Below are 57,671 nucleotides of genomic sequence, written 5' to 3' on the forward strand. Positions count from 1 at the left end.
CTCAGGCAGCGGCTTGTCCAGGCCAAGATCGCGGCGCACCAGCTCCACCGTGGTCTGGTCGGCCTCGGGGCCGGCCGCGAGCCGGGCGGGATCGCCGGGCAACAGGTGGACGAACAGGAACACCAGCACTGCCACGATCAGCAATGTGGGGATCACGCCCAGGAATCGTTTGAGAAAGTAATTCAGCATGAAGCACCGGATGATTAAAGACCGCGGGCCGCCCGCCCTGCCCCCGCATCTGTGGGCAGGCGGCCTTGCACGGCTTACTGCGCTGTACCGCCAAGCGATGGCTGAGGGAGCGTGGCGCCTGCTTGCGGGACGCGCCACGCGTCAAGCCAGCGCGCTTACTGCTTGATGTCGATGTCGTCGAAGCTGAACGAGCCGTCGGGCATCACATAGGCGCCGGTCAGGCGCTTGCTGCGCGCGTACAGCACCTTCTCGGTGACCAGGAACGCCCAGGGCGCATCCTTCCAGATGTGCTCCTGTGCATCCTTGTACAGACGGGCCTTTTCGCCGCGGTCGGTGGTACGCAGGGCGCCGGCGATGTCGGCGTCGACCTGGTCGTTCTTGTAGTACGCGGTGTTCAGCAACTTGGGCGGCATCGATTCCGAAGCCAGCAGCGGACGCAGCGCCCAGTCGGATTCACCGGTCGACGACGACCAGCCCACGTAGTAGATGCGCACGCCAGCGTCTTCCGGCTTCTGCACGCTCTCGACCTTCTCGACGCGCTGGCCGGCTTCGAGCGCTTGCACGGTCGCCTTGATGCCGACCTGCTGCAACTGCTGCTGCACGAACTGGATCACCTTCTGCGCGGTGGTGTGGTTGTACGCGGACCACAGCGTGGTCTCGAAGCCGTTCGGGTAGCCGGCTTCCTTGAGCAGCGCGCGAGTACCTTGGCCAGCGCGTCCTTGTTGATGGCGTAGTTGATGGCCTGGCGCACCTTGGGGTCGTTGAACGGCTTGACCATGGTGTTCATGCTCAGGTAGCGCTGGATGATCGAGGGCGAGGCGATCAGGTCCACCTTGGCACTGCCCTTGAGCACCGCGGCCTGTTCGAACGGGATGCTGAAGGCAAAGTCCGCTTCGCCGGTCTGCATGATGGCGGCGCGGGTGTTGTTGTCCACCACCGGCTTCCAGGTGATGGTGTCGATCTTGGGATAGCCGGTCTTCCAGAAACCGGCGAACTTCTTGCCCTTCAGGTGATCGGGCTGCTTCCACTCGACGAACTCGAACGGACCGGTGCCGACCGGGTGGAAGGCGATGTCCTTGCCGTACTTCTGCAGCGCGGCGGGCGAGATCATCACGGCCGAAGGGTGGGCCAGCACATTGATGAACGGCGAGAACGGCTCCTTCAGCGTGACCTTGACGGTGTTGGCGTCGACCACTTCGGTCTTGGCCACGCGGTTGAACAGCGTGTAGCGCTTGAGCTTGTTGGCCGGGTTGGTCACGCGGTCGAAGTTGGCCTTGACGGCGGCGGCATCGAAGGTGGTGCCGTCGTGGAACTTCACGTTCTTCTTCAGCTTGATGGTGTACGTCAGGCCGTCCTTGCTGGCTTCATAGCTCTCGGCCAGCACGTTGATCAGCTTCATGTCCTTGTCGAAGCCGAACAGGCCCTGGTAGAAGGACTTGGTGGCGGCTTGCGACAGCGTGTCGTTGGCGTCGTACGGGTCGAGCGTGGTGAAGGTGGAGTACACCGCCATCACGGCATCCTTGGCGGCAAAGGCGGGGCCTGCGCCGAGCGCGGCCAGGGCCAGGCCGCCGGCGATCAACTTGGAAGGGGCCAAACGGGTCATCATCGATTCTCCTTGGGTTTCTTCGGTTCAGTAGGCGCCGCCAATGGCGTGCCGGGCTACGAAATGATGGGATGCGGCGTTGCCGCCAACGGCAACCAGGGGCTGCACCAGCGGCTCGTCGCCGAGCGCGCGGATCGGGCTCGGCATCTCGTCGGAAAGCGGCTCGCGCTTGAGGTGGCGGCGCGCCGGATCGGCGATGGGCACCGCCGACATCAGCTTCTTGGTGTAAGGGTGCTGCGGGTTTTCAAAGATGGCGCGACGCGGGCCGATCTCGACGATCTGGCCCAGGTACATCACCGCCACGCGGTGGCTCACGCGCTCCACCACCGCCATGTCGTGCGAAATGAACAGGAAAGCGATGCCCATCTCGCGCTGCAGGTCAAGCATCAGGTTGACGATCTGCGCCTGGATGGAAACGTCGAGCGCGGAGACCGATTCATCGGCCACCACCACCTTCGGGTTCAAGGCGAGGGCACGCGCGATGCAGATGCGCTGGCGCTGGCCGCCCGAGAACTCGTGCGGGTAGCGCGATGCGTGCGCGGCCGACAGGCCCACCTTTTCCAGCAGCCAGGCCACGCGCTGCTCGGCCTCCTTCGCGCTGGCCACCTTGTGCACCAGCAGCGGCTCCATGATGGAGTAGCCCACCGGCACGCGCGGGTCAAGCGAGGCAAACGGATCCTGGAAGATGAACTGGATATTGCGGCGCAGGGTCTGCAAGGCGCCGCCGCGCATCTGGCTGATGTCCTGCCCATTGAACTCGATGGTGCCGCTCTGGCTGTCGACCAGGCGCAGCAGCGAGCGCCCGGTGGTGGACTTGCCGCAGCCCGATTCGCCCACCAGCGCCAGCGTCTCGCCGGGGTAGAGGTCAAAGCTCACGCGCTCGACCGCATGCACGCGGCGCGCCACGCGGCCCAGCAGGCCGCCCGGCACGTCGAAGCGGGTCACCAGGTCACGCACGCGCAGGATCGGCGAGGCGTCCACCGCCACCGTATCCTGCGGCACCGGCGCCACGGGCTCGCCCTGGTCGAGCTGCACCAGCGGGAACTTGGCCGGCCAGTCGGTGCCACGCATGGCGCCCAGCTTGGGCACCGCGGACAGCAGCGCGCGGGTGTAAGGATGCGCAGGCTTGCCGAAGACCTGCTCGGAGGTGCCCTCCTCGACCTTCTCGCCGCGGTACATCACCAGCACGCGGTCGGCCACCTCGGCCACCACGCCCATGTCGTGGGTGATGAACACCACGGCCATATCCATCTCGGACTGCAGGTTGCGGATCAGTTGCAGGATCTCGGCCTGGATGGTGACGTCGAGCGCCGTGGTGGGCTCGTCGGCGATCAGCAGCGCCGGCTTGCACGACAGCGCCATGGCGATCATCACGCGCTGGCGCATGCCGCCGGAGAGCTGGTGCGGGAAGCGGTCCAGCACACGGCGCGCCTCGGGAATGCGCACGATCTCCAGCATGCGCAGGGCTTCGGCACGCGCCTCGGCGCGGCTCTTGCCCTGGTGCAGGCGGATCGATTCAGCAATCTGCTCGCCCACCGGGAATACCGGATTGAGCGAGGTCATCGGCTCCTGGAAAATCATTGCCACGTCGCTGCCGCGCACGCGGCGCATGGCCGCGCCGTCGGCGGTGGCGAGATCGAGCACCTGGCCGTTGCGCCGGCGCAGCGCCATGCTGCCGGTGGCGATCTTGCCGCCGCCGTGCTCCACCAGGCGCATCAGCGCAAGCGAGGTAACCGACTTGCCCGATCCCGACTCGCCCACCACGGCAAGCGTCTCGCCGCGATCGACGTGAAAGGACAGGTTGCGCACGGCTTCCACCGTGCGCTCCGAGGTGGAGAAACGCACGGTGAGATCGTTGACGGCTACCACCCGTTGTGGTGGCAGGACGATGGTCGACTGGGACGAGGATGCAGCCACTGGGCCCCCTTTAGTGCCTAGGTTGATGCTTTGCTTGATGCTTTGCTTGCTATGCGGATCCCGCTGCCGTACGCGCGCACGCTCAGCCGTAGATCCACACATTGACCGGCTCGCCCACCCGGGCAAAACCGCGGTACATGCCTTCGGTATTGAACGGCAGCGTGACATTGCCATCGCGGTCCACGGCAATGAGGCCGCCGCGCCCTTCGATGGCTGGCAGCTTTTCCATCACCACGCGGCGCGCGGCTTCTTCCAGGGGCAAGCCCGCGTAACGCATCTGCGCCGCCACGTCGTACGCGGCCACGGTGCGGATGAACATTTCGCCGGTGCCGGTGGCGGACACCGCCGCCACGTCGTCGGCAAAGCAGCCGGCGCCGACGATGGGCGTATCGCCCACCCGGCCCACCAGCTTGTTGGTCACCCCGCCGGTGGAAGTCGCGGCGGCCAGGTGCCCCTGCGCATCGACCGCCACCGCGCCTACGGTGCCGAACTTGGTGTCCGGGTCAATGGGCTCGGCGACGAGCGTGGCAGCGTCGTGGTCCAGCAGGGTCGTGCCGCTGGCGGCGCGGGCGCGCTCCCACTGATCGGTGCGCGCCTGCGTGAAATAGTAGTCGGGTGTCACCAGCGCCAGGCCCTGCGCTTGCGCGAAGGCCTCTGCGCCCTCGCCGGCAAACAGCACGTGCTGGCTCTTCTCCATCACCGCGCGCGCGGCCAGCACCGGGTTGCGCAGGTGCTTGACGCAAGCCACCGCGCCGGCGCCGAGCGTGGCGCCGTCCATGATCGCGGCGTCCAGCTCGTAGGTGCCGGCGTGGGTCAGCACCGAGCCGCGGCCGGCATTGAACAGCGGGCAATCCTCCAGCAGGCGCACGGCCTCGGTGACGGCATCGAGCGCGCTGCCGCCATCGGCCAGCACGCGCTGGCCGGCTTCAAGCACGGCGCTCAGCGCGGCGGTGTATTCAGCTTCCTTCGCGGGGCTCATGGCGGCACGGGTGATGGTGCCGGCGCCGCCGTGGATAGCAATGACTGGGGTGTTCATGAGGTTCACGATGCGTTCGGGGAGGTTTTTTTGCGGCGTGCCGCGGCGGCCTTGGCGCGGCCTTCGGCCGCTTCGTCGTGGCGCGGCTCACGCGCGTCCCGCCCTTGTCCGGGGGCGCGCCGTGCAGCCACGGCAGCAGGAACTCGGTCATCTCGGCGGCGGCCTTGACCGCATGCGCGGCGCGATACGCCACCGCGCCGCACAGCGCCTCGATAAAGGCCAGCACGGCCGCATCCGAGTTGGCGGAGAGCTGACGCCCGGCCTGGGCGTACAGGGCGATATCGGCCAGCGGCGCCAGCGGCGAAGTGGGCCCGTCGGTCAGGGCCAGGATGCGCGCGCCATGCGAGCGGGCCCGCTTGGCGATGGTCACGGTGTCATACACATAGCGCGGGAAACCAATCACGATCAGCAAGTCGCGCGGCTGCAGCTTGAACAACTGGCGCGCCGCGGTGGACGCACCGCCCGCGCCCGAGACCGAGATCACGGTGCGGCAAGACATATCCAGCCCGTGCTGCAGCAACCCAGCCAGGAAGCCGCTGGCGCCGAAGCCCACCACGAAGATGCGCTCCGCCGCCAGGATGGCCTCCACCGCGCGCTCGCAGGTCTCGGCATCGAGCGCGCGCCGCGAGGCTTCGAGGTTGCGCACATCCTCTTCCAGCGACGCGGCAAACACTTCCGCCACCGTGGCGGGACGCGCCAGTTCGGTGCGCAATTTCTCAACTGGTGCAAGCGTGGCCTCGAATCCGCGCACCAGTTCGGCGCGGAACTGCGGGAAGCCTTCGAAGCCCAGCGCATGCGCGAAGCGGTTCGCCGTGGCCACCGATACCGCCACGGCATCGGCGAATTCGTCAATGCGCATGGTGGCGGCGCGGAACGGATTGCCCAGCACGTACTCCGCCATGCGCTGGTGCGCCGGCGTGAGCGTGGGCAAGGCCCGGGCGATGCGCTCGGCAATCGAAGCGCTGCCGTTGCTGCCGTTGCCGCCGTTTTTTCCGGACGAGCCGTGGGTACCGTTACCGTGGGTCATGGCGCATGCATTGGGTGGGTCGGAGATGCGCGGCGGTAAACATCCTTTTCATCCGGCGCGCATCGATGTAAATAAATTTACACGCAAACCGCGTGCCATGAAAATAGAGTTTTACCAGCCCAAGGGTTTTCACCTAGGCGCATCGAGTACGAAGACGGCCATGCGCCATTTGCCTGGCGTTCCGGGGGCACCGCCATGCGAAGCGGCTACAATGCCGGGTTGCCCCGTGCCATGCCGGGGCCGGTTAGGGCCACAAGGGCAACCGCCCCAGACCCGCAGCTTTCTTCAGCCTTTCCCCTCCCGTGATCCGAATCGACCAGCTAGTCCTCCAGCGCGGCACCAAGGTGCTGTTCGACCACACCAGCGTGACGCTGAACCCCGGCGAGCGCGTCGGCCTTGTCGGTGCCAACGGCAGCGGCAAGTCGACGCTGTTCGCCATGTTGCGCGGCGAATTGCTGGCGGACGGCGGCGACGTGGCCATCCCGCCGCAGTGGCGTACTGCCCACGTGGCGCAGGAAACTCCCGCGGTCATGCGCAGTGCGGTGGAATACACGATCGACGGCGATACCCGGCTGCGCGACATCGAAGCGCGCATCGCCGCGGCCCAGGCCAGCGGCGATGGCAGCGCCGAGGGCGAAGCCCACGCCGCCTTTGCCGATGCCGACGGCTATACCGCGCCGGCACGCGCGGAGGCCTTGCTGCTGGGGCTGGGCTTTACGCTGGCGCAGGTGTCGCAGCCGGTGGCCTCGTTCTCCGGCGGCTGGCGCATGCGGCTGAACCTGGCGCAGGCGCTGATGTGCCCGTCCGACCTGCTGCTGCTCGACGAGCCAACCAATCACCTCGACCTCGACGCGCTGGTCTGGCTGGAAGCCTGGCTCAAGCGCTATCCAGGAACCCTGGTAATGATCAGCCACGACCGCGAATTCCTCGACGCGGTGACGCAGGTGACGGTGCACGTCGACAACGCCAAGCTCGTGCGTTATGGCGGCAACTACAGCAAGTTCGAAGACATGCGCGCTGAGCAGCTCGTGTTGCAGCAGGCCGCGATGGCCAAGCAGGTGGAAAAGATCGCCCACCTGCAGAAGTTCATCGACCGTTTCAAGGCCAAGGCCTCGAAGGCGAAGCAGGCGCAGAGCCGGGTCAAGGCGCTCGAACGCATGGAGAAGATCGCACCGGTGCTTGCCGATGCGGAGTTCACCTTCGAGTTCAAGGAGCCCCTCAACGTCCCGAACCCGCTGTTGTCGATGCTGGACGCGAGCTTCGGCTACCCCGCGCCGGCCGACGCACTGCCGGGCACGCCGCCCACGGTCATCGTGCGGGGCATCAACCGTTCCGTGCTGGCCGGGCAGCGCATCGGCATTCTTGGTGCCAACGGCCAAGGCAAGTCCACGCTGGTGAAGACGGTGGCGCACGCGCTGGCGCCGATTGCCGGCGAAATCAGCGAAGGCAAAGGCCTGAATATCGGCTACTTCGCACAGCAGGAACTCGACGTGCTGCGCCCGCTCGACACGCCGATGGAGCACATGATCCGCCTTGCCAAGGACACGCCGGCGCACATGCGCGCCCCCGGCCAGAGTGGCACCGAACAATCGCTTCGCACCTTCCTCGGCACATTCAGCTTCAGCGGCGACATGGTCCATCAGGCGGTTGGCACGATGAGCGGCGGCGAAAAGGCGCGGCTCGTGTTGTGCATGATCGTGTGGCAGCGCCCCAACCTGCTGCTGCTCGACGAGCCTACCAACCACCTCGACTTGGCCACACGCGAAGCGCTAGCCATGGCGCTCAACGAATTCGAAGGCACGGTGATGCTGGTCAGTCACGACCGGGCCCTCCTGCGCGCCGTCTGTGACGAGTTCTGGCTGGTCACCAAGGGCGGCGTCGAGCCCTTCGACGGCGATCTGGACGATTACCAGAAGTTCCTGAGCGACGAAGCCCGTCGCATGCGCGAGCAGGCTGCCGCGGAGCAGAAGGTCATCGCCTGAGATATACCGCCCTGGCGGGCGTTGTACTCGGATCGTGTGCTTCAACGCGTCAAGGCGAACATCGTCGTTCCCGAGGACATCGCGGACAACCCGAGCGCGCTGGTGTCGGTGCGGCTGGCGGCGGATGGCTCGCGGCTGTCGGCGCGCCTGTCCATGTCAAGTGGCGGCGCGGGCTGGGACAACGCCGCGCTGCGCGTGTTGGCGCGTTCCGACCCGTTCCCGCGCGATGAGAACGGCAAGGGGCCGGACAGCTTCATCATCACATTCCGTCCCAACGACTAATAAGGCACCTCCAAGTGGGCAGCACCCTGGTGCTGCCCTGGATATCGCCATGGCGTGACGTTCCAGCCACGTCCTGCGCAATTGGCGTTCGCCTATCAAATTATCCGTATGCGACGGCACTTGTAGAAAGCATCGATATATTACAATGCACCAGCGCGGCGTCGGACAATAGCGGCCGCATCATTTTGAGCACCATTATTGGAATTCCGCCATGGAAATTAAGGTCAACTTTCTCGATAAGCTACGTCTTGAAGCCAAGTTTGATGACTTCACGGTGATAGCCGACCAGCCTATCCGCTATAAGGGCGATGGCTCCGCACCTGGCCCGTTCGATTATTTTCTGGCCTCATCGGCATTGTGCGCGGCTTATTTTGTTAAGTTGTACTGCGTAACTCGCAACATTCCGACCGAAAATATCCGCCTGTCGCAGAATAATATTGTTGATCCGGAAAACCGATATCAGCAGATTTTCAAGATTCAAGTCGAGTTGCCGACGGATATTTCTGACAAAGACCGCCAGGGTATTTTGCGCTCCATCGATCGCTGCACGGTAAAAAAAGTGGTGCAAGCCGGACCCGAGTTTGTGATCGAAGAGGTAGAGAACTTAGATGCCGATGCTCAGTCGTTGCTGACGTTGAAGCCGGCGTCTGACGCCAGCACCTATATTGCGGGCAAGGATCTGCCATTGGAGCAAACTATCGCCAATATGTCGGAAATTTTGGCGGGCTTGGGGATGAAGATTGAAATCGCTTCATGGCGCAATATCGTTCCCAATGTCTGGTCGCTGCATATCCGTGATGCACACTCGCCAATGTGTTTTACCAATGGCAAGGGCGCGACCAAGGAAAGCGCGTTGGCATCGGCGTTGGGAGAATTTATCGAGCGCCTGAATTGCAACCATTTTTATGTGGGTACGTTTTGGGGAGAAGACCTCGCCAATGCGGCGTTTTTACATTACCCGAACGAGCGCTGGTTCAAGCCTGGACGTAAAGATGCGCTACCGGCTGAAATTCTGGATGAATACTGCCTGCCCATTTACAATCCCGATGGCGAGTTACGTGGCTCGCACCTGTATGAAACCAACTCGGGAAATGTTCAGCGCGGTATCTGTTCGCTGCCGTTTGTACGGCAGTCGGACGGCGAGGTGGTGTATTTCCCCTCCAATCTGGTCGAAAACCTCTACGCCAGCAATGGCATGAGTGCCGGCAATACACTGGCCGAAGCGCAAGTGCAATGCTTGTCCGAGATTTTCGAACGGGCAGTAAAGCGCGAAATTCTGGAGGGCGAATTGGCACTACCTGATGTGCCCCATGAAGTGCTGGCGAAATACCCTGGCATTCTGGCTGGCATTCAGGGGCTGGAAGAGCAAGGCTTTCCGATATTGGTGAAGGATGCTTCGTTGGGTGGAATTTATCCGGTGATGTGCGTCACCTTGATGAACCCACGAACCGGCGGTGTCTTTGCTTCTTTCGGCGCGCACCCAAGCCTCGAGGTGGCGCTGGAACGGAGTCTGACAGAATTGCTACAGGGTCGCAGTTTTGAAGGCCTGAACGATTTACCACAGCCCACCTTTGTCAGCAACGCCGTGACAGAGCCGAACAATTTTGTTGAACACTTCATTGATTCCAGCGGCGTGGTGTCGTGGCGCTTTTTCAGCGCCAAGGCGAATTTCGATTTTGTCGAGTGGGATTTCTCTGCCCAGGGCGAGAACTCCAATGCCGAGGAAGCGGCAACCTTGCTTGGCATTCTTGAGGACATGGGTAAAGCGGTGTACATGGCGGTGTATGACCAGCTAGGCGCCGTTGCTTGCCGGATTTTGGTTCCGGGCTATTCGGAAGTTTATCCTGTAGAAGATTTGATCTGGGATAACACCAACAAGGCACTGTCGTTCCGCGCAGATATCTTGAACTTGCACTGCCTGGACGACGCAAGCCTGGAGGCCCTGCTTGAGCGCCTGGATAACAGTGAGCTCGATGAATACGCCGACATCGCCACGCTGATCGGCATCGAATTTGACGAGAATACGGATTGGGGGCAGCTGACAGTCTTGGAGTTGAAGCTGCTCATTCATCTCGCCTTGCAGCAATTTGAGGCGGCGCACGAACTGGTGGGCGCCTTCTTGCAGTACAACGACAACACGGTCGAGCGCGGACTGTTTTACCAGGCCTTGAATGTGGTGCTGGAGGTGCTGTTGGATGACGACCTGAACCTGGACGACTACGCGGTCAACTTCCGTCGGATGTATGGCAATGCGCGGATGGACGCGGTGCTGGGTTCAGTGGACGGCAGCGTGCGTTTCTTTGGTTTGACGCCAACCAGTATGAAATTGGAGGGGCTCGACAGGCACCACCGCGTGATTGACAGCTACAAAAAATTGCACTCGGCGCGGGCAAATGTAGCGGCTACCGCCAGTTAGGACTAAGGATCAGGAAGGCGGTGAAGGCCTCCATCGGGAAGCACTCCTTCAGTGTCCGCTTTCGGGAAAGCTCAAAGGCCGCTCAGGGTGGCGACGAGCCGACCGGCCGGCAGAGGTCGCTGCCCGGCCAACTATGGCTAACGGATCGATGACCCACTACGACCGTTCGCGAGACGGTACCGGACATTGGGTAACTCGCCGAATCGCTCACTTCGGCTTAAGGCATGAACACATAAGCAAACACGAAATAGGCATAACGCTCCTCTCGCCGATCGGCATAATTGACGCCGTTCATTCGATGATTGATAGCATGCTGAATCTATCCTTAGCGCCACTCCTTCAATTCTCGACGGTCCGATTCGTACTCACCGACATGGATGAGACATTGACCTATCGAGGCCGCTTGCACGCCGACACATACACGGCACTCGAACGGTTGCAGACCCACGGTATATGCGTGGTGCCTGTAACCGCCGCGCCCGCCGGATGGTGTGATCAGATGGCGCGCATGTGGCCGGTCGACGGCGTGATCGCAGAGAATGGCGGGCTTTTTCTCCGGCGCAGTCCGGACGGGCACCGCGTCGAGCGGCATTACTGGCATCCATCGGAAGGCTTCGCAGATGTACGAAAGAGGCTTCACGTCATTTCAAAGATTGTCGAGAGAGCTGTACCGCAAGCGCGACCGGCAGACGATCAAGTCTTCCGACTGACCAGTCTCGCGTACAGCCGTACCGGTACTGAAGTGGACGATCGAATTGTCGATGCACTCATCGGTGCCGGCGCTGATGCAACTATCAATAACCTTTGGGTACTGGGTTGGATCGGCGGCTACGACAAGCTATCGATGTCGCTACGCGTGCTTGCCGAGACGTTTGAGATTGACGCAGCGGCTGCGACCCAATTGGTCGCATATTCCGGTGATTCAACCAACGACGCGCCGATGTTCCGCTTCTTCAAACATACGGTCGGTGTGAGCACCGTAGTCGATTATTTGCCACAATTACCTGTTCCGCCCCAATGGATCACAAATAGTCCTGGCGGTGCTGGGTTCGTTGAGTTCGCTGACGCGATCCTCAAATCACGGTCGAATGAGGCTCACGAAATGCCATCCGAGTCAGTCATTCATCCGTTTTCGTCAGCGAAACGGACATCTCGAGAGCAACGGTGATTGGCGGTAACGGGTCGGTTAGCGACCACCCGAAGTAGCGCAGACTGGATCTCCCTTCGATTGGAAGGAGATTGTCATGAAATCCGAGAACTTGACCACCGGTCATCGTATGCCCTGAAACTGGGGGCAAACTTACCGGGCAGAAGCCCCGGTTGAAGCTCCGCCAGGTCTGGGCGGTCGCTTGCGCCCAGCTTCGGTCATCCGGTCGTTTATCGTTGAACGGCCGAATCTGGCGATCGGTGATCGGTGATCGGTGATCGGTCAGCCATGGCATTGCTACCCCGTTTGTGCAAAGTCAAACGGCATAGTTGAATCCCAACTACCCATCCGGTCGGCTCCTCTGAAGCCCATCGAGCGATCATGGCCCGCCCGGATCGTTGGAGCGGTGCTGGCCTGCCCTGCTGCGTGCTGCCGCCTTTCCCTTGCACCGTCCCTCATTTGCGAACATCGGCATATCCCGCAGGATGCAGCCCAACAACGTTTCGGCTGCCACGCCGAGCGGTCGTCCCGCCTTGACCAGCAGCCGCGCCTTGGCCGCTTCGAACAATGGATGCGCGATTGGCAGCGCGACTAGCTCACCCGCCTCCAGCTCGCGATAGGCAGCGAATGCGCCAATCAGTGTGATGCCGTCGTTGCGCTTGACAAAGTGGCGCAGCACCGCGAGTGAGTTGGTGGTCAGCGTCGGGCGGATCTGGACGTTCTCCGCGTAGGCGAGCATCTGCACGACTTGTCCGAGGCCGAACGCAGGCGGCATCAGCGCGAGCGGATATTCGGTGAGTTCGCGCACCTCAACCGGCCCGCCCCGCACGGCGAGCGGGTGCCCGGCATGAACGAGCAGCACCACCGGCTGCGACGACGTGGCGACGTACTCAATATCCGGATGCATCGGGGGGTTATAGGCCAGGCCGATATCCGCGCGGCTATCGGCCACTTCCTGGAGCACGTTGTTGACCGGGAGGATATCCACGGTCACATCGAGCTTCGGATAGCGCGCGCAGAAATCGGTGAGTACCTCGTCCATCAGGCCGTCGACATAACCTTCGCTGGTGGCGATGCGCACCTGGCCGTGTTGCAGCGCGCGCAGCGCATGCAGGCGGTCTTCGAACAGTTCCTGCTGGGAGCGGCAGCCGCGCCAGTACTCGAGCAGGTGCGCCGCGGCCTCGGTCGGCTGCACGCCGCGTGCGTGGCGCTCGAACAGCGGCGCACCGATCTCTTCTTCGAGCAACCTGATCTGCCGCGTGATGACGGACGGCGCCGTGTTGATGCTGTCGGCCGCGCCACGGACAGAGCCGTGCGTGAGTACCTCATGGAAGTAACGTAAGCGGCGCTGGTTCAGTTCGCGCATGTCGGAATCCCGGTCTACAGGTGCATAGGTGCACAGGTGCACAGGTGAAGCGTTGCCCTGGGGGCAACAATATCTCACTTAAGTTGCTCTTGCTCTGTTTTTTCTTCTGCCCGAATATCCACCGATCGACACCGCATCGAAAACGTACGCCCTAAGGGAGAGAGACATGTCCGCCATTCCGTCCCCACAAGCCCTGGCCGCGCAAGACGGCCCGGCCCGTCAGGCCCTGTACCGAAAGCTGAACTGGCGCCTGCTGCCGTTCCTGCTGCTGTGCTACACATTCGCTTATCTCGATCGCGTGAATATCGGGTTCGCCAAGCTCCACATGCAGAGCGACCTGGGTTTCTCCGATGCGGTCTACGGACTCGGCGCAGGCATATTCTTCGTCGGCTACGTCCTGTTCGAGATCCCGAGCAACCTTCTGCTGCCCAGGCTCGGTGCGCGCAAGACCATCAGCCGAATCATGGTGCTGTGGGGCCTGACCTCGGCGAGCATGATGTTCGTCCATGACGAGACCACGTTCTACGCGCTGCGCTTCCTGCTTGGCGCGTTCGAGGCCGGCTTCGCGCCCGGCATGATCTTCTACCTGACTTACTGGTACGGCCAGCGGCGCATGGCTGGGGTGATGGCGATCGTCATGCTCGCCGGACCGATCGGCGGCATCTTCGGCTCGCCGCTGTCGACGTGGCTGATGACAGGCTTTTCCGGCGCACACGGCCTGGCCGGCTGGCAGTGGATGTTCGTCGTTGAAGGACTGCCATGCGCGCTGCTCGGCGTGCTCGCACTCAAGGTGCTGGCAGACAAGCCGGCCGACGCGAAATGGCTGACCGACAGCGAGAAGCGGATGCTCGCCGCGGACCTGCACACGCCCGGCGGCAGTCATCACTCGTTCGGGCAAGTGGCGCGAGACCCGCGCGTGTACCTGCTGGCATTTGCCTACTTCACCATGATCTGCGGCATCTACACCGTGAGTTTCTGGCTGCCGTCGATCCTCAAGGCTGACGGCGTGACCGATACCATGCAGATTGGCTTGTATTCGATGATCCCATACATCGGCGCCGCGATCGCGATGGTCGTCATCGGCCGCAATTCGGACCGCTACGGCGAGCGCCGTTTCCACAGTGCGGTGCCCGCGTTGCTCGGCGCGGTCGCGCTGGCTGCGGCGACGGTTGCAAGCGGCAACCTCGCACTCTCACTGCTCTGCATGACGATCGCCACGGCGATGATGTGGGCGGCTTACACGGTGTTCTGGGCGATTCCGTCGCAATATTTCAAGGGCGACGCGGCAGCGGGCGGCATCGCGCTGATCAATACGATTGGCCTGATCGGCGGCTTCTTGAGTCCGACCATCATCGGCACGATCCGCACGGCGACGGGCAGCATGGAAGCCGGACTGCTGGTCATGGCCGCCCTGCTGGTCGCGGGCGCCACGGTGCTCGTGGCGAACCGGCTGCCCGCGCCCCGGCGTGCATCGGCGACAGCCTGAAGGCGCTGGCCCACGGGTCCGCACGCACATCAACACGATTCACGGCGTTATGCCACCCGCGCCGCCGGCGCATCGACCGATTCCTGGAGACACTACCTTGGCAACACGCATTCTGATCGCCGGCTTTCAGCACGAAACGAACACGTTTGCGCCATCGAAGGCTGCTTACGCGAACTTCGAGCGCGGCGAGGGCTTCCCCGCCATGGTGCGCGGCGATGACGTGCTCGCGTTACGCGACGTCAATATTCCGGCGGGCGGCTTCATTACCGCGGCCGAAAGGCGTGGCTGGACCCTGCTGCCGGTGATCTGGGCGGGCGCAAGCCCGTCGGCCCATGTCACCGAAGACGCCTTCGAGCGCATTGCCGGCGAGATCGTTGAGGCGGTTCGCAAGGGCGGCTTCGAGGCGGTGTACCTCGACCTGCATGGCGCTATGGTCGCCGAGCATACCGACGACGGCGAAGGCACGCTGCTCGAGCGTGTGCGCGCGGCGGTCGGCCCGGCCGTGCCCCTGGTCGCGTCGCTAGACCTGCACGCCAACGTGACCGAGCGGATGCTGCGCGAGGCCGACGCGCTGGTCGCGTACCGTACCTACCCACATGTGGACATGGCCGAGACTGGGGAACGCGCGGTCATGCTGATCCAGCGCCTGCTCGACCGGCAGGCAGCGGGTTGCCGCCCGCTGCATCGCGCCGCGTGCCGACTGCCGTTCCTGATCCCGATCAACGGCATGTGCACGCTGCTCGAACCGTCGCGCGGCATGTACGCGCAGCTCGCGGCGCTGGAGACCGGCGGCGTGGCCTCGTTGTCGTTTGCGCCCGGTTTTCCGGCGGCTGATTTCCCTGAATGCGGCCCGGTGATCTGGGGCTATGGCGACGATGCCACGTCGGCAGACACTGCAGTACGGGCCCTCTACGACAAGATGCTGGCGGATGAAGCCGCGTGGCAGGTGCCGTTCCTCTCGCCCGACGAGGCGGTACGCGAGGCCATGCGACTGTCCGAGGATGCCGACAAGCCGGTCATCATCGCCGACACGCAGGACAACCCCGGCGCGGGCGGCGATTCGAATACAACGGGCATGCTGCGCGCGTTGCTGCGCAACGGCGCAAAGGGCGCCGCGATCGGCTTGATCTGGGACCCCGCAGCCGCAGCAGCGGCTCATCGCGCCGGCGTCGGCGCGTTCATCGAGGCGGCGCTCGGCGGCGTCTCCGGTGTGCCAGGCGACGAACCGCTCAATGGGCGCTTCGAGGTCATGAAGCTGTCCGATGGTGTGTGCCGCTATGACGGCCCGATGATGAACGGCATGCTCGCCGACGTTGGTCCCGCAGCCTGCCTGCGCATCGATGGCGTGCTGATCGTGGTGAGCGGTGGCAAGGCGCAGATGCTCGACCGCAATCTCTATCGCGTGGGCGGCGTTGAACCGGAGGCTATGAAGATCCTCGTCAACAAGAGCTCGGTGCACTTCCGCGCCGACTTCCAGGACATCGCCCACGCGGTGCTCGTCGCCAAGGCGCCCGGCCCAATGACGGCGGATCCGGCTGATTTGCCGTGGACGCGGCTGGCTCCGGGAATTCGGGTGAAGCCGATGGGCAAGGCGTTCCGGGGTCAGGGTTGAGATCCCCCTTGTTCCTGATTCAAGGCGACTTCCCAAGCGACCGACATGAATCCTTGTCGGTCGGCTTCAAAGCCAGACGAATGACCGTTTAGCTTTGGAAGTAGCCATTGATGTGATACAAGCTCGAGCGACGCAAATGGGTCGGGAGAGGTCCAGCCGCTGGCCGCAGCCAAGCGGTCGTGACGGGGCGATCCAAGGAGTCTAAGCGTGGAATTCGCAATCGGTGCCGACGGCGGCGGCGGGCGGCGGGTTCACCGACCCGACTGAATGCAGCAGCTTCTCGAAGACCCAGGGGTCGTGCCACCGTCTCCGGTGCATGAGCCGCTCTACGTATTCCTTGTGATGGGCAGCGTCCCGCGCTGCTTTGCCCTGGTGTCGGCGGGCGTTGCAAAGCCGGCAGGCGGCCACAATGTTGCTTTGGGAGTTCCCACCGCCATCGACTCGGGCATGCAGATGCTCGGCTGTGCATTGCAGGTGTCGAGCCTGCCGACAGGAGAGATGGAAGGTCGCTGCGAACGCTCCCATGGATTGCTCCCACATGGGGCAGCAGCAATAGAAGCAACGACCGGATTGACGATGGAAGGCACGAGCGCGCAGACGCGCGAGAGTCGAGGGCATGAGCGATCCTGTGTTCAGGAAGATTTCGGAAACTTCGAAACCCGCTCGCCCTTAACAAGGCATACACGGGAACCAGCCAAGTAGCTCGTGCTGGCACCTCTTCAGCTCCTAGCGGAGACTGACGGGAAGGAGTTTAGCCTCACATTTTCCCGAGACGCAAGGGAAAGGCGCGCCCGCCTTGCAAAATTGCAACATTGCACCTCGTACCGCCGCGCCGCCGCAAAGCTCTAATGGCTCTGGGAAGGACATTGACGCGTCGACAAATGCCGCTGTCCAGTCTAAGGCGTCTTCCTAGACGCAGGGAAGCCTGATCGCAGCCTCGGAACACTAGTTGGAACGCTAAATGGTTGCCATAAGCCGACGGGGAACCGACCAGCGGAGGTCGCTTGCCGGCCAGGTACGGTCAATCGACAGAGAGGGCTAGATCGTCGACAATCGGACCGACCGCTTGGCTATCGAAGGAATAAACGAATGGCGAATGATGACCGCACCAAAATAATTCCTAGGAGAACGCCGGAATCAGCTGCCATGTCAGCAGACATCAAACGAGCGATGGCGATCACCGCCACTCTCAACCGGTTGACATTCAACGATGCGGATGCAGTCCGTGCCTTGTTCAGCGATCTCATCGGTAAGAAGGTGGATGACAGCTTTTTATTGATACCACCGTTCTACACGACCGGCGGGGTTGATATCAGTATCGGGCGCAATGTCTTCGTAAATCAGAATTGCACTTTCTATGACCTTGGCGGACTCGACATTGCCGATGATGTGATGATTGGGCCGAACGTGAGCATCATCACATCCGGCCATCCCATTGAACCTTCCAAGCGGCATAACGGCGTAATCGCAAAGCCCATCGTGATTGAGAGAAACGTCTGGATCGCAGCCGGCGCGACCATTATTGGCGGCGTAACCGTAGGCGAGAACTCGGTTGTCGCAGCAGGATCGGTAGTCACCAAGGACGTCCCCCCGAATACTCTTGTCGGTGGAAATCCGGCAAGGGTTATTCGTTCGATTGCTGACTAAGGAAACATCTGTAAGGTAGACGACCGTCCCTTGCGGGTCGGAAGCAGCCGACCCACTGCAGACCTTCAGGTTTCCCGAACCGGTCACCGGTTGAAAAAACCCCAGAACTGGCGAACCCCCTGCGCGACGGCCTTCTCGATCCACAAGAACGACGTGGTCGCGAAAAGGTTGGCTCGTTCGTTTCCGCCGCGCGACCCTTTCGAGCTGGCGACTGCTCCCACCCAAGGGGAGGCTCCACAGTGCACTCGTGAACACGCGATGTCACCAGTTCGCAATCGACGCATCGTCCATGTCAGGACGTACGTGGTGCAGTAGCGCGGGTGAAATAGCGCCCTGAATCGAGCATTCGATCACCGACATGCCGTTGACAAATTTCATTCTTGGGCCCGTCTCGGCGGGCTCAACGATGAGTACGCGCTCGACTGTCGCGGGCTTGGGCACCTCACCTGATAGATACAGAAGCAACCCAGCGGCAAAGCAGCGCGCGGGTCAATATGGGTCTTGTCATCGATATTTCTCTATTGGGCTATGCGTACGAGCGTCCTATCGGCCGTTGCCTGACCGGCTTTCGCCTCTCCCAATATGGACGCTATGTGAGACGGACCAGATTGCAGACATACGGCTGACTCCGGGCGAACTTTAATCCCACCGAACGGCTCTTCCTCAGCGCAGTTGACTTTCTATGAGCCCGCCCCACGTGAGCGCCCCCGCATCAAGCCCTTTGCGCGCCGGGAATCAGCATTTACGTTGAATGGACTTCCCGCCCCTCCAACGTGGGGTTTAGAACACACGCCCACCTTCCGTTAAGGCGTGGAAGTCGGGCATCCGATGACGGCTACGCCAACCTCCTTGCCTGCCTTTGCGATGGATCGAACTCGCGCAAGCGCCACCTCCTCGTGAGCCGGCGAAGCTTGGATACTCATCAAGAGAGCCGCGCCTCGATATACCAATATCCAAGGGAATGGAATGACAAGCTGTACAAACTGCGGCACCGGCACGCCAACCGGCGCCCGCTTCTGCAAAACCTGCGGAACGCCAGTCAAAGCCCAAGCACCGGCGGTAGCCGCTGCAGGCTGCAGCGGCTGCGGCGCTGAACTGATACTTGGCGCAAAATTCTGCCGAAAATGCGGAACACGGCCGACGATTGTGGAAGCGGTACATGCTGACGACGCTCCGCAGCATTCGGCTACGCAGATGCCAGAGCCCGTGGCTTGCGCCGAGATGGCAGCCGAGCCTCCGCAAGTAGGGGTACCCCAAGTCAACGATGTAACACCAGATACAGCCCGACTATCGGTAGCGGAACCGGCCGAAACCATCGTCACCAGCGAGGTCGAGCCTGAGCACGTGCCTCAGCCCGTCGCTCCCAAGCCTCCCAAGAACGAAGCGCCAGCGCAACCGGCATCGCCGCCGGCGGTAGAGCAAGGTACCAATACCCCGACATCCCGAGGCACCACGGAGCCGGCACCACGACAAACGTCGAAAGCGCTGATCGCCGCCAGCATCGCCGCAACAGTCGCTGTCGCCGGAGGGGGCCTGTTCTGGTGGTACAGCGGCAAGCAACCCACCCCGCCGGTCGACCAAGCGACGCAGGTGCAAGCATCCCAGCCGGCATCGCCGGCTGAAACCAAGGTGGCAACCCAGCCGAGCGAACCCGCCCAGCCCGTCCAGCCCCAAGAACCTCCGGCGCAGCCAGCGCAGCCCGAGCCAAGCGCACCGGTGGCGGCCACCCTGCCGCCCGGCCCCGCGCCCGCACCGGAACCGCCCCCGCTCGCCACCATGGCGCCGCCCGTCCCCGCGCCCGCGCCACCGGCCAAACCCGCCAAGCCGGTTGTCCAGGTCGATCCCATGGAAGCAAAGATCGACGAGTTGCTACGCAAGGCAAAAGGCCACGTCGCCAAAGGCCAATACGACAAGGCCATCGCCACAGGCGAAAGCGTCCTGGCTATCGATGCCGGCAACCGCGCCGCCAAGACTTTGATCAGCAACGCCAAATCCAGGCAGATGGAAGCGCTGCGCTCCAACACCTCCCTCGAATAACTACCTGCGAATCATGAAACTCCAGAAGACGATTCTAGTAGCGGCCCTTGGCGCGCTACTGGCCAGCGGCTGCGCCACCCAGGGCGGCGAAAGCACCGTCAGCAGTGACACGGTCCTGCGCTGCGCAGCGCTCGGCACGGGCGGGGCCATTGTGGGCGCATTGATTGGCGGCACCAAAGGCGCCATTGGCGGCGCGGCTGCTGGCCTGGCTGCGTGCGCGGTGATCGAGGTTGCCACGCGGCAGACCAAGACCGCTGCGGAGGTGGATCGCGAGTACAAGGTGAGCAACCGCAATCGCCTGCCGCGCACTGCGGAGGTGAATGCGTACAACACTGTTGTGACACCGAACGGTGCGGTGAAGGCTGGCGAGGCGATCAAGCTGCAGTCGACGATCCGCGCGGTGTCTGGCACCAACGAGCCGGTTCAGGAGGTGAAGGAGATCCTGACCGTTTATGCGCCATCCGGAGAGGAATTCAAGCGTGGCGAGAAGATCGTCAGCTCGGCGCCGGGCAGCGGTGAGTTTGACAACAGCTTCACGCTGAAGCTGCCGGCCGGCGCGCCGCAGGGCACCTATCGCCTGAAGAGCCAGGTGGTGCTGAATGGCAAGCCGGGCATCACCCGGGAAAACCAGCTGCAACTGGCGCGGGTGGGCGATACGCTCACCGTTGCCATGCTGGATCACTGAGCCGATCACTGCGTTGATCACTAAGGCAACCGCAGAGCCGATAACAATACGGATAAACAAGTTCATGACGACAAACGAAAAAGCTGCAGCGCCTTCCTACGCGCTGCTCAGGGCGGCTGAGGCGATCACCAACTGGCGCGCATTGGCGATGTGCGGCATGGCGGGCGTGGCAACGCTGATCGCGGGCATGCTCACCACTTATACGATCGCGCATAGCTTCTTCCTGGGGCTGTTGCTTGGCCTGGTCACGCTGGGGGTGATGCTGGTGGGGTATTCCGCCGTGGGCATCACGCTGATGCGGCAGGCGCAGGGGCACACCATCGGCTTTGTGGATGCGGTGCTGCAGGCGGTGTTCACCGCGCACCGGTTCCTTGGCGTTGGCATCTTGCTGCTGCTGGGCTACCTGGCGGTGCTGCTGGGCGCGCTGCTGGTCTTCCTGCTGTGCAAGATCCCGGGCCTGGGCCCGCTGTTGTACGCGTTTGCGTTTCCGCTGGTGGCGGTTGTCATTGGCGCGACGTTCGCGGGCCTGGGGTACGTGGGCTACCCGCTGGCCGCACCGGCGATCTGGGAGGGCAATACGGCGGTGCAGACGGTGGCGCGGCTGATGCAGATCGGCCGTCACCGACTGCTGCAGGTGATCGTGAACATGTTTCTGTTGCTGGTACTGGTGGTGGTGCTGTCATTCGTGGTCTTTGGCATCCTGGGCTATGGCGCCGTCATGTCGGCGTCGCTGTCGAGCGCGGTGGGTGCCAGCCCGATGAGCTCGCTGCTGGCGATGTTCTCTGACGTCAATCCGTTTGGGCGCGCCTACGGCGGCGGCTATGGCCGTGGCGACAGGATGGCATGGCCTATACCAAGTCGTTTGGCTTTGGCGCGGGCTTGCTGCTGACCATTGCCTTGGTGATCCCGTTCCTGACCTTTATCAATGGCACTTGCCTGATCTATCTGCAGACCGTCAACGGCATGGACTTCTCGGACTCGGAGGCAATGCTGAAAGAGCGCATGGCGCAGGCAAAGCGCCAGGCCGAGCAAGCGAGGGACCGTGCCGCCGAGCGCATGCGCGAGGCCAAGGCATCGCCGCAAGCCAAGCTTGCAGTGCCGGCGATTGCGCAGGTTGTGGCGCCCGCAGCGGCGGCATCGGCCTGCGGCAGCTGCCATGCGGCCATGGCGGCGGATGACTTGTTCTGCGGCGAGTGCGGGGCAAAGCGGCCTGCTTGATGGTTAGGGTGCCTGTGGATCCACAGGCAGCTAGACCAAGTGGCGAGGTGGCGGGTGCAACGTCCGCCCCCCTCCCCGGCGAACCTGCCTTCGGCAGATCTGGCGCGCTCCGCCGGCTAGAATGTGCAAGCTCGCTTGCGGCGCCCTGGATGGGTGCGGCGAGCGTCAATGCCCTGGCCCTACCCCCACCGGAGCAACCCAACATGACCCAAGACGAACGTGCCATCCGCGACGTGGTCGACGCGTGGTTCGCCGCCAGCAAGGCCGGCGACATCGCCTCCATCCTGGACCTGATGACGGACGACGTGATCTTCATGGTCGCCGGCCAGCCACCCTTCGGCAAGAAGGAGTTCGCGGCTGCGTCGGAAGGCATGAAGAATGTCCAGATCGACGGCGCCTACGATATCCAGGAGGTCCAGGTTCTCGGCGACTGGGCTTATCTGCGCAACCATATCCGGATGACCATCACTCCGCCTGGCGGCAGCCCTGCCATGCGCCGTTCCGGCTATACCCTGACCATCCTGCGCAAGGAAGCCGACGGGCGTTGGCGGCTTACGCGGGATGCGAATCTGCTGGCGGCGGAGGTCGCAGCAACGCCGTCATGATGGCGCCGCGCGGAGAACTTCAGGGATAAGACTGTCGTTGTGCAGCGCACCAGAAAAGCCCGGCTACTACCCCACATGGCGTTCCCACCCCATATCGCCAATAATGGTCTAACTGCCATTGCCGGACGAGGGCGACCATGCTTTATAGTCCCGAAGCAATTCGTACAGTCGCCCTGCTGGGGCACGCGGGGTGCGGCAAGACCTCGCTGGTCGAGGCGCTGCTGCACAAGGGAGGCGCGCTGCACATTCCTGGCAGCGTCGAGCGCGGCACCACGGTCTGCGATTTCGATCCGCTGGAGCGCAAGTATCGCCACTCGCTCACCACGGCGGTTGCCCACCTGCACTACCACGACACCCGCATCTACCTGCTGGACACGCCCGGCTATCCCGATTTCTCTGGCTTGTCAATGAGCGCCCTGGCGGCGGTGGAGACGGCGGCCGTCGTCATCAACGCGCAGACCGGCATCGAGATGACTACCCGGCGCATGATGGCCTGGGCGCAGGCGCGCAAGCTGTGCCGGATGATCGTGGTCAACGGCATCGACAAGGAGAAGGTGGATCTGCCCAAGCTGCTGGCTGACATCCAGGAGGCGTTTGGCAAGGAGTGCTTGCCGATCAACCTGCCGGCGGGGCGCGGCAGCGAGGTGGTGGATTGCTTCTTCAACCCGGCTGGCGAGGCGGATTTCCTGTCGGTGGCGTCGGCGCACGAGGCGCTGGTCGATCAGGTTGTGGAGATCGATCCGAAGCTGATGGAGCTGTATCTGGAGCAGGGTGAGCAAATCGCGCCGGCGCAGTTGCACGCGCCGTTCGAGCGGGCGCTGCGCGAGGGCCACCTGGTGCCGATCTGCTTTACCTCGGCGGCCAGCGGCGCTGGTGTCACGGAGCTGCTCGATGTGTTTGTGCGGTTGCTGCCCAACCCGGCCGAGGGTAATCCGCCGCTGTTTTGCCGTGATGCGGGCGAGCGCCAGGTGGCCATTCGCGCCGAGCCGGTGCTCGACAAGCATGTGCTGGCGCATGTCTTCAAGATCACGATGGACCCGTATCTGGGCAAGATGGCTGTGTTCCGCATCCACCAGGGTACGGTCACGCGTGACAGCCTGCTTTTTATCGGCGACGCTCGCCAGCCGTTCAAGGTGGCGCACCTGCTGATGCTGCAGGGCAAGGAGCGCGTTGAGGTGCCGCAGGCCGGGCCGGGCGATATCTGCGCCGTGGCCAAGATCGACGAGATCGCCTTTGATGCCGTGCTGCATGACGCGAGCGAGGACGGCAACATCCACCTGGCCCCGCTCGACTTTCCCACCCCGATCTATGGCCTGGCGATCGAGCCGTCGCGCCGCGGCAACGAGCAGCGCTTGTCGGAGGTCCTGCAGAAGCTTGGCGCGGAAGACCCTTGCCTGCGCATCGAGCATCCGGCGGGCACCAATGAAACCGTCATGCTTGGCCTGGGCGAGCTGCAACTGCGCTGCGCGCTGGAGCGCCTGACCGGCCAGTACAAGCTGGAGGTGGTGACGCGGCCGCCGAAGATCGCTTATCGCGAAACCATCGGTGGCAAGGCCGAGGGCCATCATCGCCACAAGAAGCAGACGGGCGGCGCCGGGCAGTTCGGCGAGGTGCAGCTGCGCGTGGAGCCGCTACCACGCGGCGCGGGCTTCGAGTTTGTCGATGCGGTCAAGGGCGGTGCGATCCCGGGCCAGTTCATTCCCGCCGTGGAAAAGGGTATCCGCCAGGTACTGGAGAGCGGGCCGCTGGCGGGCTTTCCGATGCAGGACGTGCGCGTTACCGTGTTCGACGGCAAGAGCCATTCGGTCGATTCGAAGGAGGTGGCGTTCGCGGCGGCGGGGCGCAAGGCCTTTATCGACGCCGTGCTCAAGGCGCGGCCGAGCGTGCTGGAGCCGATCGTGGATATCGAGGTGACGATGCCCGAGGCGGCGATGGGCGACATCATCAGCGATCTCTCCGCCAAGCGCGGCCAGGTGCGTGGCACGCGTAGCGCGGCAGGCAACAGCGTTCTCGTCGCGGGACAGGTGCCACTGTCGGAGCTCAACGACTATCAATCGCGCCTGAACAGCATCACTGGCGGCCACGGCAACTACACGATCCAGCTGAGTCACTACGAAGCCGTGCCGCCCGCCCAGCAGCAACTGATGGCGTCGCAACATAAGGCGCATGGCAATGGGCCGGACTGACGGGATGCACCGTTGTGGTGGTGGTTGCGCAGAGCGGCAGCATCGTCCCGGCGCGCTTTGACGTGGCACTGCACAAGGGGCTGGTAGCGCCTCGGCTATTGTGCGTAGTGCCCGGTGCCGAGCACAACGATTGGTTTGGGCGGGTGGACGATGGCTGGTGGCTGGTGGCTGGTGGCTGGTGGCTGGTGGCTGGTGGCGCGATGCCATTCGCTTCTTGCTTGGGGCTTCGGATTAAATCGTTTCCTCGACATTCGGCCATACCCGCCCCTCAAACCGATCAGGCGGAACCGGCTCGGAATACAAATAGCCCTGGGCAAAATCACAACCCACGGCGACGAGAAAATCGCGTTGCTCCGTCGTCTCCACTCCCTCGGCAATGACTTTCAATCCCAGTTTGTGAGCCAGCATGACCATTGCCTCGCAAAGCGCTTGATTGTCGCCGTCAGAGCCGAGGTTCTGCACGAATGAACGGTCGATCTTGAGGTAATCGATGTCAAAGCGCTTGAGATAGGCCAGGGACGAGTAACCAGTGCCGAAGTCGTCGATCGAGACGCCGATTCCCGCATCGCGGAAGGTCAACAGCTTCTTGTTCAGTTCGGCGTCCAGCAACAGGCCCTCGGTGATTTCAACCACCATGCTCTGCCCCGGCATCCCTTCGCGCATGAGATAGTCGGACCATTGCGCACAAACCTGGCTGTCTTGCCGAATCTGCATCGGCGACATGTTGACGCTGATCTGGAAAGACGGATGGAATCGGCCGCGCCATTGGCGGGCCTGATGCACGGCCTGCTTGAACACCCAGTCCCCGATCGGCACGATGAGCCCCGTGTCTTCGGCCAGGGGAATGAAATCCAGCGGACTGATCGTGCCGCGCTCGGGGTGCAACCAGCGGATCAGGGCCTCGGCTTTGCGGATTTCCCCGCTCGCCAGGTCAACGATGGGCTGGTAGTAGACCTGGAACTGCCCGCCAGGCAGGGCGGCGCGCAGATCGCTGGTGAGACGCAGGCGCTTTTCTGCCGCTACGCGCAAGTCGGGCGTGAAGTAGTTGAAACGGTTGCGCCCGGCGTTTTTGGCCGCATACATGGCTTGGTCGGCATTCTTGAACAGGATATCCAGTTCGCTGGTGTCGTCGGGGTAAAGCGTGACGCCGACGCTGGCGGAAATGAATGCCTCATCCCCGCCGAGCTCGAACGGCTCGGCCAGCTTGTGGATGATGGCCTTTGCGATCCGTTCAATGCTCTCGATATCGTCCGTGTTGGGCAGAATGACGGTGAACTCGTCACCGCCAAGGCGAGCGACGATGTCCGATTCGCGCACGCACGAGATGATGCGCCTGGCCGCCTCGATCAGCAGGATGTCTCCTGTGTCGTGTCCCAAGGAGTCATTGACCTCCTTGAAGCGATCCAGGTCAATCAGCATCAGGGCCATGCGCTGCTGTGAGCGATGCGCCAGGCTGGCTTCGTGCTCAAGACGGCTGTGAAACATCTGGCGATTCGGAAGATGGGTCAGCGCATCGAAATTGGCCTGTTTCCAGATTGTCGCCTCGAATGCCATCCGGTCCGATAGATCGCGACCCACGGCCAGCACCGAGTTCACGTTGCCCGCCCGGTCTATCTCTGGCGTCAGGCGGATATGGCTGCAATACTCCTGTCCGTCCTTGCTGAGCCATCTCAGCTCGAATTGCCCACTTTTCCCGCTTGCAATGGTCTCGGCTATCTTCTGCTCGTAGATCAGCGCATTGGCGCCGCCAGGGACTTCCGAGGGTCGCTTGCCGAGCGATTCGCCGAGGCTGCATCCTGCCGATCTGCAGAAGGCGGGATTGGCGTAGGTGCGGCGGAGGTCTCGATCGTAGCGGGTAATCGTGTCCGGAGAGTTCTCGATCAACGTTCGCGACTCCTGCTCCCGGGTGACGAGTTCCGCTGTCCGCTCGTCGACGGTCTGCTCAAGGGAGGCGTTGATCTCGTTGATCTTCTGGATCTTCTGCTTGATCGCCCCACTCATCCTTTCAAAACGCTGGGCGAGCCGGCCTAGTTCATCCCTGCCGCCGGCATCGGTGCGCGCAGGCGCCTGCGCCTCGGCGCCCGTATCGTTGCCGGTGTCGTGCATCTTTCGCACCAGTTCTCTGAGCGGTGCCGAAATGCTGTGGGAAATGAAGTAGGCCAGGAAGATGGAAAGCAGGAAACCCGAGATGCCAACCAGCACGATCTGATTGCGCACGGACTGTGCCTCTGCCGTCAGCTTCTTTTCCGGGATTGTGCTGACCACGATCCATGTCGTGCCGGGAATGCCGGTGTAGGCGGCAAGGTAGCGCCCCTCGGGCTTGCCCTCGAAGTCGACGAAGCCGCTCGACTCCCCGTTTAGCGCGTTGCTCGCGATCCTTTTGATCAGGTCAGGCTCGGCCTTCCCGTCGGTGTTCGTGGAGATGCCGTCGGTGCGGACAACCAGCTTGTTGCTGCTGGTATCGAGCACGTAGATTTCCGTTCCGCTCCCCAAGGCGACGTCATTGAAGATGGTCGAGAATTGTTCGGGGCGAATGACCAGGACCAGAGTGCCGATCCGCCGATTGTTGCTCTTGCCGATGATGGCACGCACCATCCCGAGGTTTTGTTGCCCAACACCGTTGTCGTAGCTGCCCCAGTAAGGCCGGCCGTTCCGATCAGGGGCCCGCTTGACCAGACGCAGCACACCCCGAGTCAGTTGCGCGAACGCCTGGGTGTCCATGATTCGGTTGTTCTTGTCGAGCAGGTACTTCTGGTTGATGAAGTCAACCGATCCGTAGTGCTGCAGGAGCAACCGGGTCATATCCTGGCGCGCCTCGTTCTGCTCCTTTGCGCTGCCATTGACAGCGTTTGTCAGCGCGCCTTGAACGCGATCAGACAGGACAAGAAGGCTGCTCTCCGTCTCGACCTGCTCCATGCGCAGCGCGATGTTCTTGGAGACCTGCTTGACCATCTCCTTGGAGAATACCTCCGCCTTCTGCTTGATCGCGGCGGTCGACTCTACATACGATATGTAGCCCGAAATCAGTATCGGTATCAGCGACAGCAGGATGAACGCTGTCATCAGCCGGTAGCGAATCTCGACACGGCGCAGCAGGTCCAGCGAGAGATAAGCGAAAGCGCTTCGCAGCGAACCCAGGATTGAGATCATTTGTAGTGCATCTTTGCTTCATTCTTGACAGAAGCGTCGAGGAGTTTGGCCGCCTGTCTGGGCGTGATCTTCCTGGTCAGCACTTCCTGCATCAAGCGATGAAGCTGCTCGATCGAGTTCGAAGGTAGAACCGAATAGTATGGGCTGGCGGTTACCGGATAGCGGCTGACCATGTTGGTGTAGTCAACCATTCTCTGATCGCTCACGAGCGTGCCCGCAGCTTGCTTGAATGGAGGGATGTTCTGGCGTTTCCTTTGGAGAATGGAAAACCCCTTCCCGGCAATGAATTCGAGCAAGCGCATGGCCGCTGCCTTGTTGGGCGTCTCGCACACCGCAAACCCGGTTTCGCTGCCGATCACAGGCACCACGCGCTTGCCGGGCGCGTTCCAGGGCGGAATGAACACGCCAACCTCGAAAGGGTTGCCGTGCAGCAAATGGCCGGCCGCCCAACTGCCGTGAAAGGCCATCGCGGTCTTGCCTTCCTTGAACAGCCGGATGCCTTCATCGTAATCCGTCGCCATGTACGCGTCTTGTACGTAACCACGTTGCGGTATCAGCGCGATCCAGGCAAAGATATCCGCTACCTGGGGGGTGTTCAGATCCAGCGTGCCATCGGCGATTTTCTGCTTCCAGGCCGGCTCGCGCGCCACCACATTGTTGGCGAAGCCGAAGCTGAAGGGGCCGTTGCCGAGCATGTTCGGGAAGCCGCCGTTCCACATGATGGGTGTAAAGCCCGCAAGCTTGAGCTGCTCGCAAACCAGCAGGAACTCGTGGAAATTGGTTGGCAGATCCTTGATCCCGGCCTCGGCGAACAGTGCCTTGTTGTAGTAGATCAGCGTTGTCGCCACGCCGCCGGATATGCCAAAACGTTTGGCTTGGCGGCTGGTCCAGTCCCCCTTGAGCGGGCCGAGCATGTTGTTCCATGCCGATGTTGCACCCACGTCCGTGAGGATGCCCTGATCGGCCAATTCAGCCGCATAGGCATTCGGGTTGACACTCACCAGATCCGGCAAGTTGCCAGAGGCGATCCGGGGCTTGATGTTCTCTTCGACCGAATTGCCGATCATGAACTGCACATTCACGTGGACGTCCGGATTGAGCTTGCTGAATTCAGCAGCAATCTGAAGCATCTCCTCCGGCCAGTCCGGCGCCCATATCAACGCGGTAATCGAGGTGCTGGCCGGCACGGCTGCGCCCGACGAAGCGTTGTCTCGCTGTTGACAACCGCACAAGAACAATAAAAGGACGCTGACAAGGCCGGTTAGCAGGGAGGCAAACTCGATGCGACGCGCTTGGTGATTCACTTTGCGGATTCGGGATGAATTGGCCGTGCCTCAGCAGGCACTTTTGACGCACTGGGAAGCGAACCGCTGGAACTTGCATCGCGAAGGAACCGATGGCAATGCATGGGGGCGACTGGCCCGCGATAGCCTGCAGCGGCATCGAGAAGCATGAATGCGCAGCCGACCCGCATCGGGAAACGCTTACGACGGCTGGGATGCGTATGTTTGGCCATGACAGCAGATCAGGCGAATTGAGGGGGGCGGTGCCTACACTGCATATCGACAACAAGCGCCAATACTTGATCGGGGAAGACCCGAATTTTCCGGCCATGACGAGTCGCTGCCGGCATTGCCGGCGTCGGCATCATAGCCGAATGACCGCCGCTGACCCGCGTTCCCGCCGTCTCTTTCGGCGAGGCGGACGGCAAAGTTCTATCCTTTGTAAATGGCGTGCCGGACGCATCGCGCGGCCAGGCTGGCATCATGGCCATCAGCACGTTCTCGGTCACGGCCCAACAGTACGGCGGTGTCGGCATGCAGCGTGTTTATGCACTGATTGCGACTTGCATCCTGTTGGCTGCCTGTGTATCGACGGGCGTCGACGTGAAGCCAGAGCAATTGTCGAACTTCATGCCCGGTTTCTCTACCCTTGACGACGTTACCGCGCAGCTTGGGACGCCCACCTCCATGACGGCGCTGAGAGACGGATCAACGATACTGATTTATTCCTTCGCGACCTCCAAGCCTCACCCCGAAAGCTTCATTCCTTTCATTGGCCCGCTGTTTTCTGGCGGGGAGATCCGGTCGTCGACGGTCCTTTTCGAGTTCGATGAGGGCGGTGTCCTCAGGAGTCAGCGCAGGACGACGTCGAATGGTGCTTCAGGGTGGAGCGTATTGCCTCCCGGTGCGCCGCCCTAGGCGGTAGAGCCGAATGGGCTGCCAACCCCGGCCAGGCGCTCCGCTTGCGGCGGATTCGGCACATGGACGATCGCGCTGCTCGGTCCTGCCTTGGAGCATCCGGGCTCGCGTACAAGCGCAACTACGAGCGCCCTGCCCTGCTGCGCCGCAGCACGAAAAACCATCCTTTAGGTGGGCTTCTCATCCGCCTGCGCCTGTTGCAATGTCTCCACCGCCGATCACAGGCGGACAGGAGACAACGACATGATCGAACTACAGGGCCGCAACGCCCTCATCACCGGTGCGGCGCAGGGGCTCGGCCTTGCCATCGCCCGGTTGTTCGTCGAACGCGGTGCACGGGTAATGCTGGCCGACATCGACGAGGCCGGGGCTGCCAGCGCCGCGGACGAACTGGGCCCGCAGGCGCGCTTCGTGGCCTGCGACGTCACCAAGAGCGCTGACTGGGCCCGCGCGGTGGAGGCGACCACGGCCGCCTTCGGCGGGCTCGACACGCTGGTCAACAACGCCGGCATCGAGATCGTCAAGCCGCTGTTCGACCAGAGCGAGGAAGAGGTCGGCCGCCTCATGCGCATCAACGTGATGGGCGTGTTCCTCGGCATGAAGCACTCGCTGGGCGCGCTCGCCGCCTCGGGCAAGGGTGCGGTGGTCAACATCTCGTCGCTGGCCGGCACCAACGGTGTGCCGCTGTTCGGCTCCTACGCGGCCTCGAAATCTGCCGTGATCCAGCTCACGCGCACGGCCGCGGCCGAGCTGCGTCCCGCCGGCATCCGCGTCAACGCGGTCTGCCCCGGCTTTGTCAGCACCGCGATGGTGGACCGGCTGATCCCCACCGTGGAAGCCATCGTCGGGGTGCCCTTCAGCGCCCTGGTCGCGGTGAAGCAATTGCGCCTCGGCACGCCGCAAGAAGTGGCCGAAATGACCGCGTTCCTTGCCTCCGACGCCGCCAGCTGGACCACCGGCTCCCACTACATCATGGACGGCGGGCTGTCTGCCGGATTGCTATGAGCAAGCTACTTCTCCAGGACAAGGTGGCGATCGTCACCGGCGCCGGCCGCGGGCTCGGCGAAGCCATTGCCCGCGCGTATGCGGCCGAAGGCGCCAAGGTCGTCGTGTCGGACCTCAGCCTGGCCGCGGCGCAGCGGGTCGCGGCCACGCTGCCGGGCGCCAGCGCCGTGGCCTGCGACGTTCGCGTGCCCGAGCAGGTCGAGGCCCTGGTCGCCGCCTGCGTGCAGCAACACGGCCGGCTCGACATCATGGTGCCCAACGCCGGCATCGCCGTGGTCGCCCCGCTCGCGGCGCAAAGCTACGCGCAGTGGCGCGAGGTCATCTCGACCAACCTCGACGGCGTCTTCCTGTGCATCCGCTATGCGGCGCCCGCCCTGATCGCGGCCGGCGGCGGCAGCATCATCACGATGGCGTCGGTCACCGCGAAGGCGGCCTGCGCGCTGATCGGCAGCTATGCCGCGGCCAAGGCCGGCGTGGTGTCGCTCACGCAGACGGCGGCGATCGAATTGCGCGCAAAGAACATTCGCGTCAATGCCATCCTGCCGGGCTTCGTCGACACGGAGCTGGTCAGCTCGCACCGGCTCGAGTTCGAGCAACAGTTGAACATCCCCGACTTCAACGCGGTCATCGCGCAGCGCCAGGGCCGCTACGGCACGCCGGAGGAAGTCGCCCAGCTCGCGGTATTCCTGGCCTCGGAGCGCTCGAGCTTCTCCAACGGCAGCGGCTACGTCCTGGACGGCGGCGTGAGCTCGTCCCTTCTCTGATCGTCATCCCTTCAGGAGCCATTTTCATGAGCAACAACAAGAAACCGGTCGTCGTCTATGGCGCCAGCGGCTACACCGGCCGCCTGGTGTGCGAGTACCTGCGCGAGTACGGCATCCCCTTCATTGCGGCCGGGCGTAGCGCGGACAAGCTTCACGCCGCCATGACCTCCAATGTGCCCGGCATCGAGACCGCCGACTACGAAGTCGTCGAAGTGCAGCACAACACGGAAGCGCTGACCGAGCTGTTCCGTGGCGCCTCCGTGGTGCTCAACACCGTCGGCCCGTTCGCGAAGTTCGGGCCGGAAGTGGTCCAGGCCTGCCTGGCCGCCAAGTGCCACTACACGGACACCACCGGCGAGCAGGACTGGCTGATCACGCTCGACGAACAGTACGGCGCGAAGTTCGCGCAAGCCGGGCTGCTGCTGTCGCCCGGCCTGGCGCAGATGTACACCACCGGCGAGATCGCCGCGCAGCTGTGCCTGGAGATGCCGGGACTGGACACGCTGGACATCGCCGTGTTCTGGGGCGGCAGCCCGACCATCGCCTCGACCCAGACCATCCTGGTCAACGCGGCGACCTCCAAGGCCTTCCACCTGCAGCAGAACCGGCTCGTCGAGTGGCAGCCCGACGCGGGTCTCTACAACCTCGCGATCCCGGGCCAGCACGAGATGGCGCTGGCCCTGCCGTGGGGCGGCACTTCCCACCCGATCTGGTTCAGGAAGGACCCGCGCGTGGCCAACGTCAAGGTGCTGGGCGGGGTGTTCAACAAGCCGCTGATGCTTGGCGTGCCGAAGATCGTCGAGGCCGCCCTCAAGGCCACCGAAGCCATGGACCCCGACGAGCGCTATGCCGCGCTGGCCCAGACCGCAGCCGGCGTGATGAACAGCATGCCGCCGCGCGAGAACCCGCGCCTCAACAAGTCGGTCGACTCGGTGCATGCCTCGGGTCCGCTCGGACGCGCGCACTGCGTGATCTTCGGCAACTGCAACTACAAGCAGACCGGCATGCTGCAAGCGTATGCTGCCCATGCGCTGCTGCAGCAGCCACCGAAACGGGTCGGCTTTGCCTCGGGCTGCCAGGCCTTTGGGCACCATGAGCTACTGGGCCAGTTGCGCAGCTTTGGCCTGGTGGCCAAGCCCGAACTGATCGTTCACCACTGAGGCGGGCCAGCACCCATGACCAAGGCTCTCTTGCCGCTGCGGAACCTGGCCGATATCGAAGCGCTGGAACGGTTACCGATCGAGAGCCGGCTAGCGCAGCCGGTGTCGAGCTATGCCGCGCTGCGCCGCACCGCCGCCGCTACGCCGCGCGCGCCCGCCCTCACCTTTGTGCCCTCGGGCGACCCGGCCGACGGCGAGGTGCGCTACGACTACGCCGCGCTTGCCGAACGCGTCACCCAAGCCGCCAATGCCTTCGCGAGCCTCGGCGTGGGACGGGGCGACGTGATCTCGTACCTGCTGCCCAACCTGCTCGAGACGCACTTCACGCTGTGGGGCGCCGAGACCGCCGGCATCGTCAACCCGGTCAACCCATATCTGGAAGTCGACCACATGGCCGGCATCCTGAATGCGGCCGGCACCGTGGTTCTGGTAGCGCAGGGACGCCAGGACCAGGCCGGCATCTGGGAAAAGGTGGAGGCGTTGCGCAGCCGGGTGCCAAGCCTGCGTGCCGTGGTGCGCGTTGGCGGACTGGGCGACTGCCCGCCCTGGGCGGTGGAATTCGATGCCCTGCTGGCCGCGCAACCCGCCGATGCGCTGATCGGCGAGCCGCCGCAGGGCGATCACGTTGCCTCCTATTTCCACACCGGCGGCACCACCGGTACGCCCAAGCTGGCGCGGCGCACCCATTTCAACGAGGCCGCCAATGCCTGGGGCGTGGCCACCGCGGTGGCGATGAGCCCGGCAGATACGCTGCTCTGCGGCCTGCCGCTGTTCCACTCCAACGCGATGATGGTCACGGGCCTGGCGCCATTCAGCGTCGGCGCCCATGTGGTGCTGCTGTCGACCGCGGGCTACCGCGACCCGCGCACCTTCGCAGCCTTTTGGCGCTCGGTGCAGCGCTATCGTGCGACGCTGTTCAGCGCGGTGCCGACCGTGCTCTCGGCACTGCTCAATGTGCCGCGCGAGGGTGCCGACCTGAGTTCGCTGCGCTTTGCCATCTGCGGCGCGGCACCGCTCTCGCCCGAGCTGCTCCAGCGTTTCGAGAGCGCGACCGGCCTCAAGCTGCTCGAGGGCTACGGCATGACCGAAGCCACTTGCGTCAGCTCGCTGAACCCTCGCGACGGTGAGCGTGCGGTCGGCTCCATCGGACTGCGCATGCCCTACCAGCAGATGAAAGTCGCGCACCTGGGCGCCGACGGCGAGGTGCAGCGCGAGGCCGCGGTCGACGAGATCGGTACCATCCTGCTGCGCGGCCCTTATGTGTTCTCGGGCTACGTAAAGGACAGTGACAACCACGGCGTCTGCCTCGCCGACGGCTGGCTCAACACCGGCGACCTCGGACGCCAGGACGCGCAGGGCTACTTCTGGCTCACGGGCCGGGCCAAGGACCTGATCATCCGCGGCGGCCACAACATCGACCCGAGCATGATCGAGGAAGGCCTGATGCGGCATCCGGCGGTCGAGCTTGCCGCTGCGGTTGGCAAGCCGGACGGCTATGCGGGCGAGTTGCCGATGGCCTACGTGACGCTGCGCAAGGGGCAGGCCTGCGAGGCGGCCGAACTGCTGGCCCATGCCCGCGCCGCCATCGCCGAGCGCGCCGCGGTGCCGGTCGACGTGGTGATCCTGGAGACCATGCCGCTCACAGCCATCAACAAGATCTTCAAGCCGAAGCTGCGCGAGCTGGCGATCGCCAAGGCGCTGGCGGATACGCTGCATAAGGTCTGCGGCGCCATCGAGGTGCAGGTGGATGTGCAGCCGCACGCGAAATACGGCATCGAATCGCATGTGGTCGCGCACCGCCCTGCCGGCGCGCAGGGCGTGGCCTTGATGCAGCTGGCTGAGGCCGAACTCGGACGCCTGCCGCTGCGCTGGCGCATCGAATGGCAAGACGCGCTGGCGTGAGCCCGGCGGCTTGCGAAAGCGGGCTTGCGCCTGCCGCGCGCGGCGCTGGCCGGCGCGGAGTGTGTGGGTTGACGCCCGGCTTGACGCCAAGGCTGACGCCGGATATGGCAAACTGGGCCGCCAACGACCGACCGGGGACAACCAGCATGGCGCAGCAACAGGCACGTGGAAGGCGTTCGGCCGAGACATCGGCCGCGGTGCTGGTCGAGGCCAAGCTGGCTCCGCCGCAGCTCTCGTCGCGCCTGCTGGCGCGCCCGCAGCTCTCGAGCCTCCTGCATGCGGGCTTGGCGCAGCGCCTGCTCAGCGTGACGGCGCCGGCCGGCTATGGCAAGACCACGGCGCTGGCCCAGTTCGTCGCGCAGCTCGAGCCGCTCGGCATCACGACGGCCTGGCTCAGCCTCGACGCCGAGGATAACGATCCGCTGCGTTTCATGCGCTATCTCGCTGCGGCGCTGCACCATGCCGACGCGCGCCTGGGGCGCAACACGCTCGCGCAGGCCGATGGCGGCAACATGGCCTCGCTCGATGCGCTGGTGACATCGCTGCTGCACGATCTGCTCGGCCACGACCGGCGGCTGATGCTGGTGCTCGACGACTTCCACCTGGTGCAGCACGAAGGCCTGCACCGCAAGCTGGAATGGCTGATCGCGCATCTCCCGCCCAACATCGGCCTGGTGCTGGCCAGCCGCACGCGGCTGCCGCTTTCGGTGAGCCAGCTGCGCTTGCGCGGCGAGCTGCTAGAACTCGATGCCGCGCATTTCGGTCTCGGCCTGGATGAGGCCGCCGACTTCGTCGGCCGCGTCAGCGGCACGCCGCTCGACCGCGCGCAACAGAGCCGCAACCTGTTCCTCTCGGGCCTGGACCGCTCGCGCACCTGGTTCCGCTATCACCACTTGTTCGCCGACTACCTGCGCGGCCGGGCGCGCGAACTGCCTGGCGACGCCATGCGCGCGGTCCACCTGCGCGCCAGCGACTGGTTCCATCGCCACAAGCTGCCGCATGAGGCGGTGCGCCATGCGTTCGAGGCCCACGACCTGGAACGCGCGGCCGACCTCGTGGCCTCGTTCTCGGGCGAGCTGGTGCAACACCGCGGCGAACACGCCACCCTGCTGGGTTGGCTGACCCGCCTGCCGCAGGCGCTGGTGCATGCGCGGCCGAAGATCCGCACCGGGCATGCCTGGTCGCTGGTGCTCACGCGGCGCTACCCCGAGGCCGAACAGGAACTGCGCGCACTCGAAGCCGCCTGCTCGGACAGCGGTGCGGTAGACGACGAGGGCGCGCTGCGCAGCGTGATCGAGATGATCCGCTGCGTCTACTGGGCCCATACCGGCGAGCCGCTGCTTGCCAAGTCGCGCAGCGAAGCCTGGCTGCGCAGCTGGCCGCACGCCGACTCCTTCCTGACCGGCGTGGTCGCCAACGTGCTGGCAAGCGGCTGCTGCGAGTCCGACGCCTTCGAGCAGGGTATCCAGGCCCTTGCCGTGGCCCGGCGCGCGTTCGAGGAATGCCGCGCCGACTACGGCCTGGCCTGGGCCTCGGCGCTGGCGATGATGATCGCCATGCGCCGTGGTGACCAGCACGAGGCGATGGCACAGGCGAAGGCCGGCATCGCCATCGTCGTGCGCAGCCTCGGTGTCGCGTCGTACGCTGGGTCGATGCTCACTTTGCTGGCCGCCGAAGTCTGCTATGAACAGAACGACCTGGCGCAAGCGCAGCGTTTCATCGACCAGGGCCTGCCCTTCATCGACGAGCACGGCCTGGTCGAGATGACCACGGCTGGCTACCTCACGCGCGCGCGGCTGCTGCGCCTGCGCGGCGAGCACACGGCGGCCGATGCCTGCCTGCTTGAAGGCGAGTCGCTCGGTCATCGGCTCAAGCTGCCGCGACTCTCGCTGATCCTGGCGGCCGAGCGCTGCACGCTGCGGCTGCAGGCGGGGGCGCCGGACGATGCGCTCAAGCTCGCCCAATCGTATGGCCTCGTCGCGCGTGGCGCGGACACCGCGCCACTGCTGGCGGCCGCCGACGAGGACATCGTCTGCCTGATGCGGCTGCGCCTGCGTTTCGCGCAGGGCGCCGGGCCCGGCCCCGGTCCTTTCGGCGCGCTCAACGATGCCATCCGCCGCGCGCAGCGCGACGGCCATCAGGGCCAGCTGGCGCGCCTGCTGGCGCTCAAGGCGGTGCAGCAGCACCGCACGGGTGACCGGGCGCAGGCACTGCGTACGCTGGACGAGGCGTTGCAGCTTGCCGCGCAGCTCGGCTTGCTGCGCAGCTTGCTCGATGCCGATGCCCTGTTGCTCGTCATGGTGGAAACCATGGCCGCGGGCCGCGATGAACTGGAGGGCGCCACCGATACGCGGGTGCCGCTTGGCTACCTGCAGCAGTTGCTCCAGGCGGCCGGCCGCAGCGTGGCGGGCGTGCGAAGCGCGCCGCCCACGCCGGCCGGGACCATGGAGCTGACGGAGCGCGAGCTGAAGATCCTGCGCCTGCTCAAGGCTGGCCTTGGCAACCGCGAACTGGCGCAAAGCCTGTTCGTGTCGGAAGCCACGGTCAAATGGCACCTTCACAACATCTTTGCGAAGCTCGGCGTGCGCAACCGCACGAGCGCGCTGGCACGCGCGCAGGAGAACTCACTGCTCTGACCGGTGCTGCCCGCGCACCGGCATCAGCCTGCCTGAATGCCCTGAGCAGGGTGAGCGGTCTCATCGCGCATCCATTGGCTGAACGCAAGGATGCGTGGATCCTGGCTGCTGCGCGCCGGATAGACGAGATGATAGGCGTACGCTGGCGCGATACGCACGCCAAGCTCGAATAGCCGCACCAGGCGGCCTTGGGCCAGGTCATTGGCGATCATGGGCAGTTCCACAAGGCCAATGGCGGCGCCATCGATCACGGCCTGCACGACATGGCTCGAATCGGCAAAGGCAACGCATCGGCTGTCGTCGAAATCGTCGACGCCGGCCGCAGCCATCCACAGGCGCCAGTCGGGCCAGGCCATGCCGTCGACCGGACAGTCGACATAGCACAGCGTGTGGCCAAGCAAGTCCCGCGGCGTTTGCAGCCGGGCGCCGGCTTCGAGCAGTTTCGGGCTGCAGATCGGAACGACCAACGTGTCGAACAGCCGGTCCGAGCACGTGTCCTCATAGTGCCCGACCCCAAAGCGGATCGCGATATCCACATCGTCCGTATCGAAGTCCCGTACCTGATCGGAAATATCGAATGTGAGTTCAAGCGCCGGGTTGGCGGCCCTGAACCGCGCAAGCCTGGGAAGCAGCCAGCTGGTAGCGAACATCGCGCCTAGCGAGATCCGCAGGTGCGCCGGCCCCCGAGCCATCCTCCGGGCCCGGCTGGTGGCCCGCTGCAAGGTGTCGAGCGCTTCGGCGGCCGCCTCGAACAAGACGGCGCCGGCCGGCGTCAGCTGGATGCTGCGGCTGTTGCGCGCGAACAGCGTGATGCCCAACTGGTCCTCGATCTCCTTGATCTGGTAGCTGACGGCCGCCGGCGTCAACCCCACCTCTTGCGCCGCGCGCGTGAAGTTCAAGTGCCGGCCGGCAGCCTCGAAGGTCCTCAGTGCTCGTGTTCCCGGCAGCATGCGTTTCATCGATCTTCAAGCCATTTTTAATGATCCGGCAAGAAATACTCGTTTCTCAAAGCGTGGTCAATAGCAGATAGTTGCGGCAAACCATGCAACTACCGGAGTCACAGCGATCCATGTCAGCCAGCCAGTCTTCTTTTGTCGTTCAACGCAATGGCCTGCCGGCAACCGTCGCGGCGTTGTCCCCCCTCGCCTTCGCGGGCTATGCGCATTTCACCGCGATGCAGGTACGCGGCGGCCGGGTCCGTGGGTTGGATCTCCATCTCGAGCGGCTCAGGGTTGCCTCGACGGCGTTGTTCGGCCGCGCCTTGCCAGACGATCAGGTGCGGGCCTATCTGCGCGCGGCGCTGGCAGGCGCGCCCACAGACGCCTCGCTGGTGGCCACCGTGTACTCACCGGCGGGTGAGTTCACCGTGGCCGGCGCGGATGCCGAGCCTGAAGTGCTGGTGCGTACCGGGCCGCCCGCGTCCGGCCCACAGGGGCCGTTGGCGTTGGCAGCGGTGCCCCACGAGCGGGTTCTCCCAGCCCTGAAGCACGTTGGTGAAGTGGCCAAGACGTATTTCCTCCGCCAGTCCGTGGCTCAAGGCTTCGACGATGCCGCCTTCGTTGACGCGCAGGGGCGCCTCAGCGAGGGGACGATCTGGAACCTGGTCTTCTGGGACGCAGACGCGGTCGTGTGGCCAGAGGCCGAAATGCTGGCAGGCACGACCATGGGCATCGTGCGCCGGCAACTGGATCGCCTCGGTGTGCGTCAGCGCGTCCAGCCAGTGACGCTGGCGGACCTGGCTGGCCTGGCCGGGGCGGCGGTGATGAACTCCTGGACACCGGGGGTGGCGGTAAGCCGGATCGGTACCAACCCCATACCTGAGGCGCCGGGCTTCCTTGCACTGCTTCACCGGGCCTATCGGATGGAAGAGGCTGTCGCGCCGTGAGTGCAGGCGGCAGCCGCGCTGCTGGCGCTGCTTTTGCTGGGCGTCGGCGCCGCCGCGGCGGCGCTTCTCCTGGCGTATCGCTGAGTTGCAGTGCGGCCTCAGTTGCTCTTCGGTGGCAGCACCTGGCCGCGAATCTCACCGGACGGATGATCCTTGGTATGCACGTTGATGTACATTTCACCGGCAAGGAATTCCTGAGCGTCGGCCGGGGACAGCGTGACCTGGCCCTTGAAGGGACTAGTGACAGCGCCGCCCTTCCCGGAGAGCCAGACCTTCACGCTCGCGTTCTTGCCGGTTGTGGCAGGCCCGTGGAAATGCGCCATGGTGGCCTCGCTGGGCAGGCCGCTGAACATGACCGACCAGGTGACAATCCGTGTGCCGGGATCGTAGGTGAGATCGGCGGAACCGCTGCCCTTGGTCTCGACCGGAGGCACCTCCTGCGCGCCGCTAAGCGGCACGGTAAACGAGACTGGCGCCGCATGCACCAAGGTCATTGACCCCGCCAAGACGAGGCCGGAGAGCCATATGAGGGCCCGCCGCGATATCGAAACACGCATTTGATTGTCTCCCGTCCGGTACGGCACCGGTTGAACCGCGGCCGCCTGCTGTCGGTATGTGGCGGCCAGAGTACCCGATGCCGGCGCTTTCGGCGCCTGGCAAATCTGTCAGCCAGCCGGTCGCCGGCATGAGTCCGAGAAAAGGATAGACCCGGCTGCCTATCAAATCCAGGACCGAAATTGGCAATCGGGCCGACGAACGTCGCGTGCCGGGCCACGTCCGCCCAGATTGCATTGATCCCGCGTCGCGCGCAGCTCGGAGTCCCGGCGTCGTATGCACGGCTGCACACGTATCCGAGTGCTTTCAGCCTTGCAGCCCCATTTTTCCAGTGGCCATTGCCGCGAGGCGAACCACGAGCTTTTTTGAACAACCGATTCCGAGCTGTCCATGTCCTTGGGCGACACCTCGGTCGACACCCCGTCAAAGAAGCTCGTCGCCGTTGGTCCTGGGCAAGCTGCCATCACATGAACCCCCGTGCCGGCTAGCTCATATTGCAGCGCTTCGCTGAAGAAAAGGACGAACGCCTTGGTTGCCGCGTAGGTGCCCATGTAAGGGAGGGGCTGAAAGCTCGCGTTGGACGCAAGATTGATGATGCCGCCCTTGCCCCGCTTCGTCATTGCGCTGCCAAGCTGGTGGGCAAGCGCGACCAGCGCCTGGACGTTGACCTGGATCTCCGACTGTACCTTCTTGAAATCCTGCGAGAGAAAGCTGCCGGTCAGGCCAAGCCCCGCATTGTTGACCAGCAGGTCAACCTGAATGCCGCGGCGCTCGAGTTCCTCGCCGATCTGAATGGCGGCGCAGGGATTGGCCAAATCGGCGTTGAGCGGGACGCATTGGACGCCGTGCCTAGCGGTAAGGTCTTGTGCAAGGGCGTGCAAGGCGTCACCAGACCGGGCTACCAGCACCAGGTTCATGCCGCGTGCGGCAAGCGTCTGCGCGAATACCTTCCCTAGCCCTTTCGACGCCCCTGTGATCAAAGCGGTCGAGCCGCGATAAACGAACATTTTTTCCCCCTGTGTACGGATGAACTTGCATTACCCTCGCCGAGGCATTGATCCCGGCCTGGATTGCCGGTCACCTTGCCTGGCTGGCGACAGCGGTCGACTGCGCTCAGGCAAGGCTGACGGCGGCGCGTGCCCTCTCGGCATGATTTCGGGTCTCCGGTCTTGGTTGATGATGGGGCTTCGATCGCCAATTGCTGATGTGGCACATTGTGCAAAGTCCGGCGTGTTTTGATAATTGGCCTACCATTTGAATCATCTTCAAAAAAAACGGAAATATCGTGGAGAGCCTCGGCGACATCCGGCTTTTTGTTGAAGCGGCAAACCTGGGCGGGCTATCGGCTGCGGGACGGAAGCTGGGACTCTCTCCCGCGGCGGCGAGCGCACGCCTTGGCAAGCTGGAAGCCACCCTGAATACGCGGCTCTTTGAGCGCACGACGCGCCAGTTACGGCTCACGGAGGAGGGACGGCTGTACCTGCGCCATTGCCAGCAGGCGCTTGGGGCCCTTGAAGATGCCCATGCGGCGCTACAGGCCGGCCGGAGCATCGTGCGCGGAAAGGTGCGGATTTCGGCGACCTCCGATTTCGGCCGTCACGTCGTCAAGGGCTGGCTTGACGAGTTCAACGTGCAATATCCGGAGGTGACTTTCTCCCTGGTGCTGTCGGACTCGTTGTCGAACCTGTTGCTCGACGACATTGACCTTGCCATCCGCTTTGGCGTGCCCCCGGATAGCTCGCTGATCGCGCGGCGCCTCGCGCCCAATCGACGCGTGCTTTGTGCGTCGCCCGGATATGTGGCGACGCATGGGGCGCCGGAGCACCCACGCGATCTGGAGCGATTCGATTGCATCGTCCTGGGAACGGCGGCCGGGCTTGCGAACGACTGGCGGTTCACGCGCGGCGGCGAGGTCGAGATCTATACCGTACCCCTTGCAAATTCCCGAGAGACGAATGACGGCGCGATCGCGCGCGAATGGGCGGTGACGGGTTACGGCATAGCGATGAAATCCGTATGGGACATCGGCGCTGATCTGCGCGCGGGAGCATTAGTGATGCTGATGCCGGAGTGGCGGTCTCCGGATGTGCCGGTGCATGCGCTGTACCACCGTAGCCGGTACATGGCGCCGCGCATCCGAGCGCTACTCGACTTCCTGCTCGAGCGCTTTTCCACGGTATCTCGTGACCTCGAGGCCTATTTGAACCCGGTCACCGAGGCACACTGAAAGCAAATGGAGATCGACGTGCTGCCGAATGAGAAGTGTGAAATCCATTCTCAACCTGCATTCGAGCATCAATCATGCGTTGGCCCAGGCAGGCCATGCCATTCAGCCGTGAGCGCTGCAGCAGCGCCCGTTGCGCTTGCGCCGCGTTAGCGGCCTCGCCGCGCCAGGCCAGCAGGGGCGGCTCCTGCAAAGCGCGCCCGTAGGAGAACGACAGCCGCCAGGGCAGCGGGGCGAGCCGGTTCATGGCATCGAGATTGGCGGTGGCCTCGGCGGGTGTCTGGCCGCCGGACAGGAAGAAGATGCCCGGTACCGCCGCCGGCACCGTGCGCTTGAGCACCTGTACGGTCTGCATGGCAACCTCGGCCGGCGCCGCCTGCCCGGCTTCCTTGCCGGGGAGCACCATGCTGGGTTTCAGCAGCATGTGCTCGAGCACCACCGCATGCCGGTGCAAGGCGTGGAAGACTTCGTGCAGCACGGCCTCGGTGACCTCGGCGCAACGCGCCATGGAGTGCGCGCCGTCCATCAGCACCTCGGGCTCGACGATGGGCACCACGCCCGTTTCCTGGCAAATCGCGGCATAGCGTGCCAGCGCTTGCGCATTGGCCTGGATGGCAAGGCGGCCAGGCAGCTTGTCGGACACGTTGTACACCGCGCGCCACTTGGCAAAGCGCGCGCCCTGCTGACGATAGGCGGCAAGCCGCTTGGCCAGCCCGTCAAGGCCCTCGGTGATCTCGTCGCCGGGAGCGTGGGCGAGCGCGAGCTTGCCCTTGTCCACCTTGATGCCGGGCACGATGCCGTGGCGTGCAGCCAGTTCCGGCAGCAGCGTGCCATCGTCGGCGCGCTGGCCCAGCGTTTCCTCGTACAGGATCACGCCGCTGATGAATTCACCAAGACCTGGCGCCGACAGGAGCAGGTTGCGCCACGTCCGGCGGCTTTCCTCGCTCGATGCCACACCGATGCGCTCGAACCGCTTGGCGATCGTCGGCCCGCTCTCGTCGGCGGCCAGCAGGCCTTTGCCCGCTTGAACCAGGGCGTCCACGGTGGCTTGCAGTTCGCTTCGTGTGTCCATGACGTTGCTCCGCGAAGGTGATATGGAACAAGCATTGGCGCATAAGCGCGATCGCGCAAGGAAGAAGCGAGCCGGGGGCACCGTAGCGCCAGCGGCACGCGCTACCGGCGAGGTCACCTCCCCGTGCTAGGATGACCGCTCCCCAGCAGCCGCCCCCAGTTCCATGGCCACCCTCTACGCAACCCTCGGCGTGCAATCGGACGCCACCCTGGACGAGATCAAGCGCGCCTACCGCCGCGCAGCGATGAAGTGGCACCCCGACCGCAACCTTGGCCGCGAGGCGGAGGCGCATGAGGCATTCCAGGGAATCCGCGATGCCTACGCCATTCTTTCCGATGCCGGGCAGCGCCAGATCTACGACGAGGTATTCGAGCGGGAGATGCAGCGCTGGGAGGCCGAGCGCGAGGCGCAGGAAGCGCAGGAAGCACAGGAGCGCAAGGCACAACGCGAGGACCAGCGCGTCGCCCAGGAACACTACGAGAAGATGGTTGCCATCGCGATGCGCTTTGCCGACGACGGCCACAATCGCGAAGTGCTCTTCGGCGTACTGCTCGGCCGGGACTGCGACGCGGAGCTGGCGGCGCGCATCGCGGACAGCGTATGGGCCTTGCAGGAGTCGCGCAGGGCAAGCGCGCCGGCCGCGGACGCGCCTGACGCCGAGGCTGCCCCGCCGCCCGCCGGGGCGGCGGCGCCAAACCCCAATGAGGCGACGCGGCCCAGGCGTCACCCCGGCGCCTTCGATTCGTTCTGGCACGGCTTGTTCGGCATCCGCTCGTAGCAAGGGGAGCAGGGGCATGGCGATGCCGAAGCATCCGAGCCCGGCTGGCGAAGGCCTCCCACCCGGCGGCACGCTGACACCGAACGTTGCCCGCACGAAACAAATGTAATCTTCTGTTAATGGCGCCCCGTGGCCCTGCTTTGACAACGGAAACGTCCTTCCGCTTTGGTACGATCGCGCTCTTTCCGCCAGCGCCCCGCCACTGTGATTCGCCGATATGCATCGTTGTTTTGTGAGCATTGCGCACGGTGGCTCGCCCGCGTCCAGCCGCTGGCCGCCGCCAGCAGCACGGCAAGCAAACTCGTTTTCAACAGCGCGCTGCGCCGCCTTCGCCACCCGACGCGACGCGGCATCGCGCTGACGCTCGCCGCCTTGCCAGCGCTCTTCCTGCTCTACGTGCTGGCGCTCGTGCCGTTTACGCCGGGCATCGGCGACATCCGCAAAGCGCGCGTCGATCGGCCAGCGTTGATCGTCTCGGCCGACGGCAAACTGCTCGATGCGTTCAAGCCGGTCAATCGCCAGTGGGTGTCGCTCAGCCAGATCTCGCCGTACATGGTGGAGGCCTTGATCGCGACCGAAGACCGCCGCTTCTACGAGCATCATGGCATCGACTGGAAGCGCACGGCGTCGGCCGCGCTGCATACGTTCTCCGGCGACCGGCAAGGTGGCTCGACGCTCACGCAGCAACTCGCGCGCAACCTGTATCCCGATGAAATCGGCCGCGCGCCGACCCTCACGCGCAAGCTCAGGGAAGCGATCACGGCGTTCAAGATCGAAGCCGTGTACAGCAAGGATCAGATCCTCGAGACGTACCTGAACACGGTGCCGTTTCTGTACAACGCCTTCGGCGTGGAAATGGCCGCACGCACCTACTTCGGCAAATCTGCCGGTCAGCTCGACATCCTTGAAAGCGCCACGCTGGTCGGCATGCTGAAGGCCAACAGCGCCTACAACCCCGTGCTCAATCCCGAGCGCGCGTTGCAGCGGCGAAACACAGTGCTCGGGCAGATGAACAAGTACGGCAAGCTCAAGCCCGATGCCTACGCCTCGTTGCAGCGACAACCGCTCAACGTCGATTTCGCGTTGCAGACCGCGCCACCGGGCGCCGCGCCGCATTTTTCAGCGCAATTGCGCAAGTGGCTGATCGCATGGGCCGATCGCAACGGCTACAACATCTATACCGACGGGCTGGTCGTGCGCACGACCCTCGATTCGCGCCTGCAGGCGATGGCGACGCAGGCGATGGAGTGGCAGACGAACCAGTTGCAAGGGATCGCGAACGGCGCATGGAACGAGCGCACGGGCTGCTGGCCGGGCAACGACCTGTTCCGGACATTCATCCGGCAAACGCCCGACTACCGCGCCGCACGCGATGCTGGCCAATCGGATCAGGCCGCGCTCAGGAAACTCGGCACGAACCCCACGTTCGTTCGCGCGCTCTGCCGGAGCAAGGCACAGATCCAGGCGGGTTTTGTCGCGATCGATCCGCGCAACGGAGATATCAAGGCATGGGTCGGCAGCCGCGACTTCCGTGACGAACCGTTCGATCACGTGCAGCAGGCCCGGCGTCAGCCGGGTTCGACGTTCAAGCCGTTCGTCTACGGCGCGGCCTTCGCGGACGGCGCGCGGCCGAGCGATACGATCGTGGACCGGAACGTCGCCATTGCGCTGACCGGGCAGGCGATCTGGCGGCCTACCGACGCGGAACCACCCACCGGGCGACCGATGACGCTGCGAGATGCGCTAGTGTATTCGCGCAACCGCGTCACCGCCCAGCTCATGCAAAGGGAGCGCCCCGAGAAGGTCGCACGGCTCGCGCATGCAATGGGTGTGCGTGTGAGCCCGCTCGAAGCGGTGCCATCGCTCGCGCTCGGCACGAGCCCGGTCACGCTCAAGGAAATGGTCTCGGCGTACAGCACGATCGCCAACCGCGGCGCCTATATCGAACCGCGCATGGTCACGCGCATCGAGGATCACGACGGCAAGGTGCTCGCCGATTTCGCGAGCGCAGCGCCAGAACAGGCGCTGCCCGCCGGCGCGGCGCAAACGCTCGTCGACGTGATGCGCGACGTCGTCAGCCGGGGCACCGGCGCGGGCATCCGGGCGCGCTTCGGGATTCGCGCCGACGTGGCCGGCAAGACGGGCACGACGCAGGACAACACGGATAGCTGGTTCATCTTGATGCACTCGCAACTGGTCGCGGGCGCGTGGGTGGGTTTCGACGATGGACGCGTGACGCTCGGCAACTATTGGGGCGAAGGCGCGCACAGCGCCCTGCCGATGGTGGGCGCGTTCTACGACATGGCGCTGCGCGCGCGAGTGATCGATCCAGATGCGCGGCTTGGCCCCGAGACCCGGCCTCCTCGCACGGTCCATGAACGACGGCATCGACGCTTCCTCTTCTGGACGTTCTGATGTCACGCGGGCGCGCGCGCCATTCGCGATCGGCCAGGTGCCGACGTTGAAATTGACAATCTGCATCTGGCCTGCATCCAGGGTGAGCCCGTCGCGACAGGCATGATCGAGCTCGAAAAGAAAGCGCTGGGGGCGATCTTTGTCCACCCGGAATTCATGCAGCGGGGTATAGGCATGAAACTAGTCGAGGCGCCTTCCCGGCCAGAAGCGGTCCATCGGTCGTGGGTGTCGGACAGCGGACGATAGGTGCTGCTCCCGTCTTGCAGTTGACTACCCGGTAATCTATAAATTGATGTTGATGCGTGGCGTAGCACAACGTGGCGGTCATGCATCAGACTTGGGACCTGTGCGGAGGCAAGACCCCGATTGGTCACCGTGCGAGCTGCGTCGGGAGATTGTGATGAGCCGTCGAGAAGTTTTCGGGCGCGCCCTGGCGATCCTGGCCTTGGGCGTCGCCAGTCACCTATCCCTGGCGCAGGTGCCGCCCGATCTTGACGAAAAGCTCAAGGCGCTGGATCGAGTCGTTGACCCGTCGAGCACTGCCGCCCTGTATGTGCCGCTGTTGAAGGCACAGTCTTATTCGGGAGTGCGTGTCTCGCGGGATCTGAACTACGGGCCGGCAGACAGCCAGAGGCTGGACCTGTTCGTACCCGCGGCTGCGCTCCAGTCGCCGCGTGCCGTGCTGATCTTCGTGCATGGCGGCGGCTTCGTGCGCGGTGACAAACATGCGTCCGACAGCCCCTTCTACGACAACGTGATGCTATGGGCCGCGAGCCGCGGACTGATCGGCGTCAATCTCAATCACCGGATGGCACCGCAGAACGCTTGGCCAGCGGGCACCGAAGACCTGGGTCTGGCGGTGCGTTGGGTTCAGGAGAACATCGCCGCGCAAGGCGGCGACCCGAAGCGGGTCTTTCTTGTGGGTCACTCGTCTGGCGCGGTGCTCGTGGCCTCCTATGTCGCCCACCCACAGTTCTATGGACCGGTTGGCGTAGGACTGGCCGGCGCGGCGTTTCTCTCGGCGACCATCTTCGACCCCGCTACCGCCGAGACTAGCCCGGCGCTCAAGGCATATTTCGGCGACGACGTCAGCCGGTACGGGGAACGCTCGTCAGTGCCCGGACTTCAGCAGACACCGTTGCCACTCATGGTGGCAACCGCGGAACTGGATCCCGCCGCCGTGGAGCACCAGGCGCGGCAGCTCCAGGACGCGCTCTGCAAAGCCAACCGCTGTCCAGCATTCACCCGCTTCCCGGGACAGAACCATTTCTCCGAGGTTTTTTCGATCAACAGCCCCGACGATACAGTGGGCACGGGAATACTTGCGTTCATTCACGGCGTTCGATAGCGCATGCCCCGGATGGCGATGCAGCCCGGCCTTTTAGCGAGCCGCACGACGCGCTGAGGGGCGACTTCTTTGCACCCCAAACTGTCGAAACCCCAGCAAATGCTAGCCAAGCAACAGCAGGGCATCAGCGAGCGAAAGCACTGTTGTGCGCGAATCGAACGCCGTTGAAAAAAGATGATCGTGCACGACCTGATCCGGGTCGTAGCAGCAATCCTTGACCGTGAATAGACGGAAGTCCGCATCGCTCGCGTACGCGACCGACGACAACACCACACCGGTCGACGCAATGCCCACCATGAGCAGGGTATCGATACCCTGCGCGGAAAGCCGCACCTGCAGGTCGGTACCAAAGAACACGCTGGCACGATGCGCGATGATGAGCGGTTCAGTGGCCTGCTGGCCGAGTTCCGGCGAGATCTGGTCGTCGACGAAGAGACCAAGCTGCTTGATTCCCTGCCCGTTCCTGTTCAACGGACTGACTTCCGGATAGCCTGGACCAAAGTGGATCTTGGCGAAATAGACGCTGACACCCTTGGCCCGCGCAGCGTCACACAGCTTGCGCGTATTGGAGAGCAAAGTGGGCGCGACCGATGGAAATAACGCCAGGATGTCGGTCTGATAATGCATGACCACGAGAGCGGTTTGCGCTGGAACCATTGCCGGAATCCGCATGGTCACACTGTGCGCATCAGCGGCGCTTTCCATGCCCTGTCGATGGTCTTCTGAATCGACGGGTCCGCGTTCAACGGGTGGCGACATAAGGCTACTCGACAAAGAATGATGGTCGACTCTACCATGACCAATCGGTTGACCGTTCTGGCAAACGGCCACTCACGACCGCTTCATCAGGCACGGCCGGAATGCATGCGGGCAGCTAGGTATTCGCCACCAGCAGTTCCTCCGCATTGTTCGGCGGACGCAGGCCATCCTTCCTGCCCGCGAAGTAGCGCCGGGTGAGATCGGCTGCCGACACGTGCCGTGCTTCCTTGAAGCCGGCTTCACGGGCCAGCGCCAGGATCTCCAGCGGGGTGAAGAAGCTGAGGAAAGGGGTCCCGCTGGCTCGCGCGCCCTTCTCCGGCAGCCACGAGTCCGTCCCGCCAGGCCTCGCCCGTCTCGAAATCGACCGGCACGAAGCGCAGCCAGTCCGGGACGCCGAAGCCAAGCTCGATCAGGCGCTGACGCTTCCATGCCTGGGGACCTGGCTGGTCGACCTCGAACACCCGGAGGCCGGACGCGATCTCCGGCCTGCGCTGCGCGAAGCTGTCAAGACCGGCGCCGAGGATGACATACTGGGCAAGCCCGCGGCCGGCCTGTTCCACGACCAGGTCCTCGATAAAACGAGCGCGCGCCACGATCGAGGCGCGGAAGGGGCGCGTGAACTGCGGGTCCATGTCCCCGCGGCGGCGCCAATCCTTGTCCGGGGACAGCAGTTTGAGGCCGATGTCGTCTTCCAGCACATGTGGCGGGGGGTCAGCCTCGACATGCAGGGCGCGCCACAAGGCGACTCGCGCTGCCGTGCTGTCCGGCTCTACATCTTGCTTGTCGATCATGACTTTCCATCCGGTTGGTTCGGGCGACAGCGCATCGCTCACGTCCGTGTGACCGATGTCGACCGGCCGCGGCGGCAATGCATCCCTTGATGGCTGGTGCTTCACTGCATTGCGATGTCAGCATATTCTCATGCCGTCGGGGCCAGGACATTGGCTTTTGCCAGACTTGCGCCGTGGAGCGTTTCCCGCCACGCGCAAGCTTTGGCGCCCCTTCATCGCAGATCGTCGAAGTCTTCCGGTGCTAGCCTGAGGGAGGCGGCATGCACGTTTTCCTCGAGGTGATCGATGGATCGAGTGCCGGGAATGGGCAGCATCACAGGTGACCTGGCAAGCAGCCACGCGATGGACAAGGCTGCATGCGTAAGGCCGTGCCGCGTGGCGGCCTGCTTCACCTTGAGCGCCCGTAGTCCTCGTTTGCCACCCAGCGGATACCAGGGCAGGAAGGCAATACCGAGACGCTCGCACGCGGCAAGCACGTCCTCGCTAGTGTGGTTTCTCAGGTTGTACGCGTTCTGGACGGACACGATGGGCGCGATGCTGCGTGCCAGATCGAGCTGCGCGACCGTGATGTTCGAAATTCCGATATGGCGGATTTTTCCGATGCGCTGCAAATCGGCCAGGGCGCCGACCGACTCGGCGAATGGCACGTTCGGATCGGGCGCATGGAGCTGATACAAATCGATGCGCTCCAGCCGCAAGCGCTGCAAACTGCCTTCGACCGCGCCCCGCAAATGCTCGGGGCGACCGTCCTGAACCCAGGATCGGCGATCTGGCCGCACCAAACCACCCTTTGTCGCGATGACCAGGTCCGGAGGATAGGGATACAAGGCCTGCGCGATCAATGACTCATTTGCCTCCGGGCCGTAACTATCCGCTGTATCGATGAAATTCACGCCAAGCTCGACCGCCCGATGCAGAACGCGATGGGCGTGATCCCTATCCTTTGGTCTTCCCCAAGCCGAGTCTCCACACAGACGCATTGCGCCAAAGCCCAATCGATTGACGGTTAAGTCGCCGAGGTCAATCGTTCCTGCGAGCCATGCACCCGTCTGTTCCAATGGCACCTCCATCTTGTCGGCGTCCTCAATCGAAGTGAATGGTCTATGGATGCGCGTGGCCAGGGGCGACGCGTATCCCGTCTCCCGGGAGAGCTTATCCAGTCTAACGCTGCAACCGCATAGATAGCGAAAAGCGTTCGGCCGGATGCACCGTGACCGAAACCTCGAACACGTGGCCGCTGGCATCGAAATAGCGTCGCACGATCTTGAGTGCCGCCTGTCCCGGCGTCAGCCCAAGGGCGCGTGAGATGTCGGTGTCGCCGACAGTCAAGGCGCACACATCCTGCCGGATCTCGGCAATGCATCGGCCGTAGCGCGCCTCGATCAAGGCACTGATCAGGACGCCAGGCGACGCGCGCACGATTTCGCCGATCTCCGCATAGGCCGGATCGATATACGCATCGGTCCAGCCGATGGGCGGCGTGTTGGCACGCCGTCCATGCGCAGGCTCGAGATGCGCAGCCAGCGCGTGCCGTGGGCCTTCCGTCAGATCGTGCGCGATGGACGAGAAGTTGACCTTAGGTATGGCGAGTGAAGCGTTCGTATTCATGGTCCCAGGGTAAACCCATGGTTGCGAATATGTTTAAACATATTATAGTCAAATATGTCCGGACATATTAGCGTGTGTTCGAGAGTCCAGCAATTTACCTCAGAGGCCGATATGTCCACTTTCTCCGTCCCCATGGCTAGCACCGTCGTGGATTCGATCCTGTTCCGCGATGCCTTCGGCACCGCGAAGATGCGCGGGATCTTCTCCGACCGTGCGCTGATCCAGCGCTACATCGACGCCGAAATCGCACTGGCGAAGGCCGAGGCGCGCGTGGGCGTGATCCCGGCCGAGGCCGCGGAGGTAATTGCGCGCGAGTCGCGCCTGGAGCGCATCGACTTTGACCATATGCGCGAGGAGACCGACATTGTCGGCTACCCGATCCTGCCGCTGGTGCACCAGCTCGTGGGCATGTGCGGCGAGGCCGGCCGCTACGTGCACTGGGGCGCGACCACGCAGGACATCATGGACACCGCCGTGGCCCTGCAGGTGCGCGACGCGCTCGACAGCATTGATGCCGATATCCGCGAACTGCGCGCCATCCTGGCCGACCTCGCGGCCAGGCATCGCGACACGCCCATGGCCGGCCGCACGCACCTGCAGCAGGCGCTGCCAGTCACCTTTGGCTATAAGGTAGCGATCTGGCTCGCCATGTTCGACCGCCACCAGCAGCGTCTGGCTGAGTTGCGCCCGCGCGTGGCCGTGGTGGAGTTTGCCGGCGCGGCCGGCACGCTGGCCTCGCTGGGCAACAAGGGCTTCGAGGTGCAGCAGGCGATGGCCGAGGAACTTGGGCTGGGCGTGCCGGCGACCACCTGGCATGTGGCGCGTGACGGCTTCGCCGAGGCGGTGAACCTGCTGGCACTCATTACCGGCTCCCTCGGCAAGATCGCCCTCGACATCATGATCATGGCGTCGACCGAGTTCGCCGAGGTCTACGAGCCGTTCGTCAAGGGCCGTGGGGCATCCAGCACCATGCCGCAAAAGCGCAACCCGATCTCCAGCGAGCTGATGCTGGCCGCCTCGAAGGCGGTACGCCAGCACGCCGGCTTGATGGTCGATGCGATGGTGCAAGACTTCGAGCGCGCCACCGGCCCGTGGCATGCAGAATGGATTGCGATTCCCGAGAGCTTCATCCTCACTGCCGGCGCTCTGCACCAGGCGAAGTTCGCACTTGGCGGCCTGATCGTCGACACCGACCGCATGAAGCACAACCTCGGCATCAGCCGCGGCCTGATCGTGGCCGAAGCGGTGATGATGGGCATGGCGCCTTTCACGGGTCGCCAACAGGCGCATGACATCGTCTACGACGCCTGCCGCACCGTGAGCGAAAAAGGCGGCACGCTGGCCGAGGCGCTGATGGCACTGCCCGAAGTCACGCAGCACTTCGATCGCGCCGCGATCGACCGCTTGACCGATCCGGCCAACTATCTCGGCCTGGCGCCGCAGATGGTGGACCGCGCCCTCGCCTTGTCACGCGGCGTGTAAAAGAACGGCATCGAGGAGACAGATATGCAAGACCAAGCTTCCAGCGCGGATGCGCTGATCTCGCCGCCGCGCAAGCTACCCTGGTATCGCAAGCTAGGCATGCAAGTACTGGTGTCCCTGGTGCTTGGCATCGCGGTGGGCTTCATCTTCCCGAGGTTCGCCTCGCAGCTCAAGCTGCTGGGCGACATGTTCCTCTCGCTGATCAAGGCCGGCGTGGCGCCGCTGGTGTTCCTCACCATCGTGCACGGCATCGCTTCAGCCGGCGACGTGAAGAGCGCCGGCCGAGTCGGCTGGCGCTCCATCCTCTACTTCGAGGTGCTCTCGACCATTGCGCTGGTTTTGGGCCTGCTGGCGGGCAACCTCTTGCAGATCGGCAAAGGCATGACCACGGTGGCCGTCGGCGCCGCTCCGCCAGCCGTGGCCAAGGCCGCGCCGCAGGGCTTCCTGGAGTTCATGGCCCACATCGTGCCGGACAACTTCGTGGGGGCGTTCGCCAAGGGGGAACTCCTGCAGGTGGTGGTGCTCGCGGTGATGGTCGGCATCGGTATCCTCGCCATTCCGGGGGGCCGGCGCGAGAAAATCAACGAGGGGCTCGACCAGATCTCCGAGGTGTTGTTCTCGTTCATCAACCTCGTGATGAAGCTGGCGCCGATCGGCACATTCGGGGCGGTAGCCTACTCGGTTGGCAGCAACGGTACCGCGGTCCTGATCGCACTGGCCCAACTGGTGTTGAGCTTCTACGCGGTGGTGGCGGTCTTCATCGTGGTGGTGCTGGGCGTGGTGGCACGGCTGGCCGGCTTCAGCCTTTGGCGTTTCCTGCGTTACATCAAGGACGAGATCCTGATCGTCCTCGGCACCGCATCGTCGGAGAGCGCCCTGCCTCGCCTGCTGATCAAGCTCGAGCGTCTGGGTTGCGCGAAGCAGACCGTGGGGCTGGTGCTGCCAACCGGCTACGCCTTCAATCTTGATGGCACTTCACTCTTCATGGCGATGGGTGTGATGTTCATCTCGCATGCCTACGGCGTGCCGCTTTCACTCGATCACCAGATCGGCATCTTGTTGCTGATGCTCCTGACTTCCAAGGGCGCGGCCACGGTGTCGGGCGGCTCCTTCGTGGTCTTCGCGGCAACCGTGACTTCGACCGGGATGCTGCCAGTGGAAGGGCTGGCGGTCATCTTCGGTGTCTACCGTTTCCTCTCGATGGCGATCGCCACTTGCAACACGATCGGCAATAGCGTGGCCACCGTGGTGGTTGCCAAGTGGTCCGGCACTTTTGACCACGAAGTTGCGCAGCGGCATCTCTTTCCCGAGCGCTTTCCTGGTACGGCCTATGCCGATGCGGCGCTCGACGACGGCAACCTCTTGCCTGAGGACACCAACGAAGGCAACCCGCACACGGCTGGCATCCCGTTCTCGAAACCCGGCGTGTGATTAGGCGGCGGAGGCGTTTAGCTAAACCCCAGCGTGAACGCCAGCAGCAGCACATTCACAATAAGCAAACCATAGAGGATCGCCACGGCCCCGGAGATGGAGCGGCGCCGTTGATGTCCTTGCAAGGCGCGCCGGTCGCGCTTGCGTTTCCACAGGCAGGCCGCGCCAATGGCGAAGGCGGCGATCCCAGTCAGCATGCCTGCCAGCATCATGGCGCCCGCGGCTGGCTTGGGTGAGTCTTGCTCGATTGGGAGCGGCGTCGGCGAGGTCGGCGAGGTCGGCGAGGTCGGCGAGGTCTGATAGGTCTGAGAAGAGGCGGCTGCCGGCGGCATTGGCTCGGTCGGCAGCGGACTCTCTTGCGTGGCAATCGACTGCGCCGGCGCCGCCTGAGCCTGCGCGAGCGGTGTCGGCTCCTGCTTTGGCGGCGCGGGCGCCGCAACCGTTGTGCCTGGCGGGACGGCGGGCCGCGCCGGCCTCATGCGGGCGGCATCCCGCCACCGCCACCATTCGTGGAACAGGCTATCAAGGCAGCGCTCGGAGCCGCAGGCATCCCGTTTGATGCGCCACGCGCTGACTTCGGCATCGTTGGTAACGCCGCTGCGCAGCAACCTCTGCTGTTCGGCATAGATGCGCTCGTAACGCGTCATGAGTTCCTGGTTATCGCAGACCAGGTGCTTGTTACGTGGGTGGCCGCCGCTCGCCAGCGCACATCTCATCCCGTCGCCGTGCGGATCTTCGCAGCGGACCGATCCCGCGCCGCGTACTGACTTACAGTCGATGTCGGTTGCCTGCGCGCCATCGATGGCAGACAGCCCCAAGACAACGAGCATGGCCAGGTGTCCTATGACCCTGTTCATGATGGCTCCTCAAGCAAGCGCGCACGTCAGCGTTGAAGTTCAACATACTCGATGGTCGCCGTTGGCTGCAAGCGCGCGATTGGCAACGCGTGCGGTAGTGCACTTTCTTCGGCGGCGCCAAACAGAAATGCGCGCCCTCCTTCTCCTGCGGGGCTCGATATGCGCGCCGCGCGGTGTGCGCTGGCGGCCACGAAGGATTCTGCTACGGCACCTTCAATGAGCAGGAGGCGCGCTGATCACGAAGCCGTGGCCGCGCCGGCAGCGCCTTGGATCAGTTTTTACCCGGCATGCAAGGCAGCGCTATCTCAAATGCCGAGGTCGACATGTAGCGGCCTTGCGGATAGTAGTCACCCATGACTTTCCGTTCATCGCCGGGCTTCTCGATCGCCTGTATGGCATGGGGGAAACTGGACGTGCCCAGCATGTGCCGCAGCTGCACCACCGTGACATCGGCATCCGCCGCGCCGTCGCCGTCATCCGCCATCGGCAGCCAGGCAATGCCGCACGCATTGATCGCGTTGCGCGGGCGATCCTCCTTGCGGCTGACGACGATGGTATAGAAGCCATCCGGACCGACGGGGATGTGCTCGTCATAGGCGCACGCGTTGACCCGGGTGTTGGCGAAGCCCTGGTTCGAGCACATCGACCAATAGCGAAGATCGCCGCTACCCATGGATGCGTCGCCGTTATACGTCCTGGGCGTGGTAGGGGCCTTGCCGCGGATGACGAAGACCTTGCCGAGTTTGCGGCTGACAATGGTACGGATGTACTGGTTGTCCAGATTCGGATAGAAGCCGCCTGTGCTCTTCTTCGGATTGGCTAGTGGCTTGCCTGTGTAGAGGCTGTACAGGTAGTCGCGATCGTACTGGATATACCAGGTTGGCGGGTTGGTAGCCGGAAAGGCCGGCTCATGCTTCGCATTGCCCACTTCGCGTGCAGCGGCAAGCAGTTCATGGTACTTCTCCATCGGGACCGCGAGCGCGGCAGCATCGAGCTGGAGCGGCTGCTTGGTCCGCAGCGCCGGGCACGCCGCGTCGCCCCTCAGCACCTTGCCGTCTGCCAGCGTCAGCACGGGGACCGGCAGTCCGGCTCCGCCTGTCTCGTCGGTTCCTTTGTCGCGCGCGTAAATGCGATACAGGATCACCTGCTGGCCGGCGCCGTATTTGGGTGCGTGCAATGTCGCGCGTTGCTGGCCGGTCTGATTCATGCCGACGGTCTGATTGGCCGGCGGCGCGCTATCGGCGATCGCCAGCGAGTATCTGCGCGCCTTGGCATTGCGGTCGGCACCAGGCAGGAAGGGGTTGCTCGCGCCGGGCACCGGCTTGAGCAGGTAGTCGGCCACCGATTCGACCGGGACGCCGGCGCCGTCATAGCTGATCAGCGACATGTAGCGCGAATGCGGGAAGTCGCCCTCGACGGCCAGCGTGGCCCCCTCGGGCACGGAGAATGTCGCCGCCCAATAGAAGGTGCCGGCATCCGGGTAGGCAATGTTGATGTAGGGGTCGGCACTGGCGGGGCCGCGCGACCAGAAGCAATTGCGCGGGCCGGGAATCGGGTCGCTTCCAGCGGCTACGCCGCGGGCCGAGTCGGCAAGCTGCGTAGCCGGCGTTTGCGCATTTGCACTGGCTAACACCAGGCACCCGGCAGCAAATGCCAGGACCGTCGCGAACCGTCGGAGTTTCCCTTGGCCGCGGGCCTGCGTGGGCGCGATGGCGCTGATATCTTGAATCACTGCTTGTCTCCTTGCGTTGGGGCATGTGGGCGTGAAGCCGGCCTGCTCATGCGATTTCTAGGCATTTTCGAGGCATGCTACATTCGAATGTTCATCGCACCTGTCGCCGCGCCGACAACTCCCGCAAAAACCTGATCCATGACTGCATCAGATACACGCCCCTCCCGCGACATCCGCCGCATACTCGCCGCCGATGCCTGGTTCGGTAGTCTGCCGGAGGTGCTGCAGCGCAAGATCATCGAGTACGGTACCGTGCGCAGCTTCAGCAAGCGTGCGTTGATTTCAGCCCAGGAAAGCTCGCCCGAGGCAATGTGCGCCGTTGTGGAGGGACGGGTGCGGGTGACCCGCATGCTGGCCGACGGCGAGGAGAGCCTCTACCACGTAGGCAGCCCGGGCTTCTGGTTCGGGCCGCTGGCGGTGATGGCCAATGAAAAGACCACGGTGTCCGTCATCGCCGACACGGACGGGCGAATGCTTGTGCTGCCGAGGGCGCAGTTCGAGCGGATCGTGGACGAGGATCCGGCGGCCTACCGCTACTTCGCGCTGTTGATCGCGCAGCGGTATGCAGGTGTGCTGCGCTATATCTCGGATACAAAGCTGATGACACCAGAGGCTCGCGTTCGTGCGAGGCTAGGGGAACTCCTGCGATTGCAGCGTCCGCTCGTAGCTCAGCCCGGTCCTGTCACCGTGAAGATTTCGCAGGTGGATCTTGCTGCGATGGTCGGGGTGTCCCGGCAGACACTGAATGAACTGCTGAAGCTGATGGAAAAGCGCGGACTGATCGAGATCGCCTTCCGGAGCCTGCGCGTCATGGATCCGGAGCGCATACGGGACGACTCCGGCGATTGACGTGCGCGGATGGCCTCGGAGCGAGGAGGAGAGGCGAGGATCGGCGAGGCTTGTCGTCCATATCGGACCGTCGCGGCATGGTATCTGTGGCGTGTCCCCGCACGATGACAATTCACTCGCAAGAACCGGAGTGCTTGTGCGTGAAATCGGCCCTACTCTGACTTCGTCATCAAGCATGCAAAGGAATTCGCCATGAATTCGACCCATGAGGCCAGCCCGACCCGCCAGGCCTACGCAACCGACGATTCGCGCTGGCAGGCTGTCCAGGCCCGCGACCCCAACGCGGACGCGCATTTTGTGTATGCCGTGCGCACCACCGGCGTGTATTGCCGGCCCAGTTCCACGGCCCGCATGCCCAAGCGCGAGAACGTGGAGTTCTTCGGCACGGCCGAAGCCGCCGAGGCGGCTGGCTATCGCGCCAGCCGCCGCGCCAAGGGTGACCAGACCCGTGCGGCCGCCGAACGCGCCGGCCTGGTGGCCCAGGCCTGCCGCCTGATCGAGGCCGCCGAGACGCCGCCCAGCCTGGACCAATTGGCGGCACAGGCCAGCATGAGCCCGTTCCACTTCCATCGCGTGTTCAAGGCCGAAACCGGTCTCACCCCGAAAGCCTATGCCTCGGCCAATCG

Annotated in this window: 44 protein-coding genes and 4 pseudogenes (1 of these 48 running past the window's edge); 29 read left to right on the plus strand and 19 right to left on the minus strand. The window is 63.9% G+C overall.

The genetic code is table 11. From position 1 onward, the window contains the following. The 5 genes and pseudogenes from OR16_RS11465 to OR16_RS11485 form a co-directional block, all read right to left on the minus strand. A pseudogene (locus OR16_RS11465) lies at positions 1-189 on the minus strand (glutathione ABC transporter permease GsiC); the annotation flags it as partial. 155 nt (positions 190-344) lie between these two features. Then, positions 345-1,795 (minus strand): annotated as a pseudogene (locus OR16_RS11470) (ABC transporter substrate-binding protein). A gap of 24 nt (positions 1,796-1,819) precedes the next feature. Continuing rightward, entirely contained in the window at positions 1,820-3,709 is a 1,890-nt protein-coding gene (locus tag OR16_RS11475; protein ID WP_006158130.1) for a dipeptide ABC transporter ATP-binding protein, read from the minus strand. A gap of 82 nt (positions 3,710-3,791) precedes the next feature. Next, positions 3,792-4,745 carry an isoaspartyl peptidase/L-asparaginase family protein gene (locus tag OR16_RS11480; RefSeq protein ID WP_006158131.1) on the minus strand — a complete coding sequence of 318 codons (954 nt, stop codon included), beginning with the start codon at positions 4,743-4,745 and terminating at the stop codon, positions 3,792-3,794. Beyond that, the gene (locus OR16_RS11485) at positions 4,666-5,772 is read right to left on the minus strand and encodes a MurR/RpiR family transcriptional regulator (protein ID WP_006158132.1); all 1,107 of its coding nucleotides are present in this window, start codon (positions 5,770-5,772) and stop codon (positions 4,666-4,668) included. Before OR16_RS11485 ends, OR16_RS11480 begins: the two co-directional genes overlap by 80 nt. A gap of 302 nt (positions 5,773-6,074) precedes the next feature. Here OR16_RS11485 and OR16_RS11490 point away from each other — a divergent pair, with 302 nt between their 5' ends. The 4 genes from OR16_RS11490 (at position 6,075) to OR16_RS11505 (ending at position 11,620) form a co-directional block, all read left to right on the plus strand. Beyond that, positions 6,075-7,754, plus strand: coding sequence for an ABC-F family ATP-binding cassette domain-containing protein (locus tag OR16_RS11490; RefSeq protein ID WP_006158133.1), 1,680 nt, complete (start codon positions 6,075-6,077; stop codon positions 7,752-7,754). A gap of 36 nt (positions 7,755-7,790) precedes the next feature. Next, complete coding sequence (locus tag OR16_RS11495) at positions 7,791-8,036, plus strand: energy transducer TonB (protein ID WP_081488755.1); 246 nt, start codon at positions 7,791-7,793, stop codon at positions 8,034-8,036. Between the two features lie 211 nt (positions 8,037-8,247). After that, complete coding sequence (locus OR16_RS11500; protein ID WP_006158135.1) at positions 8,248-10,452, plus strand: OsmC domain/YcaO domain-containing protein; 2,205 nt, start codon at positions 8,248-8,250, stop codon at positions 10,450-10,452. Between the two features lie 310 nt (positions 10,453-10,762). Further along, complete coding sequence (locus OR16_RS11505; protein WP_081488756.1) at positions 10,763-11,620, plus strand: HAD-IIB family hydrolase; 858 nt, start codon at positions 10,763-10,765, stop codon at positions 11,618-11,620. Between the two features lie 358 nt (positions 11,621-11,978). On the opposite strand, the gene OR16_RS11510 is transcribed toward OR16_RS11505, so the two are convergent. Beyond that, complete coding sequence (locus OR16_RS11510) at positions 11,979-12,965, minus strand: LysR family transcriptional regulator (RefSeq protein WP_006158137.1); 987 nt, start codon at positions 12,963-12,965, stop codon at positions 11,979-11,981. 166 nt (positions 12,966-13,131) lie between these two features. Between OR16_RS11510 and OR16_RS11515 the strand changes: the two genes are divergently transcribed. Then, positions 13,132-14,451, plus strand: coding sequence for an MFS transporter (locus OR16_RS11515; RefSeq protein WP_006158138.1), 1,320 nt, complete (start codon positions 13,132-13,134; stop codon positions 14,449-14,451). Positions 14,452-14,548: 97 nt separating this feature from the next. Beyond that, positions 14,549-16,063, plus strand: coding sequence for a M81 family metallopeptidase (locus tag OR16_RS11520; RefSeq protein WP_006158139.1), 1,515 nt, complete (start codon positions 14,549-14,551; stop codon positions 16,061-16,063). 201 nt (positions 16,064-16,264) lie between these two features. Here the strand turns inward: OR16_RS11520 and OR16_RS41160 are convergent, their stop codons facing one another. Beyond that, positions 16,265-16,681, minus strand: coding sequence for an HNH endonuclease (locus OR16_RS41160; protein ID WP_006158140.1), 417 nt, complete (start codon positions 16,679-16,681; stop codon positions 16,265-16,267). A gap of 471 nt (positions 16,682-17,152) precedes the next feature. On the opposite strand from OR16_RS41160, the gene OR16_RS11530 reads away from it, so the two are divergent. The 8 genes and pseudogenes from OR16_RS11530 (at position 17,153) to fusA (ending at position 24,441) form a co-directional block, all read left to right on the plus strand. Continuing rightward, positions 17,153-17,710, plus strand: coding sequence for a sugar O-acetyltransferase (locus tag OR16_RS11530; protein ID WP_006158141.1), 558 nt, complete (start codon positions 17,153-17,155; stop codon positions 17,708-17,710). A gap of 966 nt (positions 17,711-18,676) precedes the next feature. Continuing rightward, positions 18,677-18,829 (plus strand): annotated as a pseudogene (locus tag OR16_RS48195) (double zinc ribbon domain-containing protein); the annotation flags it as partial. 597 nt (positions 18,830-19,426) lie between these two features. Further along, positions 19,427-19,747 (plus strand): hypothetical protein, encoded by a 321-nt coding sequence (locus OR16_RS45610; RefSeq protein WP_006158142.1) that lies wholly within the window; start codon positions 19,427-19,429, stop codon positions 19,745-19,747. Positions 19,748-19,760: 13 nt separating this feature from the next. Beyond that, positions 19,761-20,432: a hypothetical protein gene (locus OR16_RS11540; protein WP_006158143.1), complete on the plus strand. Its 672-nt coding sequence runs from the start codon at positions 19,761-19,763 to the stop codon at positions 20,430-20,432. A gap of 64 nt (positions 20,433-20,496) precedes the next feature. Further along, complete coding sequence (locus OR16_RS11545; protein WP_043419369.1) at positions 20,497-21,321, plus strand: hypothetical protein; 825 nt, start codon at positions 20,497-20,499, stop codon at positions 21,319-21,321. Next, entirely contained in the window at positions 21,276-21,650 is a 375-nt protein-coding gene (locus OR16_RS45615; RefSeq protein ID WP_043419371.1) for a DUF883 domain-containing protein, read from the plus strand. Before OR16_RS11545 ends, OR16_RS45615 begins: the two co-directional genes overlap by 46 nt. 203 nt (positions 21,651-21,853) lie before the next feature. Further along, complete coding sequence (locus tag OR16_RS11555; protein ID WP_006158144.1) at positions 21,854-22,255, plus strand: SgcJ/EcaC family oxidoreductase; 402 nt, start codon at positions 21,854-21,856, stop codon at positions 22,253-22,255. A 137-nt stretch (positions 22,256-22,392) separates the two neighbouring features. Continuing rightward, positions 22,393-24,441, plus strand: coding sequence for an elongation factor G (gene fusA, locus OR16_RS11560; RefSeq protein WP_006158145.1), 2,049 nt, complete (start codon positions 22,393-22,395; stop codon positions 24,439-24,441). Positions 24,442-24,672: 231 nt separating this feature from the next. On the opposite strand, the gene OR16_RS11565 is transcribed toward fusA, so the two are convergent. After that, positions 24,673-27,591 carry a bifunctional diguanylate cyclase/phosphodiesterase gene (locus OR16_RS11565; protein ID WP_006158146.1) on the minus strand — a complete coding sequence of 973 codons (2,919 nt, stop codon included), beginning with the start codon at positions 27,589-27,591 and terminating at the stop codon, positions 24,673-24,675. Next, complete coding sequence (locus OR16_RS11570; RefSeq protein ID WP_043419405.1) at positions 27,588-28,823, minus strand: ABC transporter substrate-binding protein; 1,236 nt, start codon at positions 28,821-28,823, stop codon at positions 27,588-27,590. Before OR16_RS11570 ends, OR16_RS11565 begins: the two co-directional genes overlap by 4 nt. A 585-nt stretch (positions 28,824-29,408) precedes the next feature. Here OR16_RS11570 and OR16_RS11575 point away from each other — a divergent pair. The 6 genes from OR16_RS11575 to OR16_RS11600 all read left to right on the plus strand — a co-directional run bounded on the left by OR16_RS11575 (position 29,409) and on the right by OR16_RS11600 (position 37,259). Next, the gene (locus tag OR16_RS11575; RefSeq protein ID WP_043419408.1) at positions 29,409-29,792 is read left to right on the plus strand and encodes a hypothetical protein; all 384 of its coding nucleotides are present in this window, start codon (positions 29,409-29,411) and stop codon (positions 29,790-29,792) included. 243 nt (positions 29,793-30,035) lie between these two features. Further along, positions 30,036-30,797: an SDR family NAD(P)-dependent oxidoreductase gene (locus tag OR16_RS11580; RefSeq protein WP_006158149.1), complete on the plus strand. Its 762-nt coding sequence runs from the start codon at positions 30,036-30,038 to the stop codon at positions 30,795-30,797. Next, complete coding sequence (locus OR16_RS11585; RefSeq protein ID WP_006158150.1) at positions 30,794-31,561, plus strand: SDR family NAD(P)-dependent oxidoreductase; 768 nt, start codon at positions 30,794-30,796, stop codon at positions 31,559-31,561. The genes OR16_RS11580 and OR16_RS11585 overlap by 4 nt, the downstream gene beginning before the upstream one ends. Positions 31,562-31,587: 26 nt before the next feature. Next, on the plus strand, positions 31,588-32,721 hold the full coding sequence (locus OR16_RS11590) for a DUF5938 domain-containing protein (RefSeq protein ID WP_006158151.1): 1,134 nt from the start codon (positions 31,588-31,590) through the stop codon (positions 32,719-32,721). Positions 32,722-32,736: 15 nt separating this feature from the next. After that, positions 32,737-34,623: an acyl-CoA synthetase gene (locus OR16_RS11595; protein WP_006158152.1), complete on the plus strand. Its 1,887-nt coding sequence runs from the start codon at positions 32,737-32,739 to the stop codon at positions 34,621-34,623. Positions 34,624-34,769: 146 nt separating this feature from the next. Beyond that, positions 34,770-37,259: a LuxR C-terminal-related transcriptional regulator gene (locus tag OR16_RS11600; protein WP_006158153.1), complete on the plus strand. Its 2,490-nt coding sequence runs from the start codon at positions 34,770-34,772 to the stop codon at positions 37,257-37,259. A gap of 23 nt (positions 37,260-37,282) precedes the next feature. Here the strand turns inward: OR16_RS11600 and gcvA are convergent, their stop codons facing one another. Beyond that, positions 37,283-38,218 (minus strand): transcriptional regulator GcvA, encoded by a 936-nt coding sequence (gene gcvA, locus OR16_RS11605; protein WP_006158154.1) that lies wholly within the window; start codon positions 38,216-38,218, stop codon positions 37,283-37,285. Positions 38,219-38,328: 110 nt separating this feature from the next. Here gcvA and OR16_RS11610 point away from each other — a divergent pair, with 110 nt between their 5' ends. Next, positions 38,329-39,144, plus strand: coding sequence for an aminotransferase class IV family protein (locus tag OR16_RS11610; RefSeq protein WP_006158155.1), 816 nt, complete (start codon positions 38,329-38,331; stop codon positions 39,142-39,144). Positions 39,145-39,242: 98 nt separating this feature from the next. On the opposite strand, the gene OR16_RS11615 is transcribed toward OR16_RS11610, so the two are convergent. Together OR16_RS11615 and OR16_RS11620 are read right to left on the minus strand one after the other, a co-directional pair. Further along, positions 39,243-39,701 carry a CHRD domain-containing protein gene (locus tag OR16_RS11615; RefSeq protein ID WP_043419378.1) on the minus strand — a complete coding sequence of 153 codons (459 nt, stop codon included), beginning with the start codon at positions 39,699-39,701 and terminating at the stop codon, positions 39,243-39,245. 162 nt (positions 39,702-39,863) lie between these two features. Then, on the minus strand, positions 39,864-40,706 hold the full coding sequence (locus OR16_RS11620; RefSeq protein WP_006158157.1) for an SDR family NAD(P)-dependent oxidoreductase: 843 nt from the start codon (positions 40,704-40,706) through the stop codon (positions 39,864-39,866). A gap of 278 nt (positions 40,707-40,984) precedes the next feature. Between OR16_RS11620 and OR16_RS11625 the strand changes: the two genes are divergently transcribed. Continuing rightward, positions 40,985-41,926 (plus strand): LysR family transcriptional regulator, encoded by a 942-nt coding sequence (locus tag OR16_RS11625; RefSeq protein WP_006158158.1) that lies wholly within the window; start codon positions 40,985-40,987, stop codon positions 41,924-41,926. Here OR16_RS11625 and OR16_RS11630 read toward each other — a convergent pair. Further along, positions 41,910-42,995 carry a class I fructose-bisphosphate aldolase gene (locus OR16_RS11630; RefSeq protein ID WP_006158159.1) on the minus strand — a complete coding sequence of 362 codons (1,086 nt, stop codon included), beginning with the start codon at positions 42,993-42,995 and terminating at the stop codon, positions 41,910-41,912. The genes OR16_RS11625 and OR16_RS11630 overlap by 17 nt on opposite strands. Positions 42,996-43,158: 163 nt before the next feature. Here OR16_RS11630 and OR16_RS11635 point away from each other — a divergent pair, with 163 nt between their 5' ends. From OR16_RS11635 to OR16_RS11645, 3 genes are all read left to right on the plus strand, one after another. Further along, positions 43,159-43,773 carry a J domain-containing protein gene (locus tag OR16_RS11635; RefSeq protein WP_006158160.1) on the plus strand — a complete coding sequence of 205 codons (615 nt, stop codon included), beginning with the start codon at positions 43,159-43,161 and terminating at the stop codon, positions 43,771-43,773. A gap of 225 nt (positions 43,774-43,998) precedes the next feature. Further along, complete coding sequence (locus OR16_RS11640; protein WP_006158161.1) at positions 43,999-46,188, plus strand: penicillin-binding protein 1A; 2,190 nt, start codon at positions 43,999-44,001, stop codon at positions 46,186-46,188. A gap of 400 nt (positions 46,189-46,588) precedes the next feature. Beyond that, a complete protein-coding gene (locus tag OR16_RS11645) occupies positions 46,589-47,536 on the plus strand; it encodes an alpha/beta hydrolase (RefSeq protein ID WP_006158163.1) in 948 nt (315 codons plus the stop codon). A 102-nt stretch (positions 47,537-47,638) separates the two neighbouring features. On the opposite strand, the gene OR16_RS11650 is transcribed toward OR16_RS11645, so the two are convergent. The 4 genes and pseudogenes from OR16_RS11650 to OR16_RS11665 form a co-directional block, all read right to left on the minus strand. Then, positions 47,639-48,241 carry an isochorismatase family cysteine hydrolase gene (locus OR16_RS11650; protein WP_006158164.1) on the minus strand — a complete coding sequence of 201 codons (603 nt, stop codon included), beginning with the start codon at positions 48,239-48,241 and terminating at the stop codon, positions 47,639-47,641. Positions 48,242-48,410: 169 nt separating this feature from the next. Further along, a pseudogene (locus OR16_RS11655) lies at positions 48,411-49,086 on the minus strand (class I SAM-dependent methyltransferase). A 212-nt stretch (positions 49,087-49,298) separates the two neighbouring features. Further along, positions 49,299-50,156 (minus strand): aldo/keto reductase, encoded by an 858-nt coding sequence (locus OR16_RS11660; protein ID WP_050982944.1) that lies wholly within the window; start codon positions 50,154-50,156, stop codon positions 49,299-49,301. 91 nt (positions 50,157-50,247) lie between these two features. After that, a complete protein-coding gene (locus OR16_RS11665) occupies positions 50,248-50,694 on the minus strand; it encodes a UTRA domain-containing protein (protein WP_006158166.1) in 447 nt (148 codons plus the stop codon). Positions 50,695-50,805: 111 nt separating this feature from the next. Between OR16_RS11665 and pcaB the strand changes: the two genes are divergently transcribed. Next, a complete protein-coding gene (gene pcaB, locus OR16_RS11670; protein WP_043419381.1) occupies positions 50,806-52,176 on the plus strand; it encodes a 3-carboxy-cis,cis-muconate cycloisomerase in 1,371 nt (456 codons plus the stop codon). A gap of 24 nt (positions 52,177-52,200) precedes the next feature. Next, positions 52,201-53,607: a cation:dicarboxylate symporter family transporter gene (locus OR16_RS11675; RefSeq protein ID WP_006158168.1), complete on the plus strand. Its 1,407-nt coding sequence runs from the start codon at positions 52,201-52,203 to the stop codon at positions 53,605-53,607. Positions 53,608-53,624: 17 nt separating this feature from the next. Here OR16_RS11675 and OR16_RS11680 read toward each other — a convergent pair whose 3' ends face one another. Beyond that, a complete protein-coding gene (locus tag OR16_RS11680; protein WP_043419384.1) occupies positions 53,625-54,464 on the minus strand; it encodes a hypothetical protein in 840 nt (279 codons plus the stop codon). A 271-nt stretch (positions 54,465-54,735) separates the two neighbouring features. After that, entirely contained in the window at positions 54,736-55,851 is a 1,116-nt protein-coding gene (locus tag OR16_RS11685; RefSeq protein ID WP_237717030.1) for a hypothetical protein, read from the minus strand. 483 nt (positions 55,852-56,334) lie between these two features. Between OR16_RS11685 and OR16_RS11690 the strand changes: the two genes are divergently transcribed. Then, the gene (locus OR16_RS11690) at positions 56,335-57,045 is read left to right on the plus strand and encodes a Crp/Fnr family transcriptional regulator (protein ID WP_006158171.1); all 711 of its coding nucleotides are present in this window, start codon (positions 56,335-56,337) and stop codon (positions 57,043-57,045) included. Positions 57,046-57,237: 192 nt separating this feature from the next. Then, positions 57,238-57,671: the 5' end (the start) of a bifunctional DNA-binding transcriptional regulator/O6-methylguanine-DNA methyltransferase Ada gene (gene ada, locus OR16_RS11695; RefSeq protein ID WP_006158172.1), read on the plus strand. Its footprint extends 652 nt past the window's final position; only the first 434 of its 1,086 coding nucleotides appear in the window; it begins with the start codon at positions 57,238-57,240; the stop codon falls past the right edge of the window.

Origin of the sequence: Cupriavidus basilensis OR16 (assembly GCF_000243095.1) — a bacterium.
GTDB classification, from domain to species: Bacteria; Pseudomonadota; Gammaproteobacteria; order Burkholderiales; family Burkholderiaceae; genus Cupriavidus; species Cupriavidus basilensis_D.

What these genes read in the sequence shown, in the direction of transcription:
- OR16_RS11620 (WP_006158157.1), bottom strand. Translation starts at nt 40,706, where the DNA reads ATGTTCGTTTATCGCGGCTCGACCGCTTTGATCACAGGGGCGTCGAAA.
- fusA (WP_006158145.1), top strand. Translation starts at nt 22,393, where the DNA reads ATGCTTTATAGTCCCGAAGCAATTCGTACAGTCGCCCTGCTGGGGCAC.
- OR16_RS11635 (WP_006158160.1), top strand. Translation starts at nt 43,159, where the DNA reads ATGGCCACCCTCTACGCAACCCTCGGCGTGCAATCGGACGCCACCCTG.
- OR16_RS11610 (WP_006158155.1), top strand. Translation starts at nt 38,329, where the DNA reads ATGTCAGCCAGCCAGTCTTCTTTTGTCGTTCAACGCAATGGCCTGCCG.
- OR16_RS11650 (WP_006158164.1), bottom strand. Translation starts at nt 48,241, where the DNA reads ATGGAAAGCGCCGCTGATGCGCACAGTGTGACCATGCGGATTCCGGCA.
- OR16_RS11665 (WP_006158166.1), bottom strand. Translation starts at nt 50,694, where the DNA reads ATGAATACGAACGCTTCACTCGCCATACCTAAGGTCAACTTCTCGTCC.
- OR16_RS11565 (WP_006158146.1), bottom strand. Translation starts at nt 27,591, where the DNA reads ATGATCTCAATCCTGGGTTCGCTGCGAAGCGCTTTCGCTTATCTCTCG.
- OR16_RS11590 (WP_006158151.1), top strand. Translation starts at nt 31,588, where the DNA reads ATGAGCAACAACAAGAAACCGGTCGTCGTCTATGGCGCCAGCGGCTAC.
- OR16_RS11680 (WP_043419384.1), bottom strand. Translation starts at nt 54,464, where the DNA reads ATGAACAGGGTCATAGGACACCTGGCCATGCTCGTTGTCTTGGGGCTG.
- OR16_RS11515 (WP_006158138.1), top strand. Translation starts at nt 13,132, where the DNA reads ATGTCCGCCATTCCGTCCCCACAAGCCCTGGCCGCGCAAGACGGCCCG.
- OR16_RS11585 (WP_006158150.1), top strand. Translation starts at nt 30,794, where the DNA reads ATGAGCAAGCTACTTCTCCAGGACAAGGTGGCGATCGTCACCGGCGCC.
- OR16_RS11645 (WP_006158163.1), top strand. Translation starts at nt 46,589, where the DNA reads ATGAGCCGTCGAGAAGTTTTCGGGCGCGCCCTGGCGATCCTGGCCTTG.
- OR16_RS11480 (WP_006158131.1), bottom strand. Translation starts at nt 4,745, where the DNA reads ATGAACACCCCAGTCATTGCTATCCACGGCGGCGCCGGCACCATCACC.
- OR16_RS11505 (WP_081488756.1), top strand. Translation starts at nt 10,763, where the DNA reads ATGCTGAATCTATCCTTAGCGCCACTCCTTCAATTCTCGACGGTCCGA.
- OR16_RS11685 (WP_237717030.1), bottom strand. Translation starts at nt 55,851, where the DNA reads ATGTCGCTGATCAGCTATGACGGCGCCGGCGTCCCGGTCGAATCGGTG.
- pcaB (WP_043419381.1), top strand. Translation starts at nt 50,806, where the DNA reads ATGTCCACTTTCTCCGTCCCCATGGCTAGCACCGTCGTGGATTCGATC.
- OR16_RS11660 (WP_050982944.1), bottom strand. Translation starts at nt 50,156, where the DNA reads ATGGAGGTGCCATTGGAACAGACGGGTGCATGGCTCGCAGGAACGATT.
- OR16_RS11530 (WP_006158141.1), top strand. Translation starts at nt 17,153, where the DNA reads ATGGCGAATGATGACCGCACCAAAATAATTCCTAGGAGAACGCCGGAA.
- OR16_RS11500 (WP_006158135.1), top strand. Translation starts at nt 8,248, where the DNA reads ATGGAAATTAAGGTCAACTTTCTCGATAAGCTACGTCTTGAAGCCAAG.
- OR16_RS11595 (WP_006158152.1), top strand. Translation starts at nt 32,737, where the DNA reads ATGACCAAGGCTCTCTTGCCGCTGCGGAACCTGGCCGATATCGAAGCG.
- OR16_RS11600 (WP_006158153.1), top strand. Translation starts at nt 34,770, where the DNA reads ATGGCGCAGCAACAGGCACGTGGAAGGCGTTCGGCCGAGACATCGGCC.
- OR16_RS11545 (WP_043419369.1), top strand. Translation starts at nt 20,497, where the DNA reads ATGACGACAAACGAAAAAGCTGCAGCGCCTTCCTACGCGCTGCTCAGG.
- OR16_RS11675 (WP_006158168.1), top strand. Translation starts at nt 52,201, where the DNA reads ATGCAAGACCAAGCTTCCAGCGCGGATGCGCTGATCTCGCCGCCGCGC.
- OR16_RS11690 (WP_006158171.1), top strand. Translation starts at nt 56,335, where the DNA reads ATGACTGCATCAGATACACGCCCCTCCCGCGACATCCGCCGCATACTC.
- OR16_RS11555 (WP_006158144.1), top strand. Translation starts at nt 21,854, where the DNA reads ATGACCCAAGACGAACGTGCCATCCGCGACGTGGTCGACGCGTGGTTC.
- OR16_RS11510 (WP_006158137.1), bottom strand. Translation starts at nt 12,965, where the DNA reads ATGCGCGAACTGAACCAGCGCCGCTTACGTTACTTCCATGAGGTACTC.
- OR16_RS11580 (WP_006158149.1), top strand. Translation starts at nt 30,036, where the DNA reads ATGATCGAACTACAGGGCCGCAACGCCCTCATCACCGGTGCGGCGCAG.
- OR16_RS11575 (WP_043419408.1), top strand. Translation starts at nt 29,409, where the DNA reads ATGCAGCGTGTTTATGCACTGATTGCGACTTGCATCCTGTTGGCTGCC.
- OR16_RS45615 (WP_043419371.1), top strand. Translation starts at nt 21,276, where the DNA reads ATGGCCTATACCAAGTCGTTTGGCTTTGGCGCGGGCTTGCTGCTGACC.
- OR16_RS11615 (WP_043419378.1), bottom strand. Translation starts at nt 39,701, where the DNA reads ATGCGTGTTTCGATATCGCGGCGGGCCCTCATATGGCTCTCCGGCCTC.
- OR16_RS11540 (WP_006158143.1), top strand. Translation starts at nt 19,761, where the DNA reads ATGAAACTCCAGAAGACGATTCTAGTAGCGGCCCTTGGCGCGCTACTG.
- gcvA (WP_006158154.1), bottom strand. Translation starts at nt 38,218, where the DNA reads ATGAAACGCATGCTGCCGGGAACACGAGCACTGAGGACCTTCGAGGCT.
- OR16_RS41160 (WP_006158140.1), bottom strand. Translation starts at nt 16,681, where the DNA reads ATGCCCTCGACTCTCGCGCGTCTGCGCGCTCGTGCCTTCCATCGTCAA.
- OR16_RS11485 (WP_006158132.1), bottom strand. Translation starts at nt 5,772, where the DNA reads ATGACCCACGGTAACGGTACCCACGGCTCGTCCGGAAAAAACGGCGGC.
- OR16_RS11630 (WP_006158159.1), bottom strand. Translation starts at nt 42,995, where the DNA reads ATGGACACACGAAGCGAACTGCAAGCCACCGTGGACGCCCTGGTTCAA.